This window comes from Roseateles sp., assembly GCF_965229315.1.
Lineage (GTDB): Bacteria > Pseudomonadota > Gammaproteobacteria > Burkholderiales > Burkholderiaceae_C > Pelomonas.
On sequence record NZ_CBDDJA010000002.1, the window covers coordinates 421,655 to 478,630 of the forward strand.

Below are 56,976 nucleotides of genomic sequence, written 5' to 3' on the forward strand. Positions count from 1 at the left end.
GCCCGACTGGCTCAGCGTCAGCACGTTGCGGCGCGTGTCCTTGCGGTCAGGCTGCACGCTGAAGTTCAGCGGCGCGCTGATGCCGCTGCGGTTCAGCAGCGCCAGCAGCGTGGGCAGATCCTCGCGGCGCTGCAGGCTGTCGATGCGGTTCAGCAGCGGCGTGACGGGGCTGATGCCACGGGCCTCGATGGCCAGCTCGTCCATGCCGCTGGAGAAATAGGCGGCGATGAGCTTCAGGCCCGGCGTCGTCTGCAGCGTGGGCTTGTCGGCCAGTTCCTTCAGCGCCTTGTCCAGCAGCGCGTCGTTGTTCTGGCGCAGCTGCTCGAAGCTGCCGATGCGTGCGCGGCTGGCCGGCAGCTCGGTGGCGGCCTCCCAGTTGCCGTTGACGAAGGCATAGAAGTCGTCGCAGGGGCTGACGTCCTTGGACAGGCCGGTCAGGTCCAGGGCCTGGGCGGCCGCAGCCAGTCCAAGCAGGGCCGCAGCGGCGGCCAGGCGATGGCGGGCGAATGGGTGCATGGTGCGAATGGGCGAAACGTTGGAAGTGCAGGATTAGAGCGCCGGCTGGCCCGAGGGCCGGAAGACACCTGGCATGCCGCGGGTTTTCACCGTGGCCGCCGCCTACACTGGCGCCATGCCCGCTCCCACCGAGATCACCGTCCACCAGCAGTCCCGGGTGCTGGAAATCGCCTTCGACGACGGCGCGCGTTTTCGCATCCCGTTCGAGCTGATGCGCGTCTACAGCCCGTCGGCCGAAGTCATGGGCCACGGCCCCGGCCAGGAAGTGCTGCAGACCGGCAAGCGCGACGTCGTCATCACCGACCTGACGTCCGTGGGCCACTACGCCGTGCGCCCCGAGTTCTCGGACGGCCATGCCAGCGGCCTGTTCACCTGGGACTACCTCCACAAGCTCGGCAGCCAGCAGGATGCGCTCTGGGCTGAGTACGACGCCAAGCTGGCCGCCGCCGGCAAGGGCCGCGACGATCCCATGCCGGTCAAGGGCGGCGGATCCTGCCATTCGCATTGAGTTCTCCATGACACAGACCCACTTCGGTTTCAGCACGGTTGACGAGTCGGAGAAGGCCACCAAGGTCCGCGGCGTGTTCGACTCGGTCGCGTCCAAGTACGACTTGATGAACGACCTGATGTCGGCCGGCCTGCACCGGGCCTGGAAGGCCTACACCGTGCAGGTCGCCAACCTGAAGGCCGGCGAGCGCGTGCTGGACATCGCCGGCGGCACGGGCGACCTGGCGCGGGCCTTCGCGCGCAAGGTGGGCGAGGGCGGCGTCGTCGTGCACACCGACATCAACGAGGCCATGCTGCGCCAGGGCCGCGACCGCCTGCTGGACGAAGGGCTCATCCTGCCCACGAGCCTGGCCGACGCCGAGAAGCTGCCGTTCAAGAGCGAGAGCTTCAACCTCGTGAGCGTGGCCTTCGGCCTGCGCAACATGACGCACAAGGACCTGGCCCTGGCCGAGATGTGCCGCGTGCTCAAGCCGGGCGGCCGTCTGCTGGTGCTGGAGTTCTCGCGCATTGCCGAGCCGCTGAAGAAGCCCTACGACTGGTACTCCTTCAACATCCTGCCCCGGCTCGGTTCGCTGTTCGCGGGTGATGCCCAGAGCTACAAGTACCTGGCCGAGTCCATCCGCGTGCACCCCGACCAGGCCACGCTCAAGGCCATGATGAAGACGGCCGGCTTCGGCCATGTGGACGTGCACAACCTCAGCGCCGGCATCGTGGCGCTGCATGCCGGCATCAAGTGCTGAAGCCGGGTTTACCCGGCTGAGCGTCGAGCGAGACCCGGCGCGCTGCCATTTCGGGGGGGTAGGCCCCCACGAACGCGGGGTCTGCGGAACTTCGCACACCGTGCGCGTCTAACCCCGGGTTGCCCCGACCCACGAATGGGGCGCATGGCTGCAGAAGCGACATCACCCGCCGCTACACTCGGCCGCTCATCGGGGCTGGGAGCCCTTCACTGCACGACAAGGACCACGAAAAGATGGCAAAGCGACTGATCCACCCCCGCGCCACGCTGTTGGCGATCGTCGCGGCGGCGACGCTGCTGGCTGCCTGCGGCGGCGACAAGGGCGACAAGGCCTCGCAGACGGCTGCCAAGGTCAACAAGGAAGAGATCACCGTCCATCAGATCAACTTCGTGCTGCAGCGCCAGCCGGGACTCAAGCCGGAGCAGGCCGAGGCGGCCAGCCGCCAGGTGCTGGAGCGTCTGATTGACCAGGAACTCGCGGTGCAGAAGGCCCAGGAGCAAAAGCTCGACCGCGACCCGCGCGTGGTGCAGCAGATCGAAGCCGCCAAGCGCGAGATCATTGCTCGCGCCTACGTCGAGCGCATCGGCGAAAGCGTCTCCAAGCCGAGCAACGAAGAGATCGCTGCCTACTACAACGAGAAGCCGGCGCTCTTCAAGGAGCGTCGCATCTACAGCCTGCAGGAGCTGCAGATCGAGGCCAAGCCCGAGCAATTCGACGGCATCCGCGCCAAGCTCGCGGCGTCCAAGAGCCTGAACGAATTCGCCGAGTACCTGAAGAGCAACGACATCCGCTTTGCCGGCAACCAGGCGGTGCGTGCGGCGGAGCAACTGCCGCTCGCCAACCTGGACAACATCGCGAAGATGAAGGACGGCGACTCCATGATCAGCCAGGCGCCCAATGGCCTGGCCGTGCTCTTCCTCGTCGGCTCGCGCAGCCAGCCCGTCGACGAAGTGCGTGCCCGTCCTGCCATCGAGGCCTTCCTGCTGAACCAGCGCAAGGGCGAAGCTGCGCAGAAGGACATCAAGGCCCTGCGAGCCAGCTCGAAGATCGAATACGTCGGCAAGTTCGCCGAGTCGGCGGCATCCGCCGCGAGCGCGGCAACGGCGGCACCGGTGGTTCCCGATGCCCCGGCGTCGGCCGCCAGCGGCCTCGATTCCTCCGCCATCAGCAAGGGCATGGGTCTGAAATGATGCGATTCCAACACCTGCTTCTTGCCGCCGCGCTGGGCTTCAGTGCCCTGGTTGCCGGTGCTCAAACCAGCGTCGCGCCGGCTGCTGCGACGGCCAACGCCGAGTACAAGTTGGGCGCCGGCGACGTGATCCGCATCGTCGTCTACCAGAACGCCGATCTGACGCTGGAAACGCGCGTTTCCGAAACCGGCGTCATCAGCTATCCGCTGCTGGGCAGCATCCGTATCGGTGGGTTGGGCATCGGCGCCGCCGAGAAGCTCATCGCTGACGGCCTGAAGAACGGCAGCTTCGTGAAGTCGCCGCAGGTCACGCTGATCCTGCTGCAGGTCAAGGGCAACCAGGCCAGCGTGCTGGGCCAGGTCAATCGCCCGGGGCGCTACCCGATCGAGACCGCCGACATGCGCATGACCGACCTGCTGGCCAATGCCGGCGGTGTCGCGACCACCGGCGGCGACATGCTGGTGCTGACCGGTACGCGCAACGGCAAACCCGTGCGCTTCGAAATCGATTTGCCGACCGTCTTCGCTCCCGGTGACCAGACGCGTGCCAACGATGTGCTGATTCAGAACGGAGACGTTCTGTGGGTGGACCGCGCACCGATCGTTTATATCTACGGCGAAGTGCAGCGCCCCGGCCCGATGCGACTGGAGCGTGGTCTTACGCTGATGCAGGCACTCGCCACCGGTGGCGGTCTGACCCAGCGTGGTACCGAGCGGGGCATCCGTGTGCACCGCAAGTCGCCGGAAGGCAAGGTCGAGGTGATGCAGCCGGTGATGGATGACGCGTTGCGAGACGGCGACGTCGTTTACGTCAAGGAAAGCCTGTTCTAAGGACACGGAATGAACTTCGGACAATTCATTGCAGTTTTGCGTGCGCGCTGGCTGCTTGCACTGATCATTTTTGCCACAACGGTGGTGCTAGCAGTTGTTGTAAGCCTCTTGCTGCCCAAGCAGTACACGGCGGCGGCGTCCGTTGTCGTCGACCCCAAGCCGGATCCACTGTCCTCCGTGTTGTCTGGTTCGCTGATGAACCCGGCCTTCATGGCAACACAGGTCGACGTGATCCTGAGTGACCGAGTAGCGCTTCGCGTTGTTCGCGATTTGAAGCTTACGGAGAGCCCGCAGATTCGGGAGCAGTGGCAGTCGGATACGGGTGGGCAGGGTACTGTTGAAGGTTGGCTGGCTGATCTTTTCCAGAAAAACCTCGACGTCAAGCCTTCGCGCGAATCGAATGTGATCAGCGTGTCCTATCGGGCAGCCGATCCACGCTTTGCGGCCGCCATCGCAAATGCCTTCGTTGTCGCATACACCGCGACGACTCTTGAGCTCAAAGTCGATCCGGCGCGGCAATACAGCAGCTTTTTTGATTTGCGCGCCAAGGAAGCCCGGGATCAGTTGGAGCAGGTTCAGGCCAAGCTCAGTCAGTTCCAGAACGAAAACGGTGTAATGGCTGTCGACGAGCGGTTTGACGTCGAGAATACCCGCCTGAATGAGCTGTCTTCGCAATACGTTGGTTTGCAGTCGCTGGCTTCAGATTCGGTCAGTCGCCAAACGGCGGCCCGAGGCAGCGGCGCTGATCGCATGCAGGAAGTGCTGAACAACCCGCTTATCGCAGGGCTCAAAGCAGATCAGGCGCGACTGGAGGCCAAGCTGCAGGAGCTGAACTCGAAGCTGGGCGATCAAAACCCTCAAGTCATCGAAGCCCGTGCCAATCTGGCCGAGCTGAAGACCCGCATCGACGGCGAAACCACCAAGGTAAGCAGTTCGCTGGGCATCTCCAACAATATCAATCAGCAGCGCGCCGGAGAAATCAAGGCGCAGCTTGAGGCTCAGCGCGCCAAGGTGCTGAAGATGAAGGCGCTGCGCGACCAAGTCACAGTCCTCAGTCGCGACGTCGAGAGCGCCCAGCGTGCCTACGACGCCGTGCTGGCGCGCTTGACCCAGACCAGTCTTGAAAGCCAGACCACGCAGAGCTATGTGAGCACGCTGACTCAGGCTACACCGCCCGTGAAGCCTTCATCGCCCCGGGTCATTCTCAACACCATCATGTCAATCTTCGTCGGCGGACTGCTGGCAATGGCGGTGACCTTGGGCCTGGAGTTCATGGACCGGCGCGTGCGGACAGTGGATGACATCGAGGGCATTCTCGGCTTGCCCGTCATTGGCACGATGCCTGCGAACAATAACGTGACCAAGCGCTTGTCTAAGAACCTGCCTCCCCTGTTGTCGGCCCCAGATGGTCCGGCCGCGGCGAATTAAATCCAGTAGCGACTCCCTACCATGCAAGACAACCAAGCTGATCGAGTCGATCCAAGCCGGGGCAATCGCGAGCGGTCCATTGGAGCCATCATTGCCGAGACAAGGCATCTGACGGCTGAACAGGTCGAAAGCGTCGTCGCCTATCAGAAGAAGCATGCGGTGCGCTTCGGCGAAGCTGCGGTAGCGATGGGCGTCGCGAGCGCTGATGACGTGATCTTCGCGCTGGCGCAGCAGTACAACTATCCCCTCGCGAGCGACGAGCAGCGGCAACTCAGCCAGGAGCTGGTGGCGCTTAACAAGCCTTTCTCGCGGCAGGTTGAGGCCTTCCGCGACCTGCGCAGTCAGCTCATCATGCGCGTGGATCCCAGCTCTGAGGGCGCGCGTCGCCCTCTGGCCGTGGTCAGCCCTGACGTCGGCGACGGCAAAACCTTCGTAGCCGCCAACCTGGCCATCACGCTGGCCCAGTTGGGTGGTCGCACGCTGCTCGTTGATGCCGACCTGCGCTCGCCTCGCCTACATGAGGTTTTTGGCCTGAAGAACGGTGCCGGGCTGTCTAACATACTGTCGGGCCGGGCAGAAAATCAGGTGATCCAGCAGGCCACGGGTGTGCCCAACCTGTTCGTGCTGCCAGTAGGCCCCACGCCGCCCAACCCGGTCGAATTGGTCGAGCGTCCGGCCTTCGGCCTGCTGCTTAACGAGCTGATCAGCAAGTTCGATCACGTTGTCGTCGATACGCCTGCAGCGGCTTATGGTTCTGACGCCGCTGTCATCGCGGCGCGTTGTGGTGCCGTGCTGGTGGTGGCGCGTCGTGACGAATCGCGCGTCAAGACGCTGCAGCACCTAACAATGCTGCTGCAGCAAAGTCGCTCCAAAATCCTCGGCGTGCTCTACAACGAGCACTGACGACAGTGGCTTCGGGCCAGATATCCGATCGATCCATGCAGCCATCGCGTCTCCACTTCAAGAAGCCGCCGGGCCTAGACCTGCCTGCAGCTGCGATGATCATCATCGGCTACGTGCTGATGTTTGCTCCAACGTTTCGCGACTTGGCGACTACGGTGTGGTCGCGCGACGAACAGGGCCACGGCCCCATCATCCTGGCGGTGGTGCTCTGGCTGGCATATCGCAAGCACGAGGAACTGCTGGCGCTTTCGGCGCGGCCAGCGTTGGTTAGCGGGTCGTTATGCCTGCTGCTGGGCCTGTGCATGTTTGTTTTAGGGCGATCGCAGGCGGTGCTGCTGCTGGAAGTCGGAGCCTTGATCCCGATCAGCGCCGCGCTGTTGCTGCTGATCAAGGGGACGGCGGCTGTTCGGCTGCTGTGGTTCCCACTGTTTTTCATGCTGTTCATGGTGCCGCTGCCGGCTACGCTGGTCGTCGCGGTAACGACACCGTTGAAGTCTGCGGTCTCTGCAGTTGCAAGTTCACTGCTCTACCAACTGGGTTATCCGGTGGGGCGCAGCGGTGTGATCTTGACGGTAGGCCCCTACCAACTGTTAGTCGCCGATGCCTGTGCCGGCCTCAACTCGATGTTTACGCTCGAGGCGCTGGGCCTGCTGTACATGAACATCATGAACTACAAGTCTGCCGCGCGGAACGTGCTGATGGCCGTGATGATCATCCCGATCTCATTCGCCGCCAACATCGTGAGGGTCTGCATCTTGGTGCTGGTCACCTACCATTTTGGTGACGAGGCTGGCCAAGGCTTCGTGCACGGTTTTGCAGGCATGGTGCTCTTCATGGTGGCGTTAACGCTGATCCTCGCCTTTGACCGCGGCTTGCTGAGTGCCAGTCGTCGCTTCAAGGGGCTATTGAAATGACGAGTCGACGCGTTGCAGCGTTTGCCATGCTGGCCATGGCGGGTTCCGCAGCTTTGGCCGAGTGGGCTCGTCCCACCGTCAGAGTGTCGGACCTCCACCCTGGGTTCAAGTTGGAGCAGTTGTTCCCGGAGCATTTCGGCGATTGGGTCATAGACCCCCACATGCCGGTCGTGCTGCCTCCTCCGGATCAGCAGGCACTGCTAGACAAGATCTACAACCAGACCCTGGCTCGCACCTACGTGAACCGCCTGGGCGAGCGCATCATGTTGTCCGTCGCCTATGGTGGAGACCAATCGGATGGGCTGACGGTGCACATTCCGGATGTTTGCTATCCGGCGCAGGGTTTCAAGGTCACCGACACCAGGGATGCGCAACTTCTGGTGGCGCCCGGTTTCTCCATTCCTGTGCGGCATTTGCTGACCTCGCTAGGCCAGCGTATCGAGCCGGTCACCTACTGGGTGCTGATGGGCGATGAAGCGACCATCTCTAACACCCAGCGGCGCATGGTGTCCATTCGCTACGGTCTGAAGCGGCTCATTCCTGAAGGCATGCTGGTCCGCGTGTCATCCATCAATCCAGACATGGCCGCCGCGGTTGCCGTGCATACGCGCTTCATCAACGAGTTGGTTGCCAGCTTGCCTGCGCAGGAGCGCGAGCGCGTTGTTGGCAAGGTCAATTTCAACGGACCCGAGAAGTCATGAAATCGAAAGTCGCGCTGATCACCGGCGTCACCGGCCAAGACGGCGCCTACCTGGCAGAGCTCCTGCTGTCCAAAGGCTACGAGGTGCATGGCATCAAGCGCCGTGCGTCGTCGTTCAACACCGACCGCATCGACCACCTGTACCAGGACCCGCACGTCGACAACCGGCGCTTCAAGCTCCACTACGGTGACCTGACCGACTCCACCAACCTCATCCGCATCATCCAGCAGGTCCAGCCCGACGAGATCTACAACCTCGCGGCCATGAGCCACGTGGCCGTCTCGTTCGAAGAGCCCGAGTACACCGCCAACGCCGACGGCATCGGCACGCTGCGCATCCTGGAAGCCATCCGCATCCTGGGCCTGACCCAGAAGACCCGCTTCTACCAGGCCAGCACGTCCGAGCTCTACGGCCTGGTGCAGGAAATCCCGCAGAAGGAAACCACGCCCTTCTACCCGCGCAGCCCCTACGCGGTGGCCAAGCTCTACGCCTACTGGATCACGGTCAACTACCGCGAGGCCTATGGCATGTACGCCTGCAACGGCGTGCTCTTCAACCACGAGAGCCCGCTGCGCGGCGAGACCTTCGTCACCCGCAAGATCACCCGGGCCATCGCCCGCATCGCGCTGGGCCTGCAGGACTGCCTGTACCTGGGCAACATGAGCGCGCTGCGCGACTGGGGCCATGCCAAGGACTATGTCGAGATGCAGTGGCTGATGCTGCAGCAGGACACGCCCGACGACTTCGTCATCGCCACCGGCGTGCAATACAGCGTGCGCCAGTTCGTCGAATTCGCCGCGGCTGAACTCGGCATCACCGTCGCGTTCGAAGGCGAAGGCGAGAACGAAGTCGCCCGTGTTGCCAAGATCGACGGTGACAAGGCCCGGTGCAAGGTCGGCGACGTCATCGTCAAGGTCGACCCGCGCTACTTCCGGCCCACCGAGGTCGAGACGCTGCTGGGCGACCCGACCAAGGCCAAGGACAAGCTCGGCTGGACGCCCAAGACCACGCTGAGGGAGCTCGTGGCCGAGATGGTGCAGGCCGACTACACGGCGGCCAAGCGCGACAGCCTCGTCAAGCTCGCCGGCTTCCAGGCCTACGACCACCATGAGTGACGCGGCGGCGCCCCTCGCCAAGGACGCTCGCATCTTCATCGCGGGCCATCGCGGCATGGTCGGCTCGGCGCTGGTGCGCCGGCTGCAGGCCGGTGGCTACACGAACGTGCTCACGGCCTCCCGGCAGGAGCTCGATCTGCTCGACCAGCGCGCTGTTCATGCCTGGCTGCAGGCGCACAAGCCCGACTACGTCTTCATCGCTGCGGCCAAGGTCGGCGGAATCCAGGCCAACAACATCTATCGCGCCGAGTTCCTTTACGAGAACCTGATGATCGAGGCCAACCTCATCCACGGCGCCCATGTGGCTGGCGTGCAGCGGTTGATGTTCCTCGGCTCCAGCTGCATCTATCCCAAGCTCGCACCACAGCCGCTGCGCGAAGACAGCCTGCTCACCGGCCCGCTGGAGCCCACCAACGAGCCCTACGCCATCGCCAAGATCGCCGGCATCAAGCTGTGCGAAAGCTACAACCGCCAGTACGGCCGGCAGTACGTCAGTGCGATGCCGACCAACCTGTACGGCCCCAACGACAACTACGACCTTGCCAACAGCCATGTGCTGCCCGCGCTGATCCGCAAGGCCCACGAAGCCAAGCAGCGGGGCGACAAGGCGCTGGTCGTCTGGGGCACAGGCACACCGCTGCGCGAGTTCCTGTACGTGGACGATCTGGCTGACGCCTGCGTGCATCTGATGGAGACCGGCGCCGAGGATGTGCTCGTGAACGTCGGCGTCGGCGAGGACGTGTCGATTCGCCAATTGGCGGAGCTGGTGTGTGAGGTCGTCGGCTTCCAGGGCGAACTCGTTTTCGACACCGCCAAGCCCGACGGCACACCGCGCAAGCTGATGGATGTGAGCTTGCTGGCCAGCCGGGGCTGGCGGGCAGGCACTCGGCTTCCCGAGGGCATTGCCCTGGCCTACGCCGACTTCCTGAGCCGGCCGCGCTGATCTCGGCGATGCACCGTGACGTCGGCGGTCGTCTCCACCATGAGCGAACATGAGCCCAGCGCGCTGCGAAGCCGTGCTGTGCGTGCGGTGGCCTGGGGTTATGGTGGCAGTTTCGCGCGCATGGGCGTGCAGATTGGTGCGCAGGCGGTACTTGCACGACTGCTCGGTCCGGAAGAGTTCGGCGTCTTTGCGGCGCTGATGCTTGTCATTGGCGTTAGCGTGCTGGCGTCCGACCTGGTCAGTGCGCCCATCATTCAGGCCCCGGCCCTCGATGACAACATGTTGCGGTTTGCCTGTGCCGTCCAATGGGCGGGCGCAAGCGGCATTGCGCTGCTCAGCCTCGGCACCCTGCCGCTATTTGAACGTGCGTTCCCAGCGGTCTCGGGTCTCGGCTGGAGCATGGCAATGGTCGCGGCTGGCATTTTCATCACAGGTTGGGGGGGCGTGTCCCTGTCGCTGCTTCGGCGTGGTCTGCGCTACCGCGAGATTCAGTTGGCGCAGCTCGCCGGCTACGTGGCGGGGTACGCCCTGATTGCCGTGCCGTTGGCGTTCGCGGGCATGCACACCCACCACGTACTGGTTTTTGCTTGGCTATCCCAGGCTTTCATCAGCTCGGTGCTGCAGTACATCTGGGCTCGCCATTCGCTCGTTGCATCGTTTCGCTTTGAGGGGTGGAGAAGCTTCATGCGTTATGGGGGCGAAATCAGCATCGGCAATGTCGCCAACTGGGTGTCGACCAGCATCGACCGCCTGCTTGTTGCGCGCCATGCGGCGCCGATGGAAATCGGCTACTACAACACCATGCTCAACCTGATGTCGACGCCGGTCAACCAGCTCTCATCGTCGCTGAACACCGTAGCATTTTCGGTTGCAGCTCAGTCTGGCAGCGAAGAGAGGCGGCAGGGCACGCTCGTCTATCTGAACATCACTACGCTATTGTTCGGCCTGCTCTATGCAGTGTTCGCGGCGGCTCCAGAACTCTGGGTTGGCTTGCTTTACGGGGCTCGCTGGCTGGACGCAGCCCCTTACCTGCCCCCGTTTTGCATGGCGGCCGTGGCCTTCGGGCTTAGTGCAGCCTCGGGGGCGATGCTCACCTCGACCGGGCGGGGCGCTTCGTCTGCTGTAAGCCAACTGGCGACCGTGGCGCTGCTCGCCATCGCCGTGTGGTGGCTCGTTGAGCGTTCCGTGTTGTGGGCTGCTTGGGGTGTGGCGGTGGTCTACCTGTTGCGCGCTCTATTGATGGCCTGGCTCGGGCTGCGGCTCGTGGGGGAAGGCGTGGGTCAGCTCTGGCGTATCGTGGGCGTGCCTTTGTCACTCGTGCTGGCGCAGGTCGTCGTGTCTCGTGCCTGCATCACTGGGCTGGAGGTAATGGAAGTCGGTCCCATCGCTGCGGGGCTTGCAGGGACTATTGCGGGTTTGCTCTCAGTGCTTTGCTGCCTAGCTGCCGCGCGTCGCGTGCTGGTGCCGACCGTCACCTGCGCGTGGTCCCATGAAGTCTGGTTGAAGCTGCGTCGTCGCTTGGAGCGAAAAAACAAATGAAGCTGTCCCTCCCTCTCTGGCGAACTGCACCGGCCGCCTTGCCTGCCTTGCACAACGTACCAAGGCATTCTGGCGCTGGTGCGAAGGCTTTTGTTACTTTTATCGGCCTGTTCCTCGCAGCTTTCTTCGGTCTTGCCTCGGCTGTCCTCCCATGGCAATACCTGGTTGGCTTGTTCGGCCTGCCGGTGCTGTTCCTCGTTGGTACCGTGGCCCCCACGGTGCCGTTCGTTGCAGCCTTGCTCTTGCTGTTCGGTGTCATGCCGGAGTTCGTCATGGCAGCTCTGCCGTTGGGTGGGGCAACCCTGCGCCCAGCCGAGCTGGTGCTGATCTTCAGCTTCATCACGGTGATGGCTCGCGTGTTGCTTGGTCACATTGATCTGATGAACCTGGTGAAGCCGATACGCTGGGTGCTCATCGTGCTGGCTTGTGGCCTGGCACTTGGTTTCTTCAAAGGTAAGCTGCTGGCGAACAACACACTCGCCTTGGCCGATGCCCGGCAATATGTCGGCTGGCTGGCACTACCTATCGGCCTGTGGTTCACCGTCGCGCATCCCGGGCGTCTGCAACGCGTTGTCATCGGCATTGCGTTGCTGGCCGCCACATTGATGATCCTGCAGCTCGGTTTGGGTGTGCAGCTCATTTTTGGTTTTCGCGGTGCGGAATACCTGTCCAAAGACTTCACGGATGTGACTCGCAGCGCCATCGGTGGCGGGCTCTTCTTCCTCAGCTACGCCGCCTACCGCTTGTTCCTGCACGCCTGCGATGGAGAACGCTGGCGCTGGACAGCCTTGTTCGGCTGCCTCATTGCGATCGGCGGTATCGTTGCAAGCTTCAACCGTGCAGTTTGGGCAGGGTTTGCCATTGGCGCGTTCGCGCTGCTGCTCCTCAAGCCGCGCACCCGGAATTCAACCCTTTTGCCATTCGTCGTGTTGATCACCTTCGTCTGCGTCGGCATCGCGGGCTTGTTCCTGGCCAAGCCACGTACCGGCGATGCGATTGTTGAGCGGGTGGTGAGCCTCAAGGACGAAGGGCGGCGGGGTTCGTCCCTGGGGTTCCGCTTCGACGAGAACCAGCAGGCCTTGGAGGCCCTCCGACGCAACCCCGTCACCGGTATCGGCATGGGTGGCGAATACAAGCGGGCGTATCGACAGCTCTCGACGGCAGGCAGCTTCGATATAGAAGACGCTTTCATCCACAACGGCTACCTCAGCCTTTGGCTGAAGCAGGGCGTATTCGGACTGGTGTTTCCAGTCATGCTCTTTGTGACACTTTGGCGGTACTTCTGGCGAGGGCGGCGAGAGCAACAAACCACGGCGCCCCTTGAGCAGACGGCGGTGTTTTCCACGGTGATCCTCCTTTTCGTGAGCGCGCTGACATCGCCTGACTTCTCAACGTCGTCCGCTTTGGCCGCCATCACGGCATTGCTGGCGATCTTCTTGAACGGGCAATCCCGGCGGAACAGCCATTGACGCGCGCTTGGTGCTTAGGCCTACTCAGTTCCAGGGCCGGCGCGCGCTCGCCGTGGCCAGCCTTGCGCACTTCGTGCGAGCCGGCGGCCAGCGGTGTGTCTGGCGCCGCAGCAACTGGGCGCTGTTGGGGCATTCGATGCCCAGCGCGCTGGAATCCAATGCATGGGCGCGGTGAATGAAGCCTGGGTCGGAATGGCTACCTGGCAGATCCCGATGCGCATCCGCGGTCTTTGGCCGTTTTTGGGGCGGACGTTTGGCGCGCTCGCCATGGTCCCGCCCCCGCCCAGCAAACCTTAGGCGCGCCGGCCACCCAATGGCCTTGTGCCATCGCCTGATTTAATCGTCGTATCCGAGCGAAAGACAATTGATCTCTGTCATCACCTGCACCTGGAACAGCATGTCCACGCTGCCACAGACCGTAGCGTCGGTTCTGGCGCAGCAGCATGCGCAGTTTGAGCATATCTTTGTCGACGGCGGTTCGACCGATGGAACGCTCGACTACATCCGCAGCCTGCCTCACGCGCCGCGCATTCTGGAAGACGTGGGCGGAGGTATCGCACGAGCAATGAACGCCGGTGCAGAACTGGCCCGCGGCGACCATCTGTGTCATCTGCATTCTGACGATTACTTTCTGCACGACCATGTGCTGCAGCGTGTCACCGATCATTTTGCGCAGAGCGAGGCCCAGTGGCTTTTCGGGCGTATCTTGTTTGATCAGGGTGGCGCGCTGATGCCTGAGCCCTTCATCGTGCCGGACTACAGCTTCCAGCGCCTCATCAACGGCAATTTCATACCGCACCCGGCCAGCTTCGTCGGCACCGCCCTTTTCAGGGAGCTCGGGGGCTTTAGAAGCGATCTGAAGTACGCGATGGACTACGAATTCTTCCTGCGCCTTGGTCGCCGTGCGCCGCCGCTGGCGCTGAAGGAGGCGTTGGCCGTCTTCCGTATCCACCCAGGCAGCACGACGGTGAAGAACCGTCTTGCGTCCTTCGAGGAGGATCACGCCGTGCGCTTGAGCTTCGCCGGCCGCTCATGGCGCGAGCAGTTGATGCATGCGGCTCGCTACCACGTCCGCCGGCGGCGATTGCTGGCTCAGATGGCGCAGGACTGAGGCGGCACTGCATGCGTATCTTGATGTCGGCGTTTGGGTTTGGCCCCGAGGAAGGGAGCGAATCGGGCGGTGCATGGCGCTGGGCCAATGAGTTGGCGAAGTCACACGACGTGGTGGTGGTGACCGACGGACACAACCTGCGGCGCATCGGCGAGCGGGTAGCGCAACTCAAGGCGCCGCGCCTGACGGTGCTCTACTACCGACCCTGGTGGATACGCCGACTGCGCGTCACCAGCAAGACATCGCAGTTCGTGTTCGGCCAATGGCAACTTGGCTTGGCGTTCTACGCGCGCGGCTTGCACCGTCAGCATCCTTTCGACCTCTGCCACCACATCTCTTACGGCGTGTTCCGTCAGGCCTCGTGGCTGGGCTTCGTTGGGCCGCCCTTCGTGTTCGGTCCGGTAGGCGGCGGAGAGGACGCACCCTGGCGCCTCAAACGAAGTCTGCCTGCGGGCGAAAAGGCGCGCGAATTGGCCCGGGCGTTTGTGAACCGGCTCTCCACGGCCAACCCGTTGTGGCGTTGGGCGCTGTCGAGGACCGACCTCGTGTTTGCCCGCACGGAAGAAACGCGCGCGATGCTGCCGCGCGCGGTGCAGGCGCGCACGATCCTGGCGCAGGAAATCGGTGCGCCGCATGGCCGCCTGCCTGTCGCCAAAGGCCTGGAGCCTGGGCAACCGATCGAACTGTTGTTCGCGGGGCGCCTGCTGGGACTCAAGGGCGTGCATTTCGCCGTACGGTCACTGGCATTGCTGCGTGAGCGGGGGATGGACGCGCGCTTGACAGTGGTCGGCAGCGGGCCGATGCAGGCGCCGCTGCGAGCGTTGGCGCACGAACGTGAGATCAAAGAGCATGTGGCCTTCGTGGAGTTTCTGCCCCAGCAGCAGCTTTTCGAGCGCTATGCGGCGGCCCATGTCTTCGTTTTCCCGAGCTTGAGAGACTCGGGAGGCAATGTCGTTCCGGAGGCTTTGTCGGCCGGCTTGCCTGTCGTTTGCCTGAAACTGGGCGGGCCCCCTTCTTTCGTCAACGATCGTTGCGGTGTCGTTGTGCCGGCAAGGGATGCAGCGGACGAAGAGGTCATCGTCACTCGCTTGGCCGATGCCATCCAGCGCATCGTCGCCTCGCCCGAGCAGTGGCATAGCCTGCACCTCGGCGCTCTTGCGCGGGCGGAGGAATTGTCCTGGGAGCGCCAGATCGCGCATATCCAGGCTGAGATCCAGCGAGTCTTGGGTGTGCCCCGCGCCGCGGACGGGTTGCTCGGAGTGCCGGAGAGATGACGGCGACAGCGCGACCGCTCATCAGCATCTGCGTTTGCACCTACCGCCGGCCGGCGGGCCTTGCGCGGTTGATGGCTGCATTGCGGCACATCGCGGTCCCCGCCGGCGTTGAAGTCGAGCTGTTGGTGGTGGACAACGACGACGCGGGCTCCGCGAGGCAGACCTTCGAGGCGTGCGCAGGCGACTGGCCTTGGCCCGCGCGCTATGGGGTCGAGCCGAGGTCGGGTGTGGGTCATGCCCGCAGCCGTTGTGCCCAAGACGCGCGCGGCGACTGGATTGCCTTCATTGATGACGACGAATGGCCAGAGCCCGTCTGGTTGACGGCGCTCTGGACGACGCAGCAGAAGCTAGGTGCTGACGGCGTGTTCGGCCCCGTGCTGGCACGCTTCGACGAGCCACCTCCTGACTGGCTCGTGCAGAGCCGTCTCTACGACCGTCCGCGGTTCGCCACCGGCGCGACGCTGGGATGGCCCCAGTGCGCCACGGGTAACGTGCTCTTTCGACGCCAGCTGTTCTTTGACGCAGGCGGCTTCGATCCGGCCTTCGCCCAGTCCGGGTCGGAGGACAGTGACTTCTTCTGGCGCTGCCTGGACCGTGGCGCGCGGTTCGTATGGTGCGATGAAGCCATCGTGCTGGAGGGCGTGCCGCCGCACCGGATGACGGTCGCCTACCTGAACCAGCGCGCCTATGTGGCAGGCCTCAACTACGCAAGGTTGCATGCCAACCGCCACGGAACCTTCGCCTTTCTCACGCTCGCCCTGCGCGGGTTGGCCGTTGTTGTCGCATTCGCGCCCCTCACCTGGGTGTCCGGATGGCTGAAACATCCAGCAAAGCTTCGTTACGAAGGCAAACTGCAAGGCGGGCTGGGCAAGATCCAGGCCGCCTGGGCGCCCGTCAGTGATGAGTACGGAGCGGGCTCATCGACGCCCGGGGACTCATGAGGACAACACATGTGCGGCATCAATGGGAGCCTGACCCGCAAGTCGGTCGGGCCTGGGGAATTGCGAGCGCGGGTGGAGGCGATGAACGCCGCCATTGCTCATCGGGGGCCTGACGGCGCAGGCGTGCACGAGCGCCCAGGAGTGGCACTCGGCCACCGGCGGCTCTCGATCATTGACCTGACGAATGCGGGCGCGCAGCCCATGCTCAGCGCTGATGGCGGGCTGACGCTGGTTTTCAACGGCGAGATCTACAACTATGTCGAACTCACCCGGGAGCTGACGGCGCTGGGCTGCGAGTTCCGCTCGCACAGTGACACCGAGGTCATCCTGCACGCCTACCGAGTTTGGGGCGAGGAATGCGTGCAGCGCTTCAACGGCATGTGGGCGTTTGCGCTGTGGGACGACCGTGAGCGCAAGCTCTTCGCGAGCCGAGACCGCCTGGGCGTCAAGCCGTTCTTCTATATCGAGACGTCGCAGGAGCTGTGTTTCAGCAGCGAGATCGCAGGCCTGCGCGCGGTGCGGCCGCTCAACGAGGCCAACGCCGCCAAACTGCACGATTACCTGGCCTACGGTTACCGCACCAACGACGGCGAGACCATGCTCAGCGGCGTGCGCGAACTGCGGCCAGGGCACAACCTGGTGTGGCGCCTGGATGGTGCGCAGACCCGGATCGCGCGCTACTGGAGCCTTGATGAATCGCGCGTGGCGTTGCCGCCTGCAGCCGAGCGTGCCGAGGCTCTGGCCGAACTGCTGCGCGATGCCGTGAGGTTGCGCTTTCGCAGTGACGTGCCGGTGGCGCTGCTGCAGAGCGGCGGCATCGATTCCTCGGTCATCTGCACCATCGTCAACGACGAGATCGACGCGGGCCACCTGGGCAAGGTCGACACGGTGACCGCGTTCACCGCAACGCACCCCGGGCATGCCTACGACGAATCGGCCCCTGTGCGGGCCTTGATGGCGACCTGCCCGCACATCCGGTCTGTCGAGCTGACGCCGGATGGCGAGGCCCTGGCGCAGGACTTCCGCAGTTATGTGCGGGCCATGCAGGAGCCCATGGGCAGCGCGGCGTCTTACGCGCACTGCAAGCTGATGCAGGCGGTTCGCGCGCAGGGCATCAAGGTGGTCATCAACGGGCAGGGCGCAGACGAGGCGCTGGCGGGCTATGGCTTCTACATCCGCGGTTACCGCCTGCTCGACATGTTGCAGTCCAACCCCGGCGCCGCCTGGGCCGAGGCGCGGGCGATGCGGCAGAACATGCCCTTCGGCTGGGGCGGGCTGGTGTCGCAGACGGCCAAGGCCATGATGGGCAGGCGCCTAGCTTCCCAGCTGCGTGCACGGCTGGTGGAGGGCTCGGCTGGCATGCTGGCGCCTGAGTTCCGTCGTGCCATGCCGACCACCTGCCGGACCTGCCCATGGTTGGTGGCGGGCGCAACCTGGACAGCCACCTGCGCGGTCAGTTGCACGACTACGGCTTCAACCAGATCCTGCACTACGAGGATCAGTCGTCGATGAGCCAGGGCATCGAAATTCGCTCGCCGTTCGTCGACTACCGGTTGATGGAATTTGCGTTCTCGTTGCCCGATGAGGACAAGTTTTCAGGCGGCATCACCAAGAAGATCCTGCGCAACGCTTTCCGCGGCAGGGTGCCAGCGCAGATCATCGACGCCAAGGTCAAACTGGGGTTTGCCACGCCGTTCGCCGACTGGATGCGGGGCGACGCACTGCAGGGGTTCGTTCGGCGCCTTGTCGACTCCCCGTCCTTCAAGGAGCGCACGCTCTGGCGTGCCGGGCCGCTGGCAGCCAAGCTCACCGACCCCCAAGCGGCATTGCGCGGCTTCCCTTCCTGGCGCTTTATCATGGCCGCGCTTTGGCTGGAGGAGTTCGGTGTCACCAACGCTTGAGGCCCATCGCAAGGGTCATCACGGGTTTGCGCAGCGGCGTCAGGCCTGCTTGCTGTGTTGGCGCTGAAGTCGGGTCTGCGTCACCTCGCCACGCGCTGGCGGGTGTGGCGGCATCCCAGCATCCGCAGCGTCGGAGATGGGCTGCACATCGGCAAGGGATGCCGGTTCTGGGCGGCGCTCGGCATCAGCATCGGCCGCCAGTGCTACATCGGCAAGGAGGTCGTGATCGAAACCAATGCAAGCATTGGTGATTACGCCCTGATTGCCAGCCGGGTGGCCTTCGTGGGCAGGCATGATCACGGTGTTGACCGGCTCGGTGTGCCGATGCGTTTTGGCCCCTGGGTCGGCGCAGTCGATGCGCCCGAATCGGTCAAGGCCGAAGGTGTCGTCGTGGAAGACGATGTCTGGATCGGGTTCGGGGCCATCGTGCTGTCTGGCGTGCGTATCGGCCGCGGGGCGATCGTCGCAGCGGGCGCGGTCGTCACGCGGGATGTCGAGCCCTACGCCATCGTGGCCGGATCCCCCGCCAAAACCGTTTCCCGGCGGCATGTCGATCCCCACGATCGCGCACGCCACGAACGGATACTGGGCAAAGGGCGTTTCGAATTCTCCGAGCGCGGGTATGAACATTGGGTGATCGAGCCCGGAGTGGATGAATGACAGTCAAGAAGCGCCAGGTGGCCATCCTTCAGCACCGCCTCCTGCACTACCGGTTGGGGCTGTTCGAGCAACTGCGCGCAGCTTGCGATGCGCGCGACATCGAGCTGTCGCTGATCCATGGTGATGCCACGCCGAGCGAGGCGGTGCGCAAGGACACGGGCCAGCTACCCTGGGCCACGAAGGTGGACAACCGCTGCTGGAACGTCAAGGGCCGGGACCTGCTGTGGCAGCCGTTTTCTCACCTGGTCCAGCAGGCTGACGCGATCGTGCTCATGCAGGAAAGCCGCCTGCTGTCGAACTACCCGTACCTGTTCGGCTGGGGGCCGCGCCAGGCGCGTGTGGCCTATTGGGGCCATGGTCGCAACTTCCAGAGCGAGGCGCCTTCGGGCCTGCGCGAGCGCTGGAAGCAGCGCATGCTGACGTCGGTGGATTGGTGGTTCGCCTACACCGACATGACGGCCGACATCGTTCGCGATGCGGGCTTCCCCGACGAACGCATCACGGTCTTGAACAATGCCATCGACAACCGGGGCTTCGAGGCCGACCTCGCCTCCGTCCCCGATGCCGAAGTGCAGGCGCTGCGGGCTTCCATCGGCGCCCGTGACGGCGCTTGCGTGGGCCTGTACTGCGGGTCGCTCTATCCCGACAAGCGGCTGGACATCATGATCGACGCCTGCGAGCAGGTTGTGGCCCGCCACCCGGATTTCCGGCTCGTCATCATCGGCGACGGCCCCAGCCGGCCGGACCTGCAGCGGATCATGGACAAGCCGTGGTTCCACTGGGCGGGCATGCGTCGCGGTCGCGAGAAGGCGGCCTGGTTCCGTGCGTCGCAGCTGTTCCTGAACCCGGGGCTCGTGGGCCTGCATATCCTTGACAGTTTTGTGGCCGGTGCGCCCATGATCACGACGCGCGATGCCAAGCACAGTCCAGAGGTGGTTTACCTCGAAGACGGCGTGAACGGTGTTGTGACGGACGGCAACGCGCGCAGCTTTGCCGAGGCGGTGGAGCGGCTCGTGGTGGACACGGCCAAGCGGGAATCGCTCGCCGCACACGCACGGGAGGCCGCGCGCAGCTACACGCTGGACGCGATGATGGAGCGATTCGCCAATGGGCTGGCCGCCTGCGTGGCGGCCCCTCGCCTGCGTTGATTAGAGGGCCCGGATGCTCGTGCTGAACGTGGCGTCCGTGCCGTTGGTTTCCAGGTATAGCGTGTTGCGCGTGCTGGGCAGCGGCGTGCTCGGCGCGTTGGCCCGGTACACCGCATGGCCCGCCGGGCCGACGACGGTCAGCTCGTAGGCCTTGCCACCGCAGTTGAGCTTGGCCGCCCAGGTCGCCTGGGCTGTCTGACGCGTGATGCCGGTCCAGTACTTGAACCCGGGTGCACCGGTGGGCGCCGTGGTGGCGCTGGCGGTGCCTGCGCGCGGGTCGGTGACCTGGATGCTGCAGGTGGTGTTGAAGACCACGCCGAGCCGACGTGGCGTCGCCCCGGCCTTGGTCAAGGTGATGCGCGAGGTTTCGCTGAAGCCGCTGGCATCGAGCTTGAAGCTGCGGCGTGCGCTGGCGTCCGTGCGGTAGCTGGCCTGGAGCACGTCCAGGAACCCTGTCGTCGGATCGAAGGCCTTGACCTCACCCAGCGTGTAGCCGTCAGCACCCTGACCATCCACCAGTGGCACGTTGTTGCCCAGGCCCTGGGAGAAATACTCCAGGTGTTGCGGCGAACCGTAGGAGTTCGACGTGCCGGCATCCCGGCTGATGTTGGTTGTGCCGTCGGCCAGTTCATAGCCGAGCGCTTCGGCCTGGGCGTGAGCCTGGGTCTTCTGGCCGTAATGAATGAACACCTGCCAATTGCCGCGGCGCAGGGAGGCGAAGCCCGTATCGGGTGAGTAGATGGTTTGTGGCGCGGGGAGCTTGGGTTCGCTGGTGGGAGCGGAGGGTGGGTCCGACAGGCTCGCCCAACTGCGGATGCCGTAGGCGTACTGCATGCCGTAGCTGGTGGGCACATGCCGGTACAGCGCACCATGGGTTGGCTTGTCAACCGGCGCCACTGCCGAGCGAGAGTCGTTGGGGCTGGGCAGCGTACCGTCGTCGAAGCGATAGAGCACGGGTGCCAGCAGCAGTCGCTCCACATCTGAGGTGTATTTGATGACGACGTCTGCGCGGCCGGCGCCTGCTGCGAGATCGAACAGCCTAGCCATCGCGAGCAGCACATAGTTGTTGTACGCGAATGAGCCTTCGTACCACACACCGTCCTTGGTGACGCCCTGTGCCATGACGGCAGCCACACTGCGTGGGCCTGTGAGTCCAGCGTCGGTCCAACTGGCATTGTTGTGTTCCATGCCGATGGCGGCGGTGGCGACGGCACACCAGAGGTTGATGTTGTTCAGCGTGCCCCAGGAGTAGGCCTGCAGGTTGGTCGCGATTGGGAAGAAGAGGCCATCTCGCCATTTGGCCTTGCGGGCCGCACTCGCGTAAGGGGCTAGCGCGCGTGCAGTCTGAAGCATCTGCAGCACGGTGGTGGCTTCCTCAAGTGTCTGGCCGAACATGCGCGAGTTGCCGATCGCGGTGCGCAGCGGCCATTTGCTGTAGTTGTCGGCGTAGAAGTCGAGTTGATTGGCTGCCTGTTCCGCCAGCTTGGTGTCGCCGGTGACCTGGTAGAGGCGCGCTGCATCCAGCGCGTAGTCGATGTTGACCTGACGCTGGATCGCCACCCACGCGGCTTTGAACGCCTTCTCGCGGTCGGTGGTGCCGGCGGCGGGTTCGACGCTGTCGTCGCTCCACGGTAGAGTTGCACCGGTGCTGAGATCGACGTAGTCGTTCGGGTAGCCGGCGAGAAGCTCCGCGCGATCACGCGTCTTGCCGAACCACTTGTCGACGGCCGCGCGCTTTTGGTTGAGCCAGGCAGTCCAGCCGGTGCTGTTCGCGATGATGGTGCGTGCGCCACTCCAGCTTTCGGTGGCGGTGCGTGCGGGCAGCAGCAGGCCGCTCGTGTGCAGCAGGTTTTCCACCTGCGTGGTGGCCAGACTGGCAGTAAGCGCAGCCTGCTGGCTGGCGTTGGTGCTGTTGGATGGCGACGTGGCGGTTGTGGTTTCAGACTTGGTACTGATCGGTGTCGTTGGAGCGGCTGCAGTGGCGGGGGTTGACGTGCCCGAGCCAGTTGCGGTGGCCATCACGCCGGTCGTGAAGATCGTCGTCGTAGCGGTTGGGGTGTTTGTGGCGCTGACACCGACTGCCGTGCTGTTGCCGGCTGCGCCGGTGGTGCCCGCAGGTGCCTTCGCGTGTATGACCGGACTCTCGCTGGCGGTGATGGCTGCGGCAGCCTTCACCGTGGCCGCAGAGGCCGCACCATCGGCAGGCACAGAAGCCGACGCCTCGACCGCGCTCGCCGCGCCGGCGATGCTGGCGGTTGCCGCAGTGGCCGCATCCAGGGCGGTGGATTGAGGCTTCGATTCGGAGCCGCCAGAGCCGCCTCCGCAGGCCGCCAGCGTGGCGGTCGCGATCATCAAGCACGAGAGGTGGCGGAGTGCGGCGCTGGATGGCAGGGGGGGGTGGGCGATGGGCATGTTGGCTACTGCTGGGATGAAGGCGGGGAACGGAGATCGGTGCCGGGACATCGGTCGCATCCCTTGGCCGAAATTCTGCGCGGCGTCTGCAAGCCGCGCTCGCCGCAAGCCAGCGGAATGGCGAAAGAAGCACGACCCGCCAGGAAAAGCGCAGTCTTTTCCGTCAGCCACCTGTAACCATCGGTATGAGGTGCTTTCTGGCAGTCAGCGAAGTAACTAAATGCCCCAACGACGCCACAGAGCTAGCGTTTACCCAGGTGGAGCCAGTCCTTCAGCGCATAGCCGATGAATAGAGTGTTGCCTACCAAGTAGCGCTTCCAGAGGCGGCCCGGCTCTTGGCAGAGTCGATATAACCATTCCAGGCCGTGGTCCCGCATCCAGCGCGGCGCCTGCGACTTTGTGCCGGCGATCAGCGCGAACGCCAGCCCAACGCCGATGGAAACGGGCTCCAACTGGCGCTGATGGGTGTCCATCCAGAACTCTTGCTTGGGGCAGCCCAACCCAACGAAGACCACGGATGCGCCGGAGGCGTTGATCAGGTCCACCGTCGTCGCGTCGAAAGGCGGCTCTGCCGGCAGCAATGGGGGTGAGAGAGCTCCGGCAATCTGAAGCGCTGGGAAGCGCTGCAGCAATGCCTGCTGCATCAGCGAAAGCTCATCAGGCGTGCCGCCGAACAAGAACACGCTCTGCCCGCGGGCTGCGGCCGCCGCGCAGACGGCGAGTACGAGCCCCGGTCCATAGACACGGGCTGCGTCGCGCCTGCCGTGGAGCTTGCGCAAGGCCCAGACCAGTGGCATGCCGTCAGTGACGACTGCGACTGCTTTGTGCATCAGCTCGGCCAGTCGGGGCGTGCGCTTCGCGCGCGTCAGCATGTCGACGTTGGCTACGCACACCAAGCCCCCCTGACGGCGCGCGCCGTGGTCGCAGATCACGGCCACGGCCGAGTTCATGGACCCCACATCAACCCGGACGCCAAAGAGTTCGGAACGGCAAAGCGGCGCTAAGGGTACGGGCAGTGGCATGGACGAAATACTCGGGAGGACTCGGAAAATTTTAGGCGGGCCGCGCGCTGCGACTCAGTTCACGATGTGGCGGTCAACGGTGGTTCGGAACATAGCCTGGGTGGCGCGTGTCGCACTTGGCGCATAGCGTGGTGAGCCAGAATAGCGGCCGGTCTTCGGGCCCCTTGTCCAACTCCAGGATAGATCGCGTGAAAGTTCTCGTCACCGGCGCAGCCGGCTTCATCGGCATGCATGTCAGCCAGATCCTGCTGGCGCGAGGCGATCAGGTGGTGGGCCTGGACAACCTGAACGACTATTACAGCCCCCAGCTCAAGCACGACCGGCTGGCGCGGCTGACGCCCAAGCCTGGGTTCAGCTTCGTGCAGATGGACGTGGCCGACCGTGCCGGCATGGCCAGGCTCTTTGCCGAGCAGCGCTTCGACCGTGTCGTGCACCTGGCCGCGCAGGCCGGCGTGCGCTACTCCATCGAGAACCCGCACGCCTACATCGACAGCAACATCGTCGGCTTCACCAACATCCTGGAAGGCTGCCGCCACAGCGGCGTGCAGCATCTGGCCTATGCGTCCAGTTCCAGCGTCTACGGCGGCAACACGCTGATGCCGTTCTCGGAGCATCACAGCGTCGATCACCCGATCAGCCTCTACGCGGCGACGAAGAAGGCCAACGAGCTGATGGCGCACACGTACTCGCACCTGTTCGGGTTGCCGACGACGGGCCTGCGCTTCTTCACGGTGTACGGGCCCTGGGGCCGGCCGGACATGGCGCTTTTCCTGTTCACCAAGGCCATCATCGAAGGCCGCGCCATCAACGTGTTCAACCATGGCAAGATGATCCGCGACTTCACGTACATCGACGATATCGCCGAAGGCGTGGTGCGCGTGCTGGACCGCACCGCGACGGCCGACCCTGCCTACGATGCCGCGAAGGCCGACCCCGCCCGCTCGAGTGCACCCTACCGCGTGTTCAACATCGGCAACCACGCGCCCATCGAACTGATGAGCTTCATCGAGGCCATCGAGCGGGCGGTGGGCCGCGAGGCCATCAAGAATTTCATGCCCATGCAGGACGGCGATGTGCCGGCCACGCACGCGGACGTGGAGGAACTGGCCGCCTGGACGGACTTCCGACCCGCCATGCCCGTTCCTGAAGGCATCAACCGTTTCGTGGCTTGGTACCGCGACTACTACAAGGTCTGATCCACAGCCTTGTCATGCGCCTGCGTTACAAGGGCGTGAACCGAATCTGAACGAGGACATGGAATGAAAGTCACCGCCATCGGCACCGGTTATGTCGGTCTGGTCACGGGCGCTTGCCTGGCCGAGATGGGCAACCACGTCGTCTGCCTGGACGTGAACCCGGAGAAGATCCGCGTGCTGAACGACGGCCAGATTCCCATCCACGAGCCCGGCCTGCTGGAGGTGGTGCGGCGCAACGTGTCCGCGGGCCGCCTGCAGTTCACGACCGACGTGGACATGGCCGTGCAGCACGGCACGCTGCTGTTCATCGGCGTGGGCACGCCGCCCGACGAGGACGGCTCGGCCGACCTGCAGTACGTCGTCAGCGCAGCGCGGTCCATCGGCCAGCGCATGACGGACTACAAAGTCATCGTCGACAAGAGCACGGTGCCGGTGGGCACGGCCGACAAGGTGCGCGCCGCCATCAAGGAAGAGCTCGACAAGCGCGGCCTGGGCGACATGGCCTATGCCGTCGTCTCCAACCCCGAGTTCCTGAAGGAAGGCGCCGCGGTCGAGGACTTCATGAAGCCGGACCGCGTCATCGTCGGTTCCGACGACGAGCAGGCCACGCTGCTGATGCGCGCGCTGTATGCGCCGTTCAACCGCACGCAGGACCGCATGCTGGTCATGGACGTGAAGAGCGCCGAGTTCACCAAGTACGCGGCCAACGCGATGCTGGCCACGCGCATCAGCTTCATGAACGAGCTGGCGCTGCTGGCCGAGAAGGTGGGCGCCGACATCGAACTGGTGCGCCGCGGCATCGGCTCGGACCCGCGCATCGGCTACCAGTTCCTTTACGCCGGTGCCGGCTACGGCGGCTCGTGCTTCCCCAAGGACGTCAAGGCGCTGGTGAAGACCGCGGCCGACGAGGGCATCCCGCTGCAGGTGCTGACGGCCGTGGAGGCTGCCAACGAGCGCCAGAAGCGCGTGCTGGTGGACAAGGTCGTGGCACGCTTCGGCGCCGACCTGACGGGCCGCCGCTTCGCGATCTGGGGCCTGGCCTTCAAGCCGAACACGGACGACATGCGCGAGGCGCCGTCGCTGGTCGTCATCGACGAGCTGACCCGGCGCGGCGCGACGCTGGCGGCCTATGACCCGGTGTCCATGCCCGAGACGGCGCGTGTGCTCGGCCCCCGCGACGACGTGACGCTGGTGGACCGCGCCGACGCCGCGCTGCAGGGCGCCGACGCGCTGCTGATCGTGACCGAGTGGAAGGAGTTCCGCACGCCGGACTTCGACGCGATCAAGTCGGGCCTGAAGCAGCCGGTCGTGTTCGACGGCCGCAACCTCTACGACCCCCAGCTGATGAAGACGCTGGGCATCGAGTACCGCGGCATCGGGCGGGGCTGACAGGCGGGGCCGAAAGGGCGCTGACCGGGGCACAATTCCTCCGCGAGTCCCTGGCCAGGGCCGGCGCGTGCAGCGACCGGCCCGTTTTGTTTCTGGAGTGAGAACCGTGGTCAAGATCAACGAGATCGTCGTCGACAACGCCGCCCCCTTCGTGCTGTTCGGCGGCGTCAACGTGCTGGAGTCCGAGCAATTCGCGGTGGACGTCTGCGGCGAGTACGTGCGCGTGACGCGCGAGCTGGGCATCCCCTATGTCTTCAAGGCGTCGTTCGACAAGGCCAACCGCAGCTCCATCCACAGCTACCGCGGCCCGGGGCTGGACGCCGGGTTGAAGATCTTCGAGGCCGTGAAGAAGGCGCACAACGACGTGCCGGTGCTGACCGACGTTCACGAGCCCTGGCAGGCCGCACCGGTGGGCGCAGTGTGCGACGTGCTGCAGTTGCCGGCCTTCCTGGCGCGACAGACGGACCTGGTCACTGCGCTGGCCAGGACCGGGCGCGTCATCAACATCAAGAAGCCGCAGTTCGTCAGCCCGCCGCAGATGAAGAACATCGTCGAGAAGTTCGCCGAGAGCGGCAACGACCACGTGATGCTGTGCGACCGCGGTGCGCAGTTCGGCTATGACAACCTGGTGGTGGACATGCTGGGCTTCGGCGTGATGAAGCAGGTCAGCGGCAACAAGCCGGTGATCTTCGACGTGACGCATGCGCTGCAGCAGCGCGAGTCCGGTGCAGCCGCGTCCGGCGGCCGGCGCGGCCAGGTCACGGAGCTGGCGCGCTCCGGCATGGCGCTGGGCCTCGCGGGCCTGTTCCTGGAATGCCACCCCGACCCGGCCAACGCGCGCTGCGACGGCCCCAGCGCACTGCGGCTGTCGCAGCTGCGGCCCTTCCTGGAGCAGGTCAAGGCGGTGGATGACCTCGTGAAGCGCCTGCCGGCGCTGGACACGAACTAGCGAATGGCCCGGTGGCTCTCAGAATCGGCTGCCGTGCCCCACGATCACGCCCCCGGACCGATCCTGCCGTCACCACTCGGCATGGCCGGCCAGCCGAAGACCGCGTTGCGGCCCATGGGCGCCGCCCATTTTGCGGAGTTCGCCCGGGAGTCCACCGCCGCCTTCGCGCGGGACAACGTGCAGGCCGGCCGCTGGCCCAAGGCGGGCGCCCGGCAGCGGGCGCAGTGGGAGTTCGAGCAACTGCTGCCGCAGGGGCTGCAGACGCCCTGGCATCTGCTGTACGACATCGAGGACGATGCCCAGGGGCTCAGGGTCGGTTCGCTGTGGCTGGCGCTGAACGACGCCGGCGGGCATCGTGTCGGCTATTGACCTGCAACCCGCCACCCTGACCAAGGCACTGGGGAATGAGGCGCTGGCGTCAGGAGAACCCGTCGCCATCGAAGTTCACGATGTCTTCGTCGCGCGCCATGGTCGGCGGCGCGTCCTTGGGCTTCATCGCCTCCAGCTGCTCGCGCAGCTTGGCCACCTGGTCCAGCCAGTAGTTGGATGTGCCGAACCACGGGAACGCGAGCGGGAAGGCCGGGTCGCCCCAGCGGCGCGCCAGCCAGGCGCTGTGGTGGATCATGCGCATCGTGCGCAGCGGCTCGATGAGGCGCAGCTCGCGGTCGTCGAACTCGGCGATCTGTTCGTAGCCGTCCAACACCGCGTTGAGCTGCAGGCGCGAGGCGTCGCTGGCGTGGATGGGGCCGGGCAGCAGCATCCACAGGTCCTGCACGACGGGGCCCATGACGGCGTCGTCCAGGTCCACGAAGTGCGGGCCGCGGTCGGGTGTCCAGAGGATGTTGCCGGGGTGGCAGTCGCCGTGCAGCCGGGTGAGGCGCAGGTCGGGCAGGCTGTCAAAGGCGGCCTGGATGGCGGCGATGCAGCGGCGCGCGGCGTCGTCCCAGCCGGGGGCGATCTCGGGCGGGATGGCGTCGTGGCCGATGAGCCAGTCGCGCGCGGCCTGGGCCGGCGCAGCGCTGGCCCAGGTGAGTCGCTCGGCAAACGGCCGGGCGCGCCCCACGCCGTGCAGGCGCGCGAGCAGCCGGCCGATCCAGCGCAGCACCTCGGGGTCTTCCAGCTCGGGCCCGCGACCGCCCTGGCGTGGCGTGACGGCCAGGCGCTGGCCCTGGTGGTGGCACAGCGTGGCGCCGCCCGTCAGCGTCCACGGCGCGGCCACGGGCACCTCGGCGGCGGCCAGCTCGGCGGCGAAGCCGTGCTCCTCCAGGATCTGCGCATCGCTCCAGCGCCCCGGGCGGTAGAACTTGGCGATGCCGACGTTGCAGCCGTCGTGCGGGTCCTCCAGGTGAGCCAGCAGCACGCGGTTCTCGAAGGAGTTGAGCTGCAGCATGCGGCCGTCGGCACGCAGCCCGGCGGCCTCCAGGGCGTCGAGCATGAACTCCGGCGTGAGGTCGCCGAAGCTGAGGTCAGGGGGCGCGTGGTGCATCCGGCGAGTGTCGCCGGTGCGGCTCAGGTGCGGCGCGGGCGCTGCGTCGCGTAGCGCGGCACGTCCACGACGACACCGACGATGTCGTCCAGCATGGCGTCCTCGTCGGCGTCATCCAGCACCGGCAGGCTGCGCGGGTTGTAGCGCGCGGTGTCCAGGCTGCGCGCCGGCGGCATGCCGCGCCGCGGCGGCATCTGCGGCGCCATGGCCGGGGGCATGCGCGAAGTGCGCTCGGCAAAACCTTCGCCATCGCCGTGGTCGTGGCCATGACCATGACCTTGGTTGAAGACGCTGGCGTCCTGCCACAGCGGCAGGGGTTGCGAGAACTGGCCCCATTCGCCAGCGAACTCTTCTTCGCCCAGGCCGCTGTTGCGGCGCCGGGGCAGGCTGGCGGACGACAGCGCCGGTGCGGGCTGTGGGCCTCGCAGGGCGCCGCTCTGGGGCACGAGCAGTTGCAGCTCGGCGACGCTGGGCAACTGGTCCATCGCGCAGCGCAGGTAGCGCACGCGACAGGCCGACAGCACGGCCTGCTTGATCTGCAGGATGCGGGGCGTGACGCCGCGTTCGCCTTCCAGGTCGATGGCGGCCAGCACGCGGCCGTTGGGGCTGCAGACGGCGAAGGTCACATGCGAGGCGCCGAGCAGGTCGAACCAGTAGCGCACTTCCTTGGCCTCGGTGGGCTGGCAAAAGCGCACCAGCGGCAGCTTGGAGAGCACGACGTGGTGGGGGAGGGCCTCGCGCAACAGGCGGAAGACGCGCCGCTCGTCGGCCGTGAACACAGGCCGTGCCGTGAGCGACCACTCCGCCGGCAATCCTTTATTGGCGTACGCCGGCCGCCGCAAGGCCCAGATCAGGCTGATGGCCAGACCCAGCACGCAAACAGCCAGGGCGGCGATCCAATAAATGGCGTACGGCATGTCCCTCGAGGAGTTCGGCGGCGTGCCGATACCTCGGCGCGATGGAGGGGCAATGTAGCGCAGCGTCCCTGAAAAACAGTACTCGCTAGTCCCGATTCCCCCGGGCTGAGGGGTGGCGTGGCTTCTGCGGCCACGGGCTCGGCCGGTCGTTCATTCCTTGGCGGCGCGCCCCGAGGATTCGAAATGAGCTTTCAGTTCGGCCACGCTGTCGACGAAGCCGCTCAGCACCTGGGCCTGGCGTTTGAACTGGAAATCCAGCTCGCCGAGGTGCCGGTTCAGGGCCTGCTCGACCTGGGAGCCCACGGTGTCGGGCGGCAAGCGCAGCCAGGCGGCGGATTCACCGCCGTCGCGCTCGACGAGGGCGCCGGCAGCGGTGGCGATGCGCAGCATCGGGCGGTTTTCGCTGAGCGCGTGGATGAAGAGCGTGTCGATGCCGCGGTTGCGGGCGTGCAGCGCGGCGGCATCGAACAGCCGGCGGCCCAGGCCGCGCCCGCGTGACTGCGGCTGCACCGAGACGCCGAACTCGGCCATCGTGCGCGCCGGCTCGCCCTGCGGCGGCAGGCCGTAGGCCAGGTGGGCCAGCGCGATCAGGTGCAGGCGGCGGTTGAAGATGCCCAGCACCTCGTCGCGGCCGAAGTCGATGCCCAGCGCGTACTTGCGGATCTGCTCGTCTGATGCCGGGTAACCGAAGCGCAGGTAGCGGTCCTGCCCTTCGAGGGCGAGCAGGTGGTCGATGACGCGGTGGCGGTGGCGCCGGCTCAGGGAGCGGATCGGCACCCAGGTCGACAAACGCTCCAGCGCAGAGCGGGCGCCGGCCAGCCGGCCTTCGGTGCTGTCACTCACCTCGGCGGACTCGCCTTGAACCACGGGCGGCACAGTTGCGGGCCCCTTCGGATCAGGCCCGAAAGCAGCCAGCTCCTGGCCCCAGTCCGTCACGGGCTCGGCGAGCGGTTTGTCAGGGGCGTCGGACTTCTTGCGTGGCATGTCTGGGCCTGGTGGGCCGGCGGATGGGTGAGCGTAACGCGCCGGGCCTTTTCGAACCACTGGCTGTGCTGCTACACTCATCGGCTTTTCCGTCATTGGCTGCGGGAAAGGGCCGTGCAGGCATGCGTGGCAGGTGGCGCCGAGAGGCTGTGCAACAGACACAGCACCGAGGCAGCACCGGATTTCAGCCCTTCATCGTCGGCGCTCCATGTTTCATGAGACGCCGGCTTATCGAAAGTTACTCATGAAGACCTTCAGCGCCAAGCCGGCCGAGGTGACGCACGAGTGGTTTGTGATTGACGCCACCGACAAGGTGCTCGGACGTGTTGCCAGCGAAGTGGCACTCCGTTTGCGCGGCAAGCACAAGGCCATCTACACGCCTCACGTCGACACCGGTGATTTCATTGTCATCGTCAATGCGGAAAAGCTCCGCGTGACCGGCAACAAGGCCACCGACAAGGTGTACTACCGTCACTCGGGCTTCCCTGGCGGCATCTACGCCACGAAGTTCAAGGACATGCAAGCCAAGCACCCCGGCCGCGCGCTGGAGAAGGCCGTCAAGGGCATGCTGCCCAAGGGCCCGCTCGGTTATGCCATGGTCAAGAAGCTGAAGGTCTACGCAGGCCCGACGCACCCGCATACCGCCCAGCAGCCCAAGGCTCTCGAGATCTAAGGAACGGCCATGATCGGAAACTGGAATTACGGTACGGGCCGTCGCAAGTCGTCTGTCGCTCGCGTCTTCATGAAGAAGGGCACGGGCCAGATCATCGTCAACGGCAAGGCCATCGACGCCTACTTCGGTCGTCAGACCTCCATCATGATCGCCAAGCAGCCGCTGCTGCTGACGAACAACGGTGAAGCGTTCGACATCAAGGTGAACGTGCATGGTGGCGGCGAGTCCGGCCAGGCCGGCGCGCTGCGCCTGGGCATCACCCGCGCGCTGATCGACTACGACGCGACGCTGAAGCCCGAACTGAGCCGTGCCGGCTTCGTCACGCGTGACGCGCGTGAAGTCGAGCGTAAGAAGGTCGGTCTGCACGGCGCCCGTCGCAGGAAGCAGTTCAGCAAGCGTTAAGTTCTGCGCTTGGACACAAAAGGCCGCCTCGTGCGGCCTTTTGTTTTTGCGCACACAATCCCCATATTCGTCTCTGGACAGATTCACAGGAGCCTCGCCATGAGCGCCGTGCTTGATACCCCCGTCACTGACATCCCCGTGCCCCTGGTCTTTACCGACAGCGCCGCCGACAAGGTGCGCGACCTGGTCGCCGAAGAAGGCAACCCGGACCTGAAGCTGCGCGTCTTCGTGCAGGGCGGCGGCTGCTCCGGCTTCCAGTACGGCTTCACGTTCGACGAGGCCGTCAACGACGACGACACGCAGATGCAGAAGAACGGCGTGACGCTGCTGATCGACTCGATGAGCCTGCAATACCTGGCGGGCGCCGAGATCGACTACAAGGAAGACCTGCAGGGCGCGCAGTTCGTCATCAAGAACCCGAACGCCACGACGACCTGCGGCTGCGGATCGAGCTTCTCGGTCTGAGCGTGCCAGGCACCGTGTGTCGAAAGCCGCCTCTGGGCGGCTTTTCTGCTTTCTGAACCATGGCCCGCGCAACCGCAACCCCGTCCGTCCCGGTCGACCCCGCGCAGGAACGCTCGCTGAAGCTGCTGCTGTGGCTGGTGGCGGTCGGCTTCTTCATGCAGACGCTGGACGCCACCATCGTCAACACGGCGCTGCCGGCGATGGCCGCCAGCCTGGGCGAGAGCCCGCTGCGCATGCAGTCCGTCATCGTCGCCTACTCGCTGACGATGGCCATGCTGATCCCGGCCTCCGGCTGGATGGCGGACCGCTTCGGCACGCGGCGCATCTACGTGGGCGCCATCGGGCTTTTCGTGCTGGGCTCGGTGCTGTGCGCGGTGGCGAACAGCCTGGCGCTGCTCGTCGCGGCGCGCGTCGTGCAGGGGCTGGGTGGCGCGCTGCTGCTGCCCGTGGGGCGGCTGGTCGTGTTGCGGACCTTTCCGCGCGAGCGCTTCCTGCAGGCGATGAGCTTCGTGGCCATCCCCGGCCTCATCGGCCCGCTGATCGGCCCGACGCTGGGCGGCTGGCTGGTCGAGGCGGTGTCGTGGCACTGGATCTTCCTCATCAACGTGCCGGTGGGCGTGCTCGGCGCGCTGGCCACGCTGCGCTACATGCCCGCACCGGCCCCTGTCTCGGTCGGCCGCTTCGACCTGGCCGGCTACCTGCTGCTGGCCTTCGGCATGGTGTCGGTGTCGCTGGCGCTGGACGGCCTGTCGGGCCTGGGTCTGCGCCAGGCTTCCGTGCTGGTGCTGATGATCTTCGGCCTGGCCAGCCTCACCGCCTACTGGCTGCATGCGCTGCGCCGGCCCGACCCGCTGTTCTCGCCGACGCTGTTCAAGGTCGGCTCGCTGCGCATCGGCCTGCTGGGCAACCTGTTCTCGCGGCTGGGCAGCTCCTGCATGCCGTTCCTGATCCCGCTGCTGCTGCAGGTGACCATGGGCTATTCGCCCGCGCAGGCCGGCATGATGATGTTGCCGGTGGCCATCGCCAGCATGTCGATGAAGCGGGTGACGACGCCGCTCATCCTGCGCCACGGCTACCGCCGGGTGCTGGTCGTCAACACGCTGCTGGTGGGGTTGACGATGGCCAGCTTCTCCTTCTCGTCGCCCGACCAGCCCCTGGCGCTGCGCATCGTCCAGCTCGCCGTCTTCGGGGCCGTGAACTCGATGCAGTTCACGGCGATGAACACGCTGACGTTGAAGGATCTCGACACGGCGATGGCCAGCAGCGGCAACAGTCTGCTGTCCATGGTGCAGATGCTGGCCATGGGCATGGGTGTGGCCGCCGCGGGCGCCGTGCTGGCGGCGTTCACGGCCTTCTTCGGCGGCGAGGCGACGCAGACGCTGTCGTCCTTCCGCGCCACGTTCGGCTGCATGGCCCTCATCACCGTCGCGTCGGCCGGCATCTTCTGGCAGCTCTCGCCGCAGGACAGCTCAGCCGGTGCCTCAAGCAAGGAACAGGACGTGGAGGTCGCTTAGATCGCGTTCAGGCCGGGTACAGGGCGCCCAGCAACCGCGGCCCGGCGGCGCCTGTCACGGCCGGCACGTTGCCCGGCAGTCGCTCGACGAACCGGTGTGCCAGCCATGCGAAGGCGGCGGCTTCCACCTGGTCCAGCGGCAGGCCGCGTGCGGCGCTGCTCTGCACGGTCACGCCCGGCAGCAGTTGCGCCAGCCGCTGCATCAAGCGGCCATTCAGCCCGCCGCCGCCGCAGGCGATCAGCGTGCGGGCCGTGGGCATGTGCGCCTGCAGGTCGTCCGCCACGCAGCGCGCGCTCAGCTCCAGCAGCGTGGCCTGCACATCTTCCGGCGCCAGACCCGGCGTGAGCCTGGCGTCCAGCCAGGCGAGATGGAAGAGATCGCGGCCTGTGCTCTTGGGCGCAGGCAGCTTGAAATAGGGCTCGGCCCGCAGTGTGGCCAGCAATTCCGGCAGCACGCGCCCGGTGGCAGCCCATGCGCCGTCGGCGTCGAACGCGAGGCCGCGGTGGCGGGCTATCCAGCCGTCCATCAGGCAGTTGGCCGGCCCGCAGTCGAAGCCGCCGGTGCGGCCGTCGGCGAACAGCAGGCTCAGGTTGCTGATGCCGCCCAGGTTCAGCACGGCGGTGTCCTGCCCGGCCGCGCCGAACACCGCGCGATGGAAGGCCGGCACCAGCGGCGCGCCCTGGCCGCCAGCGGCGACATCGCGGCTGCGCAGGTCGCAGACGACGGCGATGCCGGTCTGCTCGGCCAGCAGCGCGCCGTTCAGCAACTGCGTGGTGTACGCGTCGAAGCCGCCCGGCTGGTGGCGCACGGTCTGCCCGTGGGCACCGATGGCGCGCACCTGCTCGCGCGGCGTGGCCGTCTTCTCCAGCAACTGGGCCACGACGTCGGTATAACCGCGTGCCACGGCATTGGCGGCCAGTGCAGCGCGGTGCAGCTCGTTGTCGCCGGGGGCGTTCAGTGCCAGCAGCTCGTCGCGCAGCGCGGGGGCGAAGGGGACGTGCACATGGCCGGCGGCGACCAGCGCGGTCGCGTCGAACAGCACGCCATCGATGCCGTCGAGCGACGTGCCCGACATCAAACCGATGTAGAGCCCTCCCACCGGCTTACTCGGCAGCCGACACGCCGTCCATCGTCTCCGCGACGGCCAACTGCGCCTTCACGCTGGCGACCGTCTGCAGGAACTGCGCCTTGGCATAGCCGGGTAGCGTGACCGCCTCGGAGGCCTTGGCGATGGTGCGCGGGTCCACGTGGCGGCCACCGACGCGGAACTCGAAGTGCAGGTGCGGGCCGGTGGCCCAGCCGGTCGCGCCGACGGCGCCGATGCGCTGGCCCTGCTCGATGCGCTGGCCCTTCTTCACGTCGATCTTGCTCAGGTGGGCGTAGACCGTGGAGCGGTCGCCGCCATGGCGCACCTGCACCACGTTGCCGAAGCCGTTCTGCCAGCCGGCCATCTCGACCGTGCCGTCGCCGACCGAGCGCACCGCCGTGCCGGTGGGGGCGCCGTAGTCCGTGCCGTTGTGCTGGCGCCAGGTGTTCAGGATGGGGTGGAAGCGCATCGCGAAGCCGGAGGTGATGCGCGAGAATTCCATGGGGCTCGCCAGGAAGGCGCGGCGCTTGCTCTGGCCGTCGAAGCCGAAGAAGCTGGCCTTGCCGGTGGCGCTGTCCTTGAACCAGACGGCGCTGTAGGTCTTGCCGTTGTTGGTGAACTCGCCGGCCAGCAGTCGGCCCACGCCGCCGTCCCAGGTGACGGGCTCGCCGTCGGCCGTCAGCGTCTCGTAGACGATGCTGAAGCGGTCGCCCTTGCGCAGCTCGCGGTGGAAGTCGATGTCGCCGGAGAACATGTCGGCCATCTGCGAGGCGATGGCATCGGGGATGTTGGCGCTGTCGGTGGCGGCGAACAGCGAGGTGCGGATGCTGCCGCTGCCCAGTGCGATCTGCGTCTGGAACGGCACCGTCGCGGTGTGGGCGCGGAAGGCTGTGCCGTCGCGCTCGATGGTCAGGCGGGTGAAGTGCGTGCCCTGCTGCTCGGCCTTGTCGGCCGGGAAACGCACGATGACCCGCTCCACCTGGCCGGACGCGTCGGCCGTCACGTGCACCATCTTGCCGGCGCGGCCCTGGAAGATGCGGCGGGCCAGCGGCTCGTTGCGCAGGAAGGCGGCCGCTGCGGGGTCGAAGGCGCCAGCGCGCTTGAGCAGGCTGTCCGGGGTGTCGCCGGAGCGGGTGGCCTCGGCGCGGGCCAGGCCGATGCTGTGCGCGGCCAACTCGTCGAGCTGGGCTTCGATGTCCGGGGCGGCGAGCGTCTCGACCAGCGTGCGCTTGGGCAGTTCGGCGGCGTCCGGCGCCAGCGGCGCGATGCCGAACGCCGTCACGGCGAAGCAGCTCAGCGCACCGACGACGGAGGCCGTCAGGGCGCGTGGATGTTTGGCGGCGAAGGATTCGGCGCTTTTGAGCGCTGTTCGAAGCTGATGGAGACGTTTTTCGACTGCGTTCACGCTCTGCATCCCGGGTTTGTCGCTGGGGCAATCCCGGTCAGACCGGTTCCACGCGAGAGGCTCGCCGTGTGCGGCACGGCGCGGCCTTAAAATCCATGTCGGTTGTGTTGAAGCAACACCCCCGATTCGAAGGGTGAATTCTAACGGCATTGTCCTACTCGGCATGCCGGTAAACCCCGACAGATCAACAACTTAACACTTCACCTGGCTTGCAGCCGGGTGACGACGCGCCATGCCCGACGCCGCTCAATTTCCTGTCACCGATGCCGTCCTGGAAGCCCTGGCGGTCACGCGCCGCGGCGTGGACGAACTGCTGCCCGAGGCCGAGTGGACGAAAAAGCTGGCCCGCTCCGCCGCCACCGGCGTGCCGCTGCGCATCAAGCTGGGCCTGGACCCGACGGCGCCCGACATCCACGTCGGCCACACCGTCGTCTTGAACAAGATGCGCCAGCTGCAGGACCTGGGCCACCAGGTCATCTTCCTGATCGGCGACTTCACGTCGCTGATCGGCGACCCGTCCGGCCGCAACGCGACCCGCCCGCCGCTCACCCAAGAGCAGATCCAGGCCAACGCCGAGACCTACTACGCCCAGGCGAAGCTGGTGCTGGACCCGGCGCGCACCGAGATCCGCTACAACTCCGAATGGAGCGAGCCGCTGGGTGCGGCCGGCATGATCCAGCTCGCCAGCAGGTACACGGTGGCGCGCATGATGGAGCGCGACGACTTCACCAAGCGCTTCGCCGCGCAGACGCCGATCTCGGTGCACGAGTTCCTGTACCCGCTGATGCAGGGCTACGACTCGGTGGCGCTGAAGAGCGACCTGGAGCTGGGCGGCACCGACCAGAAGTTCAACCTGCTGATGGGCCGCCACCTGCAGCAGGAGTACGGCCAGGAGCCGCAGTGCATCCTGACCATGCCGCTGCTGGAGGGCCTGGACGGCATCGAGAAGATGTCCAAGTCCAAGAACAACTACATCGGCATCACGGAACCCGCGAACACCATGTTCGCCAAGATCCTGTCGATCAGCGACCAGCAGATGTGGAAGTGGTACGAACTGCTGTCGTTCAAGTCGCTGGCCGAGATCGCCGCGCTGAAGGCCGAGATCGCGGCCGGGCGCAACCCGAAGGACGCCAAGGTCGCACTGGCCAAGGAAATCACCACGCGCTTCCACAGTGCGGCGGCGGCGGATGCGGCGGAGGCCGACTTCAACAACCGCGCCAAGGGCGGCATCCCGGACGACATCCCCGAGGTGACGCTGACCGGCGCGCCGATGGGCATCGCCCAGGTGCTGAAGGCGGCGGGTTTGGTGGCCTCCACCAGTGAAGGCCTGCGCATGATCGAACAGGGCGGCGTGCGCCGCTCGGGCGAGGTGCTGTCCGACAAGGGCCTGAAGCTCGACGCCGGCGAGCATGTGCTGCAGGTGGGCAAGCGCAAATTCGCGCGGGTCGTGCTGGGCTGAGGGTCCTAGCCGCCTGCGCCCTCGCCGCCGAGCGAGGACGCCGGGGCATCACGCAATCGACGACTTCGCCTGCAGGCGCAGCCGCTTGCGCAGCCACAGCAGCAGGTCGTCCACGTAGGTGAAGACGACCGGCACGACCAGCAGGCTCAATGCGGTCGAGGTCAGCAGCCCGCCGATGACGACGATGGCCATGGGCTGGCGAAAGCTCGGCTCGGCGCCCAGGCCCAGCGCGTTGGGCATCATGCCGGCGCCCATGGCGATGGTGGTCATGACGATGGGGCGGGCGCGCTTGTGGCAGGCGTCCATGATCGCGTCGAAGCGCGGCATGCCGTGCTCGCGGCGCGCGACGATGGCGTACTCCACCAGCAGGATGGAGTTCTTCGTCACGATGCCCATCAGCATCAGCACGCCGATGACGACGGGCATGGAGAACGACTGGCCCGTCATCCACAGTGCCAGCAGTGCGCCGCCCAGGGCCAGCGGCAGCGCGCACAGGATGGTGGCGGGCTGCAGGAAGTCGTGGAACAGCAGCACCAGCACGGCATAGATGCAGAAGATGCCGATGGCCATCGCGACGCCGAAGCTCGTGAACAGTTCCGACATGCGCTGCAGCTCGCCCTGGTCGACGAAACGCACGCCGGCCGGCAGCGAGCGCAGCGACGGCAGTGCCAGCGCTTCCTTCTGCACTTCGCCGATCGCGCGGCCGTTCACCTCCACCGTCAGCGTCACGTTGCGCGAGCGGTCGATGCGGTCGATCTGCGACGGGCCGCTGCCCATGGCCACGTCCGCCACCGAGGCCAGGCTCACCGTGCCGTGGGTGCCCTGCACGCGCAGCTGGCCGATGGCGGCCAGGTCCTGCCGCACGGCGTCGTCCAGCCGCACGCGGATGGCGATCTGGCGCTGCGGCAGGTTGAGCTTGGGCAGGGCCTGCGAGTAGTCACCATAGGTGGCGAAGCGCACCGCGTCGGCCAGCGCCTCGGACGTGACGCCCAGCGCCGCCGCCTTCGCGTTGTCGGGGCGAATCTGGATCTCCGGCCGCTGCAGCGCCGCGCTGGACGTGACGTTGCCGATGCCCTTGAGCGTGCGCAACTGGGCCTCGGCCTGCGTTGCGGCCAGCATCAGCGCGTCGGGGTCGTCGCTGGCCAGCGTCAGCTGCAGCGACTCGCCGCTGTTGCCGCCGCCCACCGAGATGCGCGTGCCGGGCAGCGTGCGCAGCAGGCTGCGCATGCGGGCCTCCACCTGCGACTGCTTCAGCGAACGGTCGCCGCGCGCGACCAGGTCGACGGTGAGCGTCGCGCTGGTCAGGTCGGCCGCGGAGGAGCCGCCCATGCCGCCGCCCGTGGACGCGGTGCCGGCCGACACGAACACGCCCTGCACCTCGGGCAGCTGCTTCAGCAGCTCGGCCGCGCGCGTGGCGGTGGCGGTTGTCTGCGCCAGCGTCGTGCCGGGTGCCATCTTGAGGCTGATGCTGCTCTGCGCCTTGTCCTGCGCGGGCATGAAGGCCGTCGGGATGAAGGGCGACACGGCCAGCGACACCGCCAGGAACAGCGCCGCCAGCGCCACCGTCGTCTTGCGCTTGCGCAGGGCCGCGCGGGCCCAGCCGAGATAGCGCGTCATCGTCGGGCCGTCGGTGGCGGCGTCGTGCTGGCCCGCCGTCTTGGGCTTGAGCAGGTAGGCCGCCATCATGGGCGTGAGCAGCCGCGCGACCAGCAGCGACGCCAGTACGGCGACCGAGGCGGTGATGCCGAACTGCTTGAAGAACTTGCCCGGGATGCCGCCCATGAAGGCCGTCGGCAGGAACACGGCCACCAGCGTGAACGTCGTCGCGATGACGGCCAGGCCGATCTCGTCGGCCGCCTCCATGGCCGCCTGGAAGGGCGTCTTGCCCATCAGCAGGTGGCGCTCGATGTTCTCGATCTCGACGATGGCGTCGTCCACCAGCACACCCACCACCAGCGACAGCGACAGCAGCGTGATCGTGTTGAGCGAATAGCCCAGCAGCCACATCACCAGGAAGGCCGGCACGATGGACAGCGGCAGCGCGGCGGCAGAGACGAGCGTGGCGCGCCAGTCGCGCAGGAACAGCCACACGACGAGGATGGCCAGCGCCGCGCCTTCCAGCAGCAGGTGCATGGAGCCTTGGTAGTTCTCCTCGATGGGCGTGACGGTGTTGGACGCCTCCTGCACGGTCACGTTCGGATGGGAGGCGGCAAAGGCCTTCACGGCGGCGCGGATGTCGCTGGCCACGCCGGTGTCCGAGAAGCCGCGCGAGCGGGTGACCTGGAAGCCGATGACGCGCTTGCTCCCGTCCTTGTCGCCACGCAGGGCGATGGTGGAGCGCTCCGCGTGCCCGTCGCTGAGGGTGGCGATCTGGTCCAGCCGCACGGTGCGGCCATCGGCCAGCGGCAGTGTCAGCGCCGCGATGTCCGACGGTCGGCCCACGGTGGCGAGCATGCGCACGGACTGCCGCTGGCCGCCCAGGTCGCCCTGGCCGCCGGAGCTGTCCTTCTGCATGGCCTTCAGGCGCGCCGACACGTCCGCCGGCGTCACGCCCAGGCCGGCCATCAGCGTGGGCTGCAGGTCCACGTGCACCTCGCGGTCCACGCCGCCGACGCGCGCGACCGACGCCACGCCCTTCACGGCCAGCATCGCCTTGGCGATGTCGTTGTCGACGAACCAGGACAGGTCCTGCTCGTCCAGCTGCGTGGACTCGACGGTGTAGGTCAGCAGCGCCGAGCCGGCGGCGGTGAGCTTGGAGACGGTGGGCGAGGCCATGCTGGCGGGCAGGTCCGCCTTGGCGCCGTCGATGGCGTTGCGCACCTCGTTGAGCGCTTCCTCGCTGTTCTTGTCGATGTCGAAGCTGACGCTCATGCTCACCGAGCCGTCGGTGATGGTGGTCGTCACGTGGTCCAGCTTGGACAGCGAGGCCAGCTTGTCCTCCAGCTTGCGAGCGACCTCGGTCTCCAGCTGCGAGGGTGCTGCGCCTTCCAGCGAAGCCGACACGCGGATGGTCGGCAAGTCCATGTCGGGGAAGTCCTGCACCTGCAGCTTGCCAAAGCCGATCAGGCCGACGACCGTCAGCAGGACGAAGAGCAGGATGGCGGGGACCGGGTTGCGGATGGACCAGGCGGAGACGTTCATGGCGTGGCTCCGATCAGCGCAATGCAGCCGACGCCGGCGCCGGCGCCGAGGTCACCGTCACCTGCACGCCGTCCGACAGGAAGGCGCCGCCGCTGGCGACGACGCGGGCATTCGCCGCCACGCCGCTCAGCACCTCCACGCGCTGCTGCTGGCGCCGCCCGACGGTCACGACCGCGCTGTGCGCCTTGCCGGCGGCATCGACCGTGTAGACGTAGTCGCGGCCGTCGCGCGACACCAGCGCGCTCTGCGGCAGCGTCAGCGCGGGCCACGCCGGCAGCTCGATGCTGCCGCTGGCGAACATGCCCACGCGCGCTGCGCCATCGCCGGCCAGGCTGACGTAGACCAGCGCGCGGCCGGTCTCGGTGCTCAGAACCGGGCCGACGAGGCGCACGCGGCCGTCCACGGCCTGGCCGGTGGGCAGTGTGACGCTGGCGCGCTGGCCTTCCTTGACCGTGGCCAGCTGGCGCGCATCGACCTCGGCGCGCCACTCCACGCGGCTCTGGCGCACGAGGCGGAACAGCTCGTTGCCGGCGCTCACCACATTGCCCAGCACGGCGGTGCGCGTTGACACCAGGCCGTCGTCCGGCGCGGTGATGCGTGTCTGGCGCAACTTGAGCTGGGTGGCGTCCAGGTCGGCCTGGGCCGAAGCCAGGGCGGCGCGCGCCGTCGCCTCGGTGATGCGGTACTGCTCGATGGCCTGCGCCGACAGGCCGCCGCTGCCCTCCGCGAGCTTGGCGCGCTGCACGTTGGACGTGGCCTGGTCGAGCGTGGCCTGGGCCTGCGCCAGCAGCGCCTGCTGCTTGTGCAGGTCGTTCTGCAGGCTGTCGTCGGCCAGGCGGGCGAGCAGCTGGCCGCGCTTCACGCGTGTGCCCACGTCCACGGCCAGCTCGGCGATGCGCAGCCCGCCGGTCTCGGGGCTGACGATGACGTCCTGCCAGGCCGCCAGCGCGCCGTTGGCCTGGAGGGTCTGTGGCCAGGGCAGCGTGGTGGGCGAGGTCACCTCCACCGTCAGCACGCTGTTGGCCGGGTTGACGGCGCCGGCCGCATTGGCCGGTGCGTTGGCGCCTTCGGGGGGCGGCTTGCAGGCGGTGAGGACGAGCAGCGCGGCGGTGATCGCGCCGAGCGCCTGGATGCGGGAAGGCCGGTTCAAGACGAGGCTCCTTCGGTGTTCTTTTGAGAGGGGCTCGTGGTGGGCATGCCGGGGGTCCAGCCGCCGCCGAGGGCCTTGTAGAGGGCAATCCAGTCGCTGACCTGGCTTTGCGCCAGCGTCAGGTCGTCGATCTCGGCGGACAGCGCGGAGCGTCTCGCCTCCTCCAGGTTCAACAGGCTGGCCGTGCCGGCGCGCCAGTTGGCTTCGGTCGCGTCCAGGTAGCGGCGGTATTCCTCGGCCGCGCGGTGGGCCTCGGTGGCGCGCTGGCGCGTGCTGTCCAGGTTGACCAGGGCTTGCTCCACCTCGCGCACCGCCGCGCGCACGCCTTGCCGGTAGCCGGCCAGGGCGCTGGCGTAGCTGGCGTTGGCGCTGTCCACCGCGGCGCGCCTGGCGCCGCCGTTGAAGAGGGGCAGCGACAGCTGCGGCCCGAACGACCATGACGTGATGCCGCCCAGGCCCTGCGTGAACGCACGCGTGATGGCCCCCCCCAGCGACAGGCTGGGGTAGAGGTCCGCCTGCGCCGCGCCGGTCTCGGCGCTGCTGGCCGCCAGCTCGCGCTCCAGCGAGGCCAGGTCGGGCCGCTGGCGCAGCACGTCGGCCGGCACGCTGTCGACGCTCAGGCGCATCGGCTGCGGCACGGCGGTGCTGCCGGCGGCCATCACCGCCAGCAGCTCTGGCTCGTCACGGCCGGTCAGGTAGACCAGCGACTTCAGCAGCAGCGCGCACTGGGCGCGCTGGCGCACGGCGCTGGCGCGGCTGCTGGCCAGGCTGGCCCGCGCCAGCGCGCCGTCGGCCGGGGCGGTCAGGCCGGCCTTGACCATCGTGGCGGTCGTGGCCTCGGTCGTCGTCACCGAGGCCAGCTCGCGGTCGTAGGCGTCGGCCAGCAGGCCGCAGGCGCGGTACTGCACATGGGTGTCGGCCACCTCGGCCGCGAGCGACACGCGGGCGTCGTGCCAGTCCGCCTCGCGGGCTTCGATGCGGGCGCTGGCGGCCTCGGTGTTGCGGCGCACGCGGCCGAAAAGGTCGATCTCCCAGGATGCATCCAGCCCGGCGCTGCGCGTCGTCGTGGTGCTGGTCTGTGTGGTGGTGACCTGCTGCCGGGCGCGCGTGGCGCTGCCCGAGGCGCTGACCGAGGGCAGGGCGCCGGCGCGCGTGGTCGTCAGCGTGGCGCGGGCCTGCTCGATGCGCGCCCAGGCCTGCGTCAGCGTGGGGCTGTCGGCATCGGCCCAGGCGATGAACTGCGTCAGCGCGGCGTCGTTGAACTGGGCCCACCAGCCCTGCAGCGCGGCGGCCTTGCCGCCGTGCGGCACGGGGGCGTGCCAGGTCGTGGCGGTGGCCGGTGCGGGGGCGTGGTAGGTGGGCCCGACGGCGCAGCCGGCCAGCGCCAGCAGCACGGCCGCACACGGAGCGCAAAGGGCTTGGGAAGTCAGTGCTTTGAGCATGGGATACCTGTTGAACCCATGCTAGAGAGCGGCCGGGTCAAGCGGCCGCAGGCAGGGTTAAGGTGGGTAAAACGCAGGCCTGGCGCGGGTCATGCCGCAGATACTGACGGCCGATGAACAAGGTCCTGCTTGTCGACGACGACGTCGAGCTCACCGCCATGCTGTCGCAGTACCTGGTGCGCGAGGGCTTCGAGGTGCACGCCGTGCACGACGGCGAAGCCGGTGCGGCCGAGGCCACCCGCCAGCCCTACAGCATCGTGGTGCTCGACATCATGATGCCCAGGCTCTCGGGCATCGAGGCGCTGCGCCGCATCCGCACCAGCAGCCGGGTGCCGGTGCTGATGCTGACCGCGCGCGGCGACAACATCGACCGCATCGTGGGCCTGGACATGGGCGCCGACGACTATGTGCCCAAGCCCTGCACGCCGGGCGAGCTGGTGGCGCGCATCCGCGCCATCCTGCGCCGCACCGAGGGGCGCGAACCCGCGGCCTCGCCCACCGCCGTGCGTGGCGCCCGGCTGCTGCAGGCCGGGCCGCTGACCTTGTCGACGGGCAGCCGCACCGCCGCCTGGCAGGGGCGCCCGCTGGAACTGACCGGTACCGAGTTCATGCTGCTGGAGGTGCTGGCACGGCAGGCGGGCCAGCTGGTCAGCAAGCAGGACATCTCGCAGCAGGCCTTCGGCCAACCGCTGGCGCGCTTTGACCGGCGCATCGACGTGCACATCAGCAGCATCCGGCAGAAGCTGGGATTGCGCGTGGATGGGCAGTCGTGGATACAGAGCGTGCGCGGCCGCGGCTATCAACTGCTGCTGGACTGACCATGGCGAACCCACGGCGCGCCGGGCGCCTGTTCTGGAAGTTCTTCTTCTCCCAGTGGTTCGGCATGGTGCTGACGTTCGTCGTCGTCACCACCTACTTCCACCTGACCGGCCGCAAGCCGCCGGCCCAAGGCGAGGACATGCTGTTCGGCGTGATCCCCGTGCTGCCGCTGGCGGTGGGCATTTGCACGATGCTGCTGACCAGCCTGGGGCTGGCCTGGTATCTGTCGCGGCCCATCCGGCACCTGAGCTGGGCGCTGCACCAGGTCGCCGACGGGCACCTGGACACGCGCGTGCAGGGCCGCATGGGCCGGCGCAACGACGAGATCGTCGACCTTGCCGGCGACTTCGACCGCATGGCGCGGCAGCTGCAGCAACTGACCGAATCGCGCAAGGTGCTGCTGCACGACATCTCGCATGAGCTGCGCTCGCCGCTGGCGCGGCTGCAGGTGGCCATCGGCCTGCTCAAGCAGGATCCCGCCAGCCTGGAGCCGATGCTGGATCGCATCGAACGCGAGAGCCAGCGGCTGGATGAGCTGATCGAGGAGCTGCTGACCTGGCACCGCCTGGAGGCCGGTGCCGCCGTCGCGCCGGCCAGCCATATCGACGTCGTCGAGCTGCTGCAGGCCATCGCGGAAGACGCCCATTTCGAGGCCCAGTCCCAGGGCAAGACCGTGCGCATCGATGCGCCGGGCGAGTTCGTCACGCTGGCCCATGGGGAGCTGCTGTACCGCGCCTACGAGAACGTGATTCGCAACGCCGTGAAGTTCACGCGGCCCGGCGGCGAGGTGCGCGTCACCGCGCATGCCGACATGGAACGCGGCCACCTGGCCTGCACCGTGCAGGACCAGGGGCCCGGCGTGCCGGCCGGCATGCTCGACGCGATCTTCGAGCCTTTTGCCCGCGTGGCCGGCTCGGAGAACGTGCAGGGTGTCGGGCTGGGGCTGGCCATCGCACGGCGTGCCTTCGCCCTGCATGGCGGTCGCATCCAGGCCGAGTCCAGGCCGGGCGAGGGGCTGACGGTGGTGATGCTCCTGCCGGCGAGGCAGCTCTAGCAGGCAGACAGTGCCGCAGGGGCCGGGTTCCGCGCTTCCTTTACCCAACCTAACCTTGGCAGACGGCGGGCAACGCGGCGCGCTCCTAGCATCACCGGCACTGTTCGCCTCCCGTCAAGCGCCATGAGACAGCTCCGCCTCCCGCCCCCGGCTTTCTGGCGCGACTGGCTCAGGTTCAGCACCCAGGTCTTCGCCCAGTTCATGCTCTCGCTGTGTGTCGTTGGGCCCGTGATCGGGGCCGTGCTGCCCTGGGTCCTGCCACCGCCCCCTTGTGCCATGGGGCCACTCTTCGCGTCGATGAACGATCTCGACGAGTTCTTTCCGGAATGCCTGCCGGCCCAGCACTCATGCGCGCCCGACGCCGTGCTTGCAGGTCGCAGGAAGTGACCGCCCCGCCGTCCTTCGGCAGTGCCCCGGTCCGCCCGTCGCGCAGGCGGGTGTTCGCGGTCTCGGCCGTCCTCCTCGGGCATCTGGTGGTCCTGTTGCTGGTCTGGCAATGGAAGCTCGGAGTGGGCCAGAAGGACACCGCCCGGCGTGCGATCCCGATCCGACTCATCCCGCTGGGCGTGCCCGGCTTGCCGACGCGAACCGATGACGCGCCGGTGCGGGCGCGGCCACCGCCGCGCCCGCAGCCGCCGCAGCGCCTGCAGCTGGTCGCGGCACCGCAGCCGGCACTCAGCGAGCCTGTGCCGGCCACGTCCCCCTCGGGCGCCCCCGGCAATGCCCAGGCCCAGGGCGGCCAAGATGCCGCCGCGGCCGCGGCACCCGGCATGGCCGCCTCGGCACCACTCGCCTTGACACCGAACCGCGGGGTGCTGCTCGGCGCGCTGTCCAACCCCGCCGTCGACGATCCGCGCAGCAACACGCCCAAGCCGACCTTCGAGGAGCGCATCGCCATGGGGCTGGACCCGGGGCTGTGCATCAAGCTGGAGCGCCTGCCGGACGGAACGGTCCGCCGCCGCATGTCGCGGCTGGTCAACGCGCAGTCGGCGATCCAGAACAGCCACGGCACGGGGCCGCATGGCATCAAGGTGTGCCAGTAGCGCGGGCGGGAGGAGTGCCGCCCGGGCCGCCCTTTGTTTTTACCGACGCGCATGAATCTGCCACGGCACCATGAATTATTGTTAATCGAGTCGCGGCGTTTTGCACTGATTTTGTGCGATGAAGTCGCTTTGTGAATGTCATCAAGGATTCTTACGGGCGCTGCAGCATGCACAGCGTTTCTTATCAAGAATTCCTGATCATGCGTTCATCTCACAGTTTCAACTATGCATCCTTGGTTGTCGGCGCGGCAGCACTCGTCGCCGGCAGCCTGTCCCATGCCGCCGGCCTGACGCCCGGCCCCATTTCCACCGACCCCGCCGGCAAATGGACGACCGGTGATCTGCATGTGCACACGGTGCAGTCGGACGATTCCCGCACGATACAGACGCTGGATTTCCTGCTCGGCAAATCCTTCACGACTTACAAACTGGACTGGCTGGCCCTGACCAACCACCTGCGCTCGGCGTCGTTCGACAACAATGGCAATGCGCTGCCCAAGCCCATTGCCTTCGCCTATCCGATGCAATCCTATGAGATTCAGCGCGTCAAGGCGTTGCAGGCGGCCGGCACCTATGCCGACAAATCGATATTCTCCGGCTTCGAGTGGGACATGCCCACGCACGACCACATGGGTGTGGTCTTGTTCGAAGACCAAACCAGTCTGAATGCCTCGACCCGGGGTGCCCGGGAGTTTCAATACCGGTTCACGACGCTGGCCGAGAATCTGTTCGACCCGCTGGACGTGACGGCCTGGAAGAGCAAGAGCACGCCGCGCAACAACAGTACCGCGGCGGATGCGCTGGCGGCGCTGGGCTGGTTGAAGGCCAATTACGCGAAAACAAGCTTCGTCACGCTCAACCACCCGTCGCGCAACCCCGGGAAATACACCGTCAACGACTTGCGCGACATGAATGACCTCGCGCCGGACATCATGTTCATGATCGAGGGCATGGTCGGCAACCAGATGGAGCCGGACCGTGGCGGCTATACGTCCGCCTACACCACGGCCAATCTGCCCAACCGCACCTACGGCGGCGTGGATGCCATCGTGGCCAAGGTGGGCGGCATGTGGGACGCGCTGCTCGGCGAGGGCCGCCGCATCTGGAACATCGCGGACTCGGACTCCCATTTCAAGATCGACGCCGCCAGCAACAGCAGTGGCTACTACCCGGGCGAATACGCGAAGAACTACGTCTGGATGCCCGACGGTGCCACCGGTTCGGCGGGCCTGATCGGCAGTCTGCGCGCCGGCCGGTCATTCGGTGTCTTTGGCGACCTGATCGACGCCCTCGATTTCCGGGCCGTGGGTTCTTCCGGCACGGCATTCATGGGCCAGGAAATCAAGGTTGGCGCGGGTGAAAAGGTCAAATTCACGATCCGTTTCAAGAGCCCGGAATTCAACAACTACCTGAAGCCCGTGGATGGCGATCGGCTCGCCTATATGAAACCGGTGGTCGATCACGTCGACTTGATCGTCGGCGACGTGAAAGAAAAGGCCGCACCGGGCACGCCGGCCTATTCTGTCGCGACGAATGCCTCCACCCGGGTTCTGCAACGCTTCACGGCTGCCGACTGGAAGGTCGGCAAGGATGGTTATGCCTCCATCACGGTGCAGCTGCAGGTCCACAAGAACCAGTATTTCCGTTTGCGCGGCACCAATCTCGCGGTCGACGTGCCGGGGCTGAGTTCCAACGGCGAGCCGCTGGCCGACCAGAAAACCACCGGCACCGACAACCCCACCCGGCTGAATGCCATCAATGACCGCAACTACAGCAGCCTGTGGTTCTATTCGAACCCGGTGTTCATTTCGGTCAAGTGATCAGCGCAGCCACGATTTCCAAGGTATTCCAATGAAGAAATACATCGCGACCCTTCTTGCAGGCCTGAGCCTGTTCTTCGCCGCCACCGGCGCGGTCCTGGCCGACAACCGGTATGAGATTGCCGCCGTCGACGATGTGAATGGCAACGCCACATTTGCCGGCACGATGACGACCAGCTCGCCCTTTTCCCTGGACTATGGCTTCAGCGTGCTGGACTTCGACCTGCATTACCTGACGAAGGACGTCGCGTACAACGCGTCCAATTCGACGGTGCTGGTCGAGGCGCAGGGTTTCCTGTTCACGGCCAAGGATGCATCGTCGGCCTTCGAGCTGACCTTTTATCCGGACGGCAGCTACTACTCCGAGTATTCCGTGCCCGGCCGCAATACCTACGCTGACTCGGGCTACTTCGCCTTCGGCGAACTGGCCCCGGTGCCGGAGCCGGCCAGCGTGACGCTGCTTCTGGCCGGCCTGGGCGCGCTGGGTTGCCGCTTGCGCCGCCGCCAGCAGACGGTGGCCTGACGTCGCAGCTGAGGCGGCCATGCCGCCCTCAGGCATGAAAAAGGGAGGCCTCGGCCTCCCTTTGCTTCACGGCTTCACCGGCCGCAGGTATGGCCCCGGCTTCACCTCCTTGATCGGCTCGGCCGCAATCCGCTTCTTCAACTCGGCGATCGCCGCGTCCAGCTGCGCGTCCTGACCCATGAAGGTCGCGCGCGGCGGGTTGTCGACGTCGATGTCCGGCGACACGCCCACGCCTTCGACGAGGAAGCGGCCGTCGGCATCGATCTGGCCGTTCTCGGCGGCGCGCATGATGCCGTTGTCCAGCAGCCGGTTGCCGTCGGACAGCCACACGCCCGCGCCCGAGCTGCGCTTGCCGATGACGGGGCCGATCTTCAGGCGCTTGAAGCCCTCGGCGAAGGTCTCGCCGTCGGAGTAGGTGTCCTCGTTCATCAGCACCACGGTGTGGCCGCGGAAGGCGTTCTGCATGTTCGCGTACACCGGCGCCCCTGCGGGCGAGCGTGGCTGCCAGAAGGCCCAGGCGCGGCGCAGCAGCTTCTCCAGGATCCAGCTGTCGATGTTGCCGCCGTTGTTGTAGCGCACGTCGATGATGAGGCCGTCGCGGTCGCTGGCGGCATAGAACTCGCGCACGAAGTCGGCGATGTCGCCCGAGCCCATGGCGCGCAGGTGCACGTAGCCGATGCGGCCCTGGCCGGCCTGCTCCACGGCGCGGGCGCGGCTGACGCGCCAGTCGTTGTAGCGCAGCTGGTTCTCGCGCATCTGCGCCACCGGCGTGACGATGCGCTGCACCACCTTGCCGTCGGCCTGTTTCACGTCCAGCAGCACCTGGCGGCCGGCCTGGCCGCGCAGCAGCTCCAGGATGTGCGGCGCGTCGGCGGTCGAGCGGCCGTTGATGGCCGTGATGACGTCGCCCACCTTCAGGTTCACGCTCGCCGCGGCCAGCGGCGGGGCCTCGGACGGCAGCTCGGCCTCGAAGCCGTAGATGGCGTCGATGCGCCAGCCGTTCGGCGCGCGCGAGAAGCGCCCGCCCAGGCCTGCCAGGCCCGGTTCGTCCGGCGACGGGCGCGTGTCGCCCGGGCTGACCTGGCTGTGCAGCGCGCTGAGCTCGCCCACCATCTGCGCCATCAGCTCGGCCAGCTCGAAGCGGTCGGTCACGCGGTCCAGCAGCGGCTCGTACTTGGCGCGTGCGGCCACCCAGTCCACGCCGTGCATGTCCTTGTCGTAGAAATGGTCGCGGTGCATGCGCCAGGCGTCGGCGAACATCTGCTTCCACTCGGCGCGTGGCTGCGTGGCGATCTGCCAGTCGCTCCAGCGCACCTGGAACTTGGCCAGGTCCGTGGGCAGCTTGGGCGCGGCTTCCACGATCAGCACCTCAGGCGCGGCGCCGCCGCCCTGGTTGCGCAACACCATCAGCTTCTTGCCGTCGGCGCTGACGTCGTAGGCGCGCACGTCGCCGGCCAGGATCTCGGCGGGGCCGCCCTGGTTGTCGATGGCGACGGACTTGAGCTGGCTTTTCCCCTCCAGGTCGCGGTCCAGGAACCACAGCCGCTTGCTCTCCGCGCGCAGCGCGCGGTAGTTGCCGGCCGGCACGGGCAGCTCGTACAGGCGCGAAGCCAGGCCGTCGAAGACGATGGCCGGCTTGCCCGGCTTCTTCTCGTCAGGCTTCTTGTCCTCCGGCTTGGCCGTGTCGGGCTTGCGCTCGGTGGGGTCCTTGTCGGTCGCCTTGCGGTCCTGCGCGCGCTGCTCCTCGGCCTTCTTCTCGGTGGCGGATTCCAGCTCGTCCTTGGGCGCGAACGGCGAGCGCAGGCCCGGCTGCAGTGCCAGCGCGTAGAGCTTGGTGCGGAAGCCGAAGAAGGGCCCGGTGTTGCGGTCGCCCCAGGGGCCGCCGTTGCCGGTGGTCTGGAAGTTGCGGTTGGACGAGAGGTACAGCCACTGCCCATCCGGGCTGAAGGTGGCGCCGCTGGTGTCGTAGCGGTCGCTCGTCAGCGTGTGCGTGCGGCCGTCCGCCAGGCTGTAGAGCTGCAGCTGGTTGCGGCTGCTGCTGTGGATTGCCACGGTCCAGGCCAGCGCCTGGCCGTCGGGGCTCCAGCCCTGCAGCTGCGGCGAGTCGTCGACGGGGCTGCGGCCGATCTCGCGCGTGCTGCCCTTGCCGGCGGGCGCCTTCAGATCCGTCAGCCAGATGCGGCCCTCCTTGTCGGTGTGCGCCAGCCACTTGCCGTCCGGCGACGGCAGCATGGCGCGGCGCTGTGTCGTGGCGCCGCTGGTCAGCCGCTCGGGCTGGCCGGTGCCGTTGGCGGCAAAGCGCCACACCTCCTGCTCGCCGCTGAAGTCGCAGAACGCCAGCACGCTCTTGCTGTCGCTGCTGAACTCGGCCTGCTTGCAGCGGCCGTCGGCCGGCTGCGGCAGCTCGGCGCGGCGCAGCTGCTGCACGCCCTGCGTGGCGAGGTGGCCGCGCGCGGACAGCAGCACGCGGTCGCCGTTGGGGGCGAAGGCCGTGTCGACGAGGAAGTCCTGCGGCTTCTTGATCCAGCGTTCGCGCTGCTGGTCGAAGTCGCCGCCCAGCGTCACGTCCAGCTTCTTCGGCGCGGCGTCCTGTGCCAGGTCGACGAGGTAGAGGTCGGCGCCCAGCGCGTAGACGACGCGCGTGCCGTCGATGGACGCGTGGCGGATGTCCCAGCCCTTGTGGCTGGAATGCTGGCGCAGGTCGCCACCCTGGGCGTTGACCGACCACAGGTTCATCGTGCCGTCGCGGTCCGACAGGAAGGCGATGCGTTCGCCGCCGGCGGTGCGGTAGGGCAGTGGCCGACGGTCGTTGTTGCCCTCGGCGAGCAGCGGCCTGGCCTCGGCGCTGCCGCTCAGGTCCAGCGACCACAGCCGCGCCAGCGCGCCGCCGCGGTACTGGCGCGCGTTGTCGCCGCGCAGGCCGCTGCGGGTGAAGTACAGCGTCCGGCCGTCGGCGCTCAGCGCGGCGTCGCTGGCCTGCGCGACGGGCAACTGGCGGCGCTGGCCGGTCTTGGCGTCGATGGCGAACAGCTGCGCGCCGGGCCGGGCGTCCAGGCTGGTGAACAGGATCTCGCCCGCGGCGCTGAAGCCCCACACGCGCATGCCGCCGCCTTCCCAGGTCAGCCGCTTGGGCGGGCCGCCGGCGGCGGGCATCAGGTAGAGCTCCGTGCCGCCGTCGTACTGCCCGGTGAAGGCCAGCCAGCGGCCGTCGGGCGACACGGCGGGCTGGCTCTCCAGCCCCTGGTGCGTGGTCAGGCGCTGGGCTTCGCCTCCTTGCGCGGCCACGCGCCACAGGTCGCCCTCGGCGACCAGATAGACCTGCTCGCCCTGCAACGCGGGCTGGCGATAGAAGCCCTGGGTGCCGGCCCAGGCGCTGGAGGCGCAAAGGGCGGCGGCGAGGGCGGCGAAATGCAAACGGGGCATGAGGGTCTCCACTCGAAGTGGCGGCATTGTGGAGCTAGGGGGATGGGAGGCAATTCGTCACATCCGTGAATCCGCCGCGGCGTGGCCGCCGTAAGTCCCTCCAGATGCCATGCCGGCATTGCCCTTCAGGATGCCCCGAAATGAAAGCTCATCTCACTTGCAGCGCGCTGGCGACGGCACTGCTGTGCCTGGCCACGGCCGCCCAGGCGTCCAGCCACCGTGAAGCCCCCTTCATCACCACCGTGCCCAAGGTGGACGCGACCGACTTCTACATGTTCCGCAGCTACGAGGCCGGCCGCGACAACATGGTGACGCTGATCGCCAACTACCTGCCGCTGCAGGACGGCTACGCCGGCCCCAACTACTTCGCGATGGACCCCAACGCGCTGTACGAGATCCACGTCGACAACAACGGCGACGCCAAGGAAGACATCACCTTCCAGTTCCGCTTCAAGAACACGCTGGCCGGCGGCGGCGCGGGCGTGAACCTCACCGTGGGCGGCAAGGCGGTCAACATCCCGCTGATCCAGGCCGGCGCCGTGGCCAACGTGAAGGACGCCAACCTGCAGGTCAACGAAAGCTACACCGTCACCGTGGTGCGCGGCGACCGCCGCAGCGGCACCGCGCAGGCCGTGACCAACGCGGCCGGCGGCGCGACCACCTTCGACAAGCCGGTGGACAACATCGGCAAGAAGACCATCGCCGACTATGCCGCCTATGCGGCCAAGCACATCTACAGCGTCAACATCCCGGGCTGCGCCACGCCGGCCAAGCTGTTCGTCGGCCAGCGCCAGGACCCGTTCGCCGTCAACCTGGGCACCATCTTCGACCTGGTGAACGCGCCGGTGTCCTTCATCACCGACCCGTCGCAGATCAACGCGGCGCCCAACACGCTGGCCAACAAGAACGTCACGACGCTGGCGCTCGAAGTCCACAAGGACTGCCTGCGCGCCTCGGCCACCGGCGACGACGTCATCGGCGCCTGGACGACCGCCAGCATGCGCCAGGGCCGCCTGCTCAACCCCAAGCCGGCGAGCGGCCACCAGACCGCCGAGAAGGCCGGCGGCGCCTGGGTGCAGGTCTCCCGCCTGGGCATGCCGCTGGTCAACGAAGTCGTCATCGGCCTGAAGGACAAGGACAAGTTCAATGCGTCCAAGCCCACGGGTGATGCGCAGTTTGCCGACTACGTGACCAACCCGACGCTGCCCGCGCTGCTGGAGATCGCGCTGGCGCTGCCCAGCACGGCGCCGACCAACTTCCCGCGCAACGACCTGGTCACGACCTTCCTGACCGGCATCAAGGGCGTCAACCAGCCCGCCAACGTGGTCCCGTCCGAGATGCTGCGCCTGAACACCGCCATCGCGCCGGTGGCCTTCGCGCAGCAGAACCGGCTGGGCATCGTCGGCAACATCCTCGCGGGTGGCACCGACAACGCCGGCTATCCCAACGGCCGCCGCCCGAAGGACGACGTCGTCGACATCTCGCTGGTCGCCGTGATGGGTGGCCTGTGCGTGGCCAACGGCGACACCGACAAGCTCGCCTTCGGCGCCGCCTGCAAGCCGTCGGCCGTGCCGCTGGGTGCCACCGCCTTCAAGCTGCATGACGGTGTCGACCAGGCCGTGGTGCCGCTGCTGGGCAGCTTCCCCTACCTCAACACGCCCATCCCGGGCACCAAGTGAAGGAGCCCGACATGCTGAGCCGAAAGAACCTGGCCCTGGTGGTGGCGGCCGCCGCTGCCGTCGTGCTCGCCGCCTGCGGCGGCGGCGATGACGGCAACGGCATCCTCACGCCGCCGGTCGTCACGCCGCCCGTGGTGACCACGGCCGTGCCGGACAGCGCCGTGGCGTCTTCCATGGCGCTGGTGAGCTACATCAACGGCCTGAAGGTCGATGACGAGACCTCCGAGTCATTGACGCTGCCGACCATCGACGTCGCGACCAGCGAGACCGAAGAGCCGATCGCGCTGTGAGGCGAGGGCTCGCACGGCTGCTGATGCTCGTGCTGGCACTGCCGCTGGCGGTGTCGGCGGCGCCCTTTGTCCCGAAGAGCGACACCGACATCGTCCAGCGGCTGCCCTACCGCATGGACGCCGCCGAGCGCCAGCGCCGCGCGGCGCTGGCACGCGACCCGGCCCAGTTGCCGCTCGCCGTGGCCGCGGCCCGCACGGCACTCGAACGCGCCCGCGTGCACGGCGATCCGCGCGAGCTGGGCACGGCGCAGGCGGCGCTCGCGCCCTGGTGGCCGCGTGCCGACGCGCCGGCCGAAGCCGTGCTGCTGCGCGCCCGCGTGCGGCAGGCGCGGCATGATTTCTCCGGCGCGCAGGCCGACCTGCGCGGCCTGCTGACGCGTGCGGATCTCGAACCCGAGCTGCGCGCACAGGCCTTGCTCGACGCCGCGGCGCTGCATCAGCTGCGTGCCGAACTGCCCGAGGCGCGCGCGCTGTGCGAGCAGCTGCAGCCGCTGGCTGCCGTGCCGGCCGCCGCCTGCCTGGCCGAGCTGGCCAGCCTGTCGGGCGATGCGGCCACTGCGGCCCAGACGCTGGCGCGGCTGAGCCCCGGCCGCACCGTCGCGCCCTGGCTCGCACTGATGCGCGCGGAGCTGGCCGAGCGCATGGGCGACGACACGGCCGCGCCCGCACTGTTCCGCGCCGCGCTGGCCGGCGAGGACGACGTCTACACCCGCGCCGCCTGGGCCGACTGGCTGCTGGCCCGCCACCGCGCGGCCGAGGCGCTGGCGCTGATCGAACGCAGCGCGGACGCCGAGGCGGACGCGCTGCTGCTGCGCCACGTCATCGCGCTGCGCCAGCTCAACCGCACCACGCCGCTGACGGAGACGATGCGCGAGCGTCTGGCCGCCGCCGACGCGCGCGAGCCGGGCAAGCATGCCCGCGAGCAGGCGCGCTTCGCGCTGGACGTGCAGGACCAGCCGCGCGAGGCCCTGCGGCTGGCCGAGGTGAACTGGGCCATGCAGCGCGAGCCGGCCGACGCGGTGCTGCTGCTGCGCGCGGCGCTGGCGGCCGGCCGGGCGGGCGACGCCCCACGGCAGGCGCTGGCCCGCTTCGTCCGCGAGCGGCGGTGGCAGGATGTGCGCCTGACCGCCCTCGACCGGAGCCTCGCGCCTTGATCCGTTGGTTCGCCGCCCTGCTGCTGTTGGCCAGTTCCGCCGCCTGGTCGCACCAGTCCAGCGAGGCCTACCTGAGCTACCGCGTCACCGGCGCGGACGTTGAGCAGCGCCTGGACATTGCGCTGCGCGACCTGGACCGCGACCTCGCGCTGGACGCCGACGGCGACGGGCGCCTGAGCTGGGGCGAGGTGCGCACGCGCTGGCCCGACATCGAACGCCTGGCCGCCGACGGCGTGCGCTTCACGGCCGGTGGCGCCGCCTGCGCGCCGAAAGGCAGCGCCACGCCGCAGCTGGAGGAACATAGCGACGGCATGCACGCCGTGCTCGTCACGCAGTGGCACTGCCCGGCCGACGTGCAGGAACTGCAGATCACCTACCGGCTTTTCGCCGCCACCGACGCCGGCCATCGCGGCCTGGCCCGGCTGGTCGGCGCGGCCGGCCAGCCGCTGGTGCTCGTGCCCGGCGCCGCAGCGCAGCGCCTGGGCGTGGACAGCCGCGGCTTCGCGGGCTTCGTCATCGAGGGCATGGCCCACATCGCCGGCGGGCTGGACCATGTGCTCTTCCTCGTCACGCTGCTGCTGGTGGCCGTGTGGCATCGCCACGGCCGCGGCTGGGCGCCGCGCGCCAGCGCCCGCAGCGCGTTCGCCGAGACGCTCAGGCTCGTCACCGCGTTCACGGTGGCCCACTCCATCACGCTGGGGCTGGCGGCCAGCGGCGTCATCGACCCGCCGGCCGCCGCCGTCGAATCGCTGATCGCGCTGACCGTGCTGCTGGCCGCGCTGGACAACCTGCGCCCCTTCGTGCCGGGGCCGCGCTGGGCCATGGTGGGCCTGTTCGGCCTGGTGCACGGCGTGGGCTTTGCCGGCCCGCTGAAGGACCTGGGCCTGCGCGGCGCCGAGCTGGTGCTGCCGCTGCTGGGCTTCAACCTCGGCGTGGAGCTGGGGCAGCTCGCGGTCGTCGCGCTGCTGCTGCCGCTGGCGCTGGCGCTGCGCGACCGCGAGGTCTACCGCCGCTGGATCGTGCCCGGCGGCTCCAGCGCCGTGGCCGCGCTGGCCCTGGTCTGGTGCGTGGAACGCAGCCTCGCGGTGCAGCTGCTGCCCTGAAACGGGCGGTCTACGCGTATCTCCTGCCCCCCGACTTGAGGGGCGGCCGTCATCGTTCTGACCCAATCTGACGCGATAGTCAAAGTTGTTCCCCGTACCTCAAATCGCACTGGAGAAAACCGCATGTCCCACAAGTTCTTGATCGCTTCGGCAACCCTGCTGGCGGCCGTGTCCGCCCAAGCCGCAGTGTCCGTCACGGGCCCGTCGTTCACGTACAGCCAGAACTTCGACACCCTGGCCTCGACCGGCACCACGGCGACCTGGGTCAACGACAGCACGCTGGCCGGCTGGAGCCTGTTCTACATCAACACCGACGTCACCAGCTACCTGGTGGGCACCGGCTCCGGCACGTCTGGCGGCTTCTACAGCTACGGCTCGGCCGGCAGCACGGACCGGGCACTCGGCAGCCTGGCCACCAACGGCAACGTCGCGGCCGGTTCCAGCGAATACATCGCGCTGTCGCTGACGAACACGAGCGGCGCCGCGTTCGACAGCTTCACGCTGCGCTATGACGGTGAGCAGTGGCGCAATGCCGGCAACACGACGGCCCAGTCGCTGACCGTCCAGTACGGCTACGGCGCCACCTTCGCTGCCGTGACCACCTGGAACACCACGACCAGCGCCTTCACGTTCACGTCGCCCGTCGCTTCGGCCACGGCTGCCGCAGTGGACGGCAACGCGGCGGGCCTGGTTGGCAGCCTGGGCGGCACCGTCAGCACCACGTGGGCCGCTGGCGACACGCTGTGGATCCGCTGGAACGACGTCAACGATGCCGGCAACGACCACGGCCTGGCCATCGACAACGTCAGCCTGAGCGTCAGCGCCGTGCCGGAACCCAGCACCTACGCCATGCTGCTGGCCGGCGTGGCCGCCATCGGTTTCGTTGCCCGCCGCCGTCGCAACGTCTGATCGACCTGCGCCTGCACTGCTGAAACGGCCCTTCGGGGCCGTTTTTTCATGGGGCGCCCCGGCGCGGCTTCAGCCCGCCGCGATGCCCATCGTGACCTGGCCGGCCGGCACGTGGACCGAGGCACTGGCCACGTGGCCGGCCTGGTCGTCGAAGAAGAAGTCCGGCTCGAACTCGCGCAGGAACTCGCCCTTGGCCAGGCCGCCGAGGAACATCGCCTCGTCGACCTCGATCTGCC

51 protein-coding genes (2 of these 51 only partly in view) are annotated in these 56,976 nt (G+C 67.3%); 38 read left to right on the forward strand and 13 right to left on the reverse strand.

The genetic code is table 11. The features are described from left to right. A protein-coding gene (locus ACO07H_RS06665) for a M13 family metallopeptidase (RefSeq protein ID WP_422012392.1) crosses the window boundary here: on the reverse strand, window positions 1-516 show its 5' portion. Its footprint begins 1,518 nt before the window's first position; 516 of the gene's 2,034 nt are visible here — the first part of the coding sequence; the start codon lies at window positions 514-516; its stop codon lies off the left edge, out of view. Window positions 517-631: 115 nt separating this feature from the next. On the opposite strand from ACO07H_RS06665, the gene ACO07H_RS06670 reads away from it, so the two are divergent. The 19 genes from ACO07H_RS06670 to ACO07H_RS06760 all read left to right on the forward strand — a co-directional run bounded on the left by ACO07H_RS06670 (window position 632) and on the right by ACO07H_RS06760 (window position 19,830). Continuing rightward, complete coding sequence (locus tag ACO07H_RS06670) at window positions 632-1,024, forward strand: gamma-butyrobetaine hydroxylase-like domain-containing protein (RefSeq protein WP_422012394.1); 393 nt, start codon at window positions 632-634, stop codon at window positions 1,022-1,024. A gap of 7 nt (window positions 1,025-1,031) precedes the next feature. After that, on the forward strand, window positions 1,032-1,763 hold the full coding sequence (ubiE, locus tag ACO07H_RS06675; protein ID WP_422012396.1) for a bifunctional demethylmenaquinone methyltransferase/2-methoxy-6-polyprenyl-1,4-benzoquinol methylase UbiE: 732 nt from the start codon (window positions 1,032-1,034) through the stop codon (window positions 1,761-1,763). 233 nt (window positions 1,764-1,996) lie between these two features. Beyond that, window positions 1,997-2,953, forward strand: a complete 957-nt coding sequence (locus ACO07H_RS06680) for an EpsD family peptidyl-prolyl cis-trans isomerase (RefSeq protein ID WP_422012398.1) — start codon at window positions 1,997-1,999, stop codon at window positions 2,951-2,953. Further along, window positions 2,953-3,783: a polysaccharide export protein EpsE gene (gene epsE / locus ACO07H_RS06685; protein WP_422012400.1), complete on the forward strand. Its 831-nt coding sequence runs from the start codon at window positions 2,953-2,955 to the stop codon at window positions 3,781-3,783. Before ACO07H_RS06680 ends, epsE begins: the two co-directional genes overlap by 1 nt. Before the next feature lie 9 nt (window positions 3,784-3,792). Continuing rightward, window positions 3,793-5,211, forward strand: a complete 1,419-nt coding sequence (gene epsF / locus ACO07H_RS06690; RefSeq protein WP_422012402.1) for a chain length determinant protein EpsF — start codon at window positions 3,793-3,795, stop codon at window positions 5,209-5,211. A gap of 21 nt (window positions 5,212-5,232) precedes the next feature. Further along, window positions 5,233-6,114, forward strand: a complete 882-nt coding sequence (locus ACO07H_RS06695) for a polysaccharide biosynthesis tyrosine autokinase (RefSeq protein ID WP_422012404.1) — start codon at window positions 5,233-5,235, stop codon at window positions 6,112-6,114. Window positions 6,115-6,209: 95 nt separating this feature from the next. After that, window positions 6,210-7,028: an exosortase B gene (xrtB, locus tag ACO07H_RS06700; RefSeq protein ID WP_422012406.1), complete on the forward strand. Its 819-nt coding sequence runs from the start codon at window positions 6,210-6,212 to the stop codon at window positions 7,026-7,028. Beyond that, window positions 7,025-7,729, forward strand: coding sequence for an exosortase-associated protein EpsI, B-type (epsI, locus tag ACO07H_RS06705; protein ID WP_422012408.1), 705 nt, complete (start codon window positions 7,025-7,027; stop codon window positions 7,727-7,729). Before xrtB ends, epsI begins: the two co-directional genes overlap by 4 nt. After that, window positions 7,726-8,844 (forward strand): GDP-mannose 4,6-dehydratase, encoded by a 1,119-nt coding sequence (gmd, locus tag ACO07H_RS06710; protein WP_422012410.1) that lies wholly within the window; start codon window positions 7,726-7,728, stop codon window positions 8,842-8,844. The genes epsI and gmd overlap by 4 nt, the downstream gene beginning before the upstream one ends. Further along, the gene (fcl, locus tag ACO07H_RS06715; protein WP_422012412.1) at window positions 8,837-9,787 is read left to right on the forward strand and encodes a GDP-L-fucose synthase; all 951 of its coding nucleotides are present in this window, start codon (window positions 8,837-8,839) and stop codon (window positions 9,785-9,787) included. Before gmd ends, fcl begins: the two co-directional genes overlap by 8 nt. A gap of 15 nt (window positions 9,788-9,802) precedes the next feature. After that, window positions 9,803-11,326, forward strand: coding sequence for an oligosaccharide flippase family protein (locus ACO07H_RS06720; RefSeq protein WP_422012414.1), 1,524 nt, complete (start codon window positions 9,803-9,805; stop codon window positions 11,324-11,326). Continuing rightward, window positions 11,323-12,795, forward strand: coding sequence for an O-antigen ligase family protein (locus tag ACO07H_RS06725; protein WP_422012416.1), 1,473 nt, complete (start codon window positions 11,323-11,325; stop codon window positions 12,793-12,795). The genes ACO07H_RS06720 and ACO07H_RS06725 overlap by 4 nt, the downstream gene beginning before the upstream one ends. A 364-nt stretch (window positions 12,796-13,159) precedes the next feature. Further along, window positions 13,160-13,906, forward strand: a complete 747-nt coding sequence (locus tag ACO07H_RS06730; protein WP_422012418.1) for a glycosyltransferase family 2 protein — start codon at window positions 13,160-13,162, stop codon at window positions 13,904-13,906. Window positions 13,907-13,917: 11 nt separating this feature from the next. Then, window positions 13,918-15,180: a glycosyltransferase gene (locus tag ACO07H_RS06735; RefSeq protein ID WP_422012420.1), complete on the forward strand. Its 1,263-nt coding sequence runs from the start codon at window positions 13,918-13,920 to the stop codon at window positions 15,178-15,180. Further along, entirely contained in the window at window positions 15,177-16,121 is a 945-nt protein-coding gene (locus tag ACO07H_RS06740) for a glycosyltransferase family 2 protein (protein ID WP_422012422.1), read from the forward strand. Before ACO07H_RS06735 ends, ACO07H_RS06740 begins: the two co-directional genes overlap by 4 nt. 9 nt (window positions 16,122-16,130) lie before the next feature. Further along, complete coding sequence (asnB, locus tag ACO07H_RS06745; RefSeq protein WP_422012424.1) at window positions 16,131-17,633, forward strand: asparagine synthase (glutamine-hydrolyzing); 1,503 nt, start codon at window positions 16,131-16,133, stop codon at window positions 17,631-17,633. Beyond that, a complete protein-coding gene (locus tag ACO07H_RS06750) occupies window positions 17,534-18,022 on the forward strand; it encodes an asparagine synthase-related protein (RefSeq protein ID WP_422012426.1) in 489 nt (162 codons plus the stop codon). Before asnB ends, ACO07H_RS06750 begins: the two co-directional genes overlap by 100 nt. A gap of 57 nt (window positions 18,023-18,079) precedes the next feature. Next, on the forward strand, window positions 18,080-18,682 hold the full coding sequence (locus ACO07H_RS06755) for a DapH/DapD/GlmU-related protein (protein WP_422012428.1): 603 nt from the start codon (window positions 18,080-18,082) through the stop codon (window positions 18,680-18,682). Next, window positions 18,679-19,830, forward strand: coding sequence for a glycosyltransferase family 4 protein (locus ACO07H_RS06760; RefSeq protein ID WP_422012430.1), 1,152 nt, complete (start codon window positions 18,679-18,681; stop codon window positions 19,828-19,830). The genes ACO07H_RS06755 and ACO07H_RS06760 overlap by 4 nt, the downstream gene beginning before the upstream one ends. On the opposite strand, the gene ACO07H_RS06765 is transcribed toward ACO07H_RS06760, so the two are convergent. Beyond that, entirely contained in the window at window positions 19,831-22,242 is a 2,412-nt protein-coding gene (locus ACO07H_RS06765; protein ID WP_422012432.1) for a heparinase II/III domain-containing protein, read from the reverse strand. 242 nt (window positions 22,243-22,484) lie between these two features. Next, a complete protein-coding gene (locus ACO07H_RS06770) occupies window positions 22,485-23,192 on the reverse strand; it encodes a WecB/TagA/CpsF family glycosyltransferase (protein ID WP_422012434.1) in 708 nt (235 codons plus the stop codon). 260 nt (window positions 23,193-23,452) lie between these two features. Between ACO07H_RS06770 and ACO07H_RS06775 the strand changes: the two genes are divergently transcribed. The 4 genes from ACO07H_RS06775 (at window position 23,453) to ACO07H_RS06790 (ending at window position 27,167) form a co-directional block, all read left to right on the forward strand. After that, window positions 23,453-24,460 carry an NAD-dependent epimerase gene (locus ACO07H_RS06775; RefSeq protein ID WP_422012436.1) on the forward strand — a complete coding sequence of 336 codons (1,008 nt, stop codon included), beginning with the start codon at window positions 23,453-23,455 and terminating at the stop codon, window positions 24,458-24,460. A gap of 63 nt (window positions 24,461-24,523) precedes the next feature. Beyond that, a complete protein-coding gene (locus ACO07H_RS06780) occupies window positions 24,524-25,849 on the forward strand; it encodes a UDP-glucose dehydrogenase family protein (protein ID WP_422012438.1) in 1,326 nt (441 codons plus the stop codon). Between the two features lie 106 nt (window positions 25,850-25,955). Further along, window positions 25,956-26,798, forward strand: a complete 843-nt coding sequence (kdsA, locus tag ACO07H_RS06785) for a 3-deoxy-8-phosphooctulonate synthase (RefSeq protein WP_422012440.1) — start codon at window positions 25,956-25,958, stop codon at window positions 26,796-26,798. 33 nt (window positions 26,799-26,831) lie between these two features. Next, a complete protein-coding gene (locus tag ACO07H_RS06790) occupies window positions 26,832-27,167 on the forward strand; it encodes a hypothetical protein (protein ID WP_422012442.1) in 336 nt (111 codons plus the stop codon). Between the two features lie 49 nt (window positions 27,168-27,216). On the opposite strand, the gene ACO07H_RS06795 is transcribed toward ACO07H_RS06790, so the two are convergent. From ACO07H_RS06795 to ACO07H_RS06805, 3 genes are all read right to left on the reverse strand, one after another. Next, the gene (locus tag ACO07H_RS06795) at window positions 27,217-28,284 is read right to left on the reverse strand and encodes a serine/threonine protein kinase (RefSeq protein ID WP_422012444.1); all 1,068 of its coding nucleotides are present in this window, start codon (window positions 28,282-28,284) and stop codon (window positions 27,217-27,219) included. Window positions 28,285-28,307: 23 nt separating this feature from the next. Next, complete coding sequence (locus ACO07H_RS06800) at window positions 28,308-29,201, reverse strand: DUF2726 domain-containing protein (protein ID WP_422012446.1); 894 nt, start codon at window positions 29,199-29,201, stop codon at window positions 28,308-28,310. A gap of 150 nt (window positions 29,202-29,351) precedes the next feature. After that, window positions 29,352-30,044, reverse strand: coding sequence for a GNAT family N-acetyltransferase (locus ACO07H_RS06805; protein ID WP_422012448.1), 693 nt, complete (start codon window positions 30,042-30,044; stop codon window positions 29,352-29,354). A gap of 385 nt (window positions 30,045-30,429) precedes the next feature. On the opposite strand from ACO07H_RS06805, the gene rplM reads away from it, so the two are divergent. The 4 genes from rplM (at window position 30,430) to mdtD (ending at window position 33,239) form a co-directional block, all read left to right on the forward strand. Next, on the forward strand, window positions 30,430-30,858 hold the full coding sequence (rplM, locus tag ACO07H_RS06810; RefSeq protein ID WP_056203159.1) for a 50S ribosomal protein L13: 429 nt from the start codon (window positions 30,430-30,432) through the stop codon (window positions 30,856-30,858). A 9-nt stretch (window positions 30,859-30,867) separates the two neighbouring features. Then, window positions 30,868-31,260, forward strand: a complete 393-nt coding sequence (rpsI, locus tag ACO07H_RS06815; RefSeq protein WP_056874289.1) for a 30S ribosomal protein S9 — start codon at window positions 30,868-30,870, stop codon at window positions 31,258-31,260. A 99-nt stretch (window positions 31,261-31,359) separates the two neighbouring features. After that, window positions 31,360-31,725, forward strand: a complete 366-nt coding sequence (gene erpA, locus ACO07H_RS06820; protein ID WP_422012451.1) for an iron-sulfur cluster insertion protein ErpA — start codon at window positions 31,360-31,362, stop codon at window positions 31,723-31,725. Window positions 31,726-31,784: 59 nt separating this feature from the next. Beyond that, window positions 31,785-33,239, forward strand: a complete 1,455-nt coding sequence (gene mdtD, locus ACO07H_RS06825) for a multidrug transporter subunit MdtD (RefSeq protein WP_422012453.1) — start codon at window positions 31,785-31,787, stop codon at window positions 33,237-33,239. 7 nt (window positions 33,240-33,246) lie between these two features. On the opposite strand, the gene ACO07H_RS06830 is transcribed toward mdtD, so the two are convergent. Both ACO07H_RS06830 and ACO07H_RS06835 read right to left on the reverse strand, forming a co-directional pair. After that, window positions 33,247-34,338 (reverse strand): anhydro-N-acetylmuramic acid kinase, encoded by a 1,092-nt coding sequence (locus ACO07H_RS06830; RefSeq protein WP_422012455.1) that lies wholly within the window; start codon window positions 34,336-34,338, stop codon window positions 33,247-33,249. 4 nt (window positions 34,339-34,342) lie between these two features. Continuing rightward, window positions 34,343-35,731 carry a peptidoglycan DD-metalloendopeptidase family protein gene (locus tag ACO07H_RS06835; RefSeq protein WP_422012457.1) on the reverse strand — a complete coding sequence of 463 codons (1,389 nt, stop codon included), beginning with the start codon at window positions 35,729-35,731 and terminating at the stop codon, window positions 34,343-34,345. Window positions 35,732-35,963: 232 nt separating this feature from the next. Here ACO07H_RS06835 and tyrS point away from each other — a divergent pair, with 232 nt between their 5' ends. Continuing rightward, complete coding sequence (tyrS, locus tag ACO07H_RS06840) at window positions 35,964-37,190, forward strand: tyrosine--tRNA ligase (protein WP_422012459.1); 1,227 nt, start codon at window positions 35,964-35,966, stop codon at window positions 37,188-37,190. Window positions 37,191-37,238: 48 nt separating this feature from the next. Here the strand turns inward: tyrS and ACO07H_RS06845 are convergent, their stop codons facing one another. From ACO07H_RS06845 to ACO07H_RS06855, 3 genes are read right to left on the reverse strand one after another with little or no spacing between them, the layout of a single operon-like run. Then, window positions 37,239-40,331 carry an efflux RND transporter permease subunit gene (locus tag ACO07H_RS06845; RefSeq protein WP_422012461.1) on the reverse strand — a complete coding sequence of 1,031 codons (3,093 nt, stop codon included), beginning with the start codon at window positions 40,329-40,331 and terminating at the stop codon, window positions 37,239-37,241. Between the two features lie 13 nt (window positions 40,332-40,344). Beyond that, window positions 40,345-41,481 (reverse strand): efflux RND transporter periplasmic adaptor subunit, encoded by a 1,137-nt coding sequence (locus ACO07H_RS06850; RefSeq protein WP_422012463.1) that lies wholly within the window; start codon window positions 41,479-41,481, stop codon window positions 40,345-40,347. Beyond that, a complete protein-coding gene (locus ACO07H_RS06855; RefSeq protein ID WP_422012465.1) occupies window positions 41,478-42,923 on the reverse strand; it encodes an efflux transporter outer membrane subunit in 1,446 nt (481 codons plus the stop codon). Before ACO07H_RS06855 ends, ACO07H_RS06850 begins: the two co-directional genes overlap by 4 nt. A 113-nt stretch (window positions 42,924-43,036) precedes the next feature. Between ACO07H_RS06855 and ACO07H_RS06860 the strand changes: the two genes are divergently transcribed. The 5 genes from ACO07H_RS06860 (at window position 43,037) to ACO07H_RS06880 (ending at window position 48,182) form a co-directional block, all read left to right on the forward strand. Further along, window positions 43,037-43,741: a response regulator gene (locus ACO07H_RS06860; protein ID WP_422012467.1), complete on the forward strand. Its 705-nt coding sequence runs from the start codon at window positions 43,037-43,039 to the stop codon at window positions 43,739-43,741. Window positions 43,742-43,743: 2 nt separating this feature from the next. Further along, a complete protein-coding gene (locus ACO07H_RS06865) occupies window positions 43,744-44,796 on the forward strand; it encodes a HAMP domain-containing sensor histidine kinase (protein WP_422012469.1) in 1,053 nt (350 codons plus the stop codon). Between the two features lie 383 nt (window positions 44,797-45,179). Next, on the forward strand, window positions 45,180-45,839 hold the full coding sequence (locus tag ACO07H_RS06870; protein WP_422012471.1) for a hypothetical protein: 660 nt from the start codon (window positions 45,180-45,182) through the stop codon (window positions 45,837-45,839). Between the two features lie 131 nt (window positions 45,840-45,970). Then, window positions 45,971-47,659 (forward strand): S-layer protein, encoded by a 1,689-nt coding sequence (locus ACO07H_RS06875; RefSeq protein ID WP_422012473.1) that lies wholly within the window; start codon window positions 45,971-45,973, stop codon window positions 47,657-47,659. A gap of 31 nt (window positions 47,660-47,690) precedes the next feature. Then, window positions 47,691-48,182 carry a PEP-CTERM sorting domain-containing protein gene (locus ACO07H_RS06880; protein ID WP_422012475.1) on the forward strand — a complete coding sequence of 164 codons (492 nt, stop codon included), beginning with the start codon at window positions 47,691-47,693 and terminating at the stop codon, window positions 48,180-48,182. A 66-nt stretch (window positions 48,183-48,248) separates the two neighbouring features. On the opposite strand, the gene ACO07H_RS06885 is transcribed toward ACO07H_RS06880, so the two are convergent. Continuing rightward, window positions 48,249-51,605 carry a S41 family peptidase gene (locus tag ACO07H_RS06885; protein WP_422012477.1) on the reverse strand — a complete coding sequence of 1,119 codons (3,357 nt, stop codon included), beginning with the start codon at window positions 51,603-51,605 and terminating at the stop codon, window positions 48,249-48,251. A 140-nt stretch (window positions 51,606-51,745) separates the two neighbouring features. Here ACO07H_RS06885 and ACO07H_RS06890 point away from each other — a divergent pair, with 140 nt between their 5' ends. From ACO07H_RS06890 to ACO07H_RS06910, 5 genes are all read left to right on the forward strand, one after another. Then, a complete protein-coding gene (locus tag ACO07H_RS06890; RefSeq protein WP_422012479.1) occupies window positions 51,746-53,284 on the forward strand; it encodes a DUF4331 domain-containing protein in 1,539 nt (512 codons plus the stop codon). 11 nt (window positions 53,285-53,295) lie between these two features. Beyond that, window positions 53,296-53,574, forward strand: coding sequence for a hypothetical protein (locus ACO07H_RS06895; RefSeq protein ID WP_422012481.1), 279 nt, complete (start codon window positions 53,296-53,298; stop codon window positions 53,572-53,574). Beyond that, complete coding sequence (locus ACO07H_RS06900; protein ID WP_422012483.1) at window positions 53,571-54,728, forward strand: hypothetical protein; 1,158 nt, start codon at window positions 53,571-53,573, stop codon at window positions 54,726-54,728. Before ACO07H_RS06895 ends, ACO07H_RS06900 begins: the two co-directional genes overlap by 4 nt. Further along, window positions 54,725-55,831 (forward strand): HupE/UreJ family protein, encoded by a 1,107-nt coding sequence (locus ACO07H_RS06905; protein ID WP_422012485.1) that lies wholly within the window; start codon window positions 54,725-54,727, stop codon window positions 55,829-55,831. Before ACO07H_RS06900 ends, ACO07H_RS06905 begins: the two co-directional genes overlap by 4 nt. 123 nt (window positions 55,832-55,954) lie before the next feature. Next, complete coding sequence (locus ACO07H_RS06910; RefSeq protein WP_422012487.1) at window positions 55,955-56,740, forward strand: PEP-CTERM sorting domain-containing protein; 786 nt, start codon at window positions 55,955-55,957, stop codon at window positions 56,738-56,740. A 69-nt stretch (window positions 56,741-56,809) separates the two neighbouring features. Here the strand turns inward: ACO07H_RS06910 and ACO07H_RS06915 are convergent, their stop codons facing one another. Then, window positions 56,810-56,976, reverse strand: the 3' end of a protein-coding gene (locus tag ACO07H_RS06915; RefSeq protein ID WP_422012489.1) for a 5'-nucleotidase. It continues 724 nt past the right edge of the window; 167 of the gene's 891 nt are visible here — the last part of the coding sequence; the start codon falls outside the window, past its right edge; its stop codon occupies window positions 56,810-56,812.

What these genes read in the sequence shown, in the direction of transcription:
- tyrS (WP_422012459.1), top strand. Translation starts at nt 35,964, where the DNA reads ATGCCCGACGCCGCTCAATTTCCTGTCACCGATGCCGTCCTGGAAGCC.
- ACO07H_RS06910 (WP_422012487.1), top strand. Translation starts at nt 55,955, where the DNA reads ATGTCCCACAAGTTCTTGATCGCTTCGGCAACCCTGCTGGCGGCCGTG.
- ACO07H_RS06855 (WP_422012465.1), bottom strand. Translation starts at nt 42,923, where the DNA reads ATGCTCAAAGCACTGACTTCCCAAGCCCTTTGCGCTCCGTGTGCGGCC.
- erpA (WP_422012451.1), top strand. Translation starts at nt 31,360, where the DNA reads ATGAGCGCCGTGCTTGATACCCCCGTCACTGACATCCCCGTGCCCCTG.
- ACO07H_RS06895 (WP_422012481.1), top strand. Translation starts at nt 53,296, where the DNA reads ATGCTGAGCCGAAAGAACCTGGCCCTGGTGGTGGCGGCCGCCGCTGCC.
- xrtB (WP_422012406.1), top strand. Translation starts at nt 6,210, where the DNA reads ATGATCATCATCGGCTACGTGCTGATGTTTGCTCCAACGTTTCGCGAC.
- rpsI (WP_056874289.1), top strand. Translation starts at nt 30,868, where the DNA reads ATGATCGGAAACTGGAATTACGGTACGGGCCGTCGCAAGTCGTCTGTC.
- ACO07H_RS06750 (WP_422012426.1), top strand. Translation starts at nt 17,534, where the DNA reads ATGGTTGGTGGCGGGCGCAACCTGGACAGCCACCTGCGCGGTCAGTTG.
- ACO07H_RS06695 (WP_422012404.1), top strand. Translation starts at nt 5,233, where the DNA reads ATGCAAGACAACCAAGCTGATCGAGTCGATCCAAGCCGGGGCAATCGC.
- rplM (WP_056203159.1), top strand. Translation starts at nt 30,430, where the DNA reads ATGAAGACCTTCAGCGCCAAGCCGGCCGAGGTGACGCACGAGTGGTTT.
- ACO07H_RS06880 (WP_422012475.1), top strand. Translation starts at nt 47,691, where the DNA reads ATGAAGAAATACATCGCGACCCTTCTTGCAGGCCTGAGCCTGTTCTTC.
- gmd (WP_422012410.1), top strand. Translation starts at nt 7,726, where the DNA reads ATGAAATCGAAAGTCGCGCTGATCACCGGCGTCACCGGCCAAGACGGC.
- ACO07H_RS06670 (WP_422012394.1), top strand. Translation starts at nt 632, where the DNA reads ATGCCCGCTCCCACCGAGATCACCGTCCACCAGCAGTCCCGGGTGCTG.
- epsE (WP_422012400.1), top strand. Translation starts at nt 2,953, where the DNA reads ATGCGATTCCAACACCTGCTTCTTGCCGCCGCGCTGGGCTTCAGTGCC.
- ACO07H_RS06795 (WP_422012444.1), bottom strand. Translation starts at nt 28,284, where the DNA reads ATGCACCACGCGCCCCCTGACCTCAGCTTCGGCGACCTCACGCCGGAG.
- ACO07H_RS06740 (WP_422012422.1), top strand. Translation starts at nt 15,177, where the DNA reads ATGACGGCGACAGCGCGACCGCTCATCAGCATCTGCGTTTGCACCTAC.
- ACO07H_RS06760 (WP_422012430.1), top strand. Translation starts at nt 18,679, where the DNA reads ATGACAGTCAAGAAGCGCCAGGTGGCCATCCTTCAGCACCGCCTCCTG.
- ACO07H_RS06765 (WP_422012432.1), bottom strand. Translation starts at nt 22,242, where the DNA reads ATGCCCATCGCCCACCCCCCCCTGCCATCCAGCGCCGCACTCCGCCAC.
- epsI (WP_422012408.1), top strand. Translation starts at nt 7,025, where the DNA reads ATGACGAGTCGACGCGTTGCAGCGTTTGCCATGCTGGCCATGGCGGGT.
- mdtD (WP_422012453.1), top strand. Translation starts at nt 31,785, where the DNA reads ATGGCCCGCGCAACCGCAACCCCGTCCGTCCCGGTCGACCCCGCGCAG.
- epsF (WP_422012402.1), top strand. Translation starts at nt 3,793, where the DNA reads ATGAACTTCGGACAATTCATTGCAGTTTTGCGTGCGCGCTGGCTGCTT.
- ACO07H_RS06890 (WP_422012479.1), top strand. Translation starts at nt 51,746, where the DNA reads ATGAAAGCTCATCTCACTTGCAGCGCGCTGGCGACGGCACTGCTGTGC.
- ACO07H_RS06845 (WP_422012461.1), bottom strand. Translation starts at nt 40,331, where the DNA reads ATGAACGTCTCCGCCTGGTCCATCCGCAACCCGGTCCCCGCCATCCTG.
- ACO07H_RS06780 (WP_422012438.1), top strand. Translation starts at nt 24,524, where the DNA reads ATGAAAGTCACCGCCATCGGCACCGGTTATGTCGGTCTGGTCACGGGC.
- ACO07H_RS06860 (WP_422012467.1), top strand. Translation starts at nt 43,037, where the DNA reads ATGAACAAGGTCCTGCTTGTCGACGACGACGTCGAGCTCACCGCCATG.
- ACO07H_RS06770 (WP_422012434.1), bottom strand. Translation starts at nt 23,192, where the DNA reads ATGAACTCGGCCGTGGCCGTGATCTGCGACCACGGCGCGCGCCGTCAG.
- ACO07H_RS06735 (WP_422012420.1), top strand. Translation starts at nt 13,918, where the DNA reads ATGCGTATCTTGATGTCGGCGTTTGGGTTTGGCCCCGAGGAAGGGAGC.
- asnB (WP_422012424.1), top strand. Translation starts at nt 16,131, where the DNA reads ATGTGCGGCATCAATGGGAGCCTGACCCGCAAGTCGGTCGGGCCTGGG.
- ACO07H_RS06800 (WP_422012446.1), bottom strand. Translation starts at nt 29,201, where the DNA reads ATGCCGTACGCCATTTATTGGATCGCCGCCCTGGCTGTTTGCGTGCTG.
- ACO07H_RS06680 (WP_422012398.1), top strand. Translation starts at nt 1,997, where the DNA reads ATGGCAAAGCGACTGATCCACCCCCGCGCCACGCTGTTGGCGATCGTC.
- ACO07H_RS06725 (WP_422012416.1), top strand. Translation starts at nt 11,323, where the DNA reads ATGAAGCTGTCCCTCCCTCTCTGGCGAACTGCACCGGCCGCCTTGCCT.
- ubiE (WP_422012396.1), top strand. Translation starts at nt 1,032, where the DNA reads ATGACACAGACCCACTTCGGTTTCAGCACGGTTGACGAGTCGGAGAAG.
- fcl (WP_422012412.1), top strand. Translation starts at nt 8,837, where the DNA reads ATGAGTGACGCGGCGGCGCCCCTCGCCAAGGACGCTCGCATCTTCATC.
- ACO07H_RS06865 (WP_422012469.1), top strand. Translation starts at nt 43,744, where the DNA reads ATGGCGAACCCACGGCGCGCCGGGCGCCTGTTCTGGAAGTTCTTCTTC.
- ACO07H_RS06885 (WP_422012477.1), bottom strand. Translation starts at nt 51,605, where the DNA reads ATGCCCCGTTTGCATTTCGCCGCCCTCGCCGCCGCCCTTTGCGCCTCC.